The organism is Amycolatopsis acididurans (genome assembly GCF_012328925.1).
Lineage (GTDB): Bacteria > Actinomycetota > Actinomycetes > Mycobacteriales > Pseudonocardiaceae > Amycolatopsis_E > Amycolatopsis_E acididurans.
Window position 1 is genome coordinate 167,840 of record NZ_JAAXLS010000001.1, and the last position, 55,106, is coordinate 222,945.

The following is a 55,106-nucleotide window of genomic DNA, read 5'->3' on the forward strand; positions in this document are numbered from 1 at the left end:
CTGCTGCCGACACTGGCGGTGCCGTGCCTGCTCGCGATCGGGCTGCTGCCGCTGTCCGCGGCGCCCTACATCGTGATCCTGCTCGTGTCGCACGCGCTGATCATCGGCGGGCACGGCGGCGTCATCAGCGTCACCGGCATCTTCTACCCGCCCGCGATCCGCGCGAACGGCGCAGGCTGGGCGACCTCGGTGGCCAAGCTCGGCGCCATGCTGGGCCCGTGGCTGGCCGGTTTCGCGCTCGATCACGGGGTCGGCGTGCGCGGCACGTTCTTCGTGTTCGCGGTCTTCCCGATCGTGATGGTGGTGGCGCTGGTCGCGCTCGGCCGGGTCCAGCGCGGCCTGCCCGCCGGGGCGGACGGTTCGATGCTCACTCCGGTGTCCACAAAGGAGGACCGGACCGCGGTGTGACGACGCGAAGGGAGGGCGCCGGGTGCTCCGGCGCCCTCCCTTCTTCGTGCTCAGATCCGGTACCACCGCGCGGCGTTGCCCGCCAGCACCGCGTCCCTCTCCGGCTCGGTCAGGGCCTCCAGCAGCCGCCTCGCGCCGGGACCGTGATCGTGCGGATGGTCGCTGGCGTACATCAGCATCGAGCCAGCGCCGAGCAGGTCGAGCGCCTGGCGCACCTGCGCCGGATCGCGGGGCAGATGCGCGGGGGAGGTGGTGAGCCGGACATGCTCGCGCACGACCTCCGACGGTTTGCGGTCCAGCCACGGAACCTCGCGCCACACCGCCTTCCAGTCCTTGTCGAACCGCCACAACAGCGTCGGCAGCCACGAGAAACCACATTCCGGCAACGCGACCCGCAGGTCCGGCAGATCGCGGAACACGCCCTCGGTGACCAGGCTGGTCAGCTGAGCCTGCGCCAGGATCTGCGAGTTCGCCAGGTAGTCCTCCAAGTAGGTGTGGGTGATGCCGCTGGAGGTGGGCGCGTTGCCGAGCCGGCCCCACGCGTGCAGGCCCAGCACGAGATCGTGCTCGGCGGCGGCCCGCAGCAGCGGGCGGTGCCGCCGGTTGCCCCACGGCGCGTCCATCCGCACCGGCACGAGCACCTGAACGATCCGCGGGTGATCGCCGATCCGGTCGATCTCGGCGGCCGCGGCGCCGGCGTCCAGCGTCGGCACGACCATGCTGCCGCGCAGCCGCTCGTCGGCGTCGAGCCATTCGGACACGAGCCAGTCGTTGACCGCGCGCGTCAGCGCCGCTTCGTAGTAGGGGTTCCGGTTGCAGGCGAAGGAGGTCGTGCAGTTCAGGATCGACGTGCCGGGTGGAAGCTCGGCGAGGGTGTGCGGCAACGGCCCGCCGCTGGTCGCGGCGTTCGGCGGGTAGGCCCCGTCCTGGCTGGGCGAGAGCGCGAGCCCGCTTTCGGTGAGGTAGTTGCGCCAGTAGGAATCCAGATGGGGCAGCAACTCGCGCAGTGACGCCGGTCCACAGTGGACGTCAGTGTCGATGGTGCCGGTCAGTGCCGGTGCGCTCATCGCCCCTCCTCCCGTTCGGGCAGCCGGTAGAGCCGGCACGCGTTCGAGCCCATGATCTGCTTGCGCAGCGCGGCCGGGAACAGGCGCGGAGCCTGCCGGGGCGAGTCGAAGTCCCAGTGCGGATAGTCCGAGGCGAACATGATCCGCTCGTTCATGCCCACATGTGCCAGCGCGATTTCCAGGTCCCGCTGGTTTTCCGGCTCCTCGATGGGTTGCGTGGTGAACCAGACGTGCTCGCGCAGGTACTCCGAGGGCGCCTTGCGCAGATGTGGCACGTCGGCCCGCAGCTGTGTCCAGGAATCGTCCAGTGCCCACATCAGCGGGCCCGCCCACGCGATCCCGCCCTCGACGCAGATCACCTGCAGCTCCGGAAACGCCTGGAACACGCCCTCACACAACAGGTTCGTCAGCAGCGAACCCATCATGTTGCCGTTCCACACGTGTTCTTCCAGGTAGAACGACGGCCAGCCGGCGCCGCGATGCTGTTCCAGCCCGCCGGTGTGCGCGGCGATCGGCAGCCCGGCCTCGGCGGCAGCGGCGTAGATCGGCCAGTACCGCCGGCGGCCGAACCCGAGTTCCCCGCCGGTGGAGAGCAGGACCTGCACGAACCGCGAATCGCCCGCCCAGCGGCGGATCTCCTCGGCCGCCAGCTCCGGCGACTCCATCGGGATCGCGATCGAGCCACGCAACCGGGGTTCCTGGCCGAGCCAGTCCTCGGCCTGCCAGTCGTTGAGCGCGCGGCACAATGCGGCGGCGTAGTCCGGTTGCTCGGCGCCCCAGCTGTGGGACTGCAACGGGATCAGCACGCCGTGGTCGATGTCGAACTCGTCCAGCAGCTGCTCCCGCAGCATGGTCAGATCGCTGCCGGGGAACCCGCCCTCGGGCCACGAGTCGAGCCGGAAACCGGCGTTGCGCACCCGCGGGTACATCTGCGGCGGTCCCGGCACGCGGCTGCCGAACATGTCCCACCGCGCCTGGTGCGCGGCCGCCAGGCGCGGCCGGATGTCACCGGCCGGCGCGTGCGGATGGATGTCGGCGTCGACGATGGTGTGGGCGAGCCTGGCCTGTTTGCGCGCGGCTGGTTCGCCCATCACGGTGGTGGTCATTGCTCGCCTCCGGTGGCTTGCGGGCTCTTGCTCGTGTCGACCACGACGTAGGCGTCCTCGACGTGGACCGGGTACGTCTCGGCCACGTACGGCCCGGGGATGCGGCCACCCGGTGCTTCCACGCCGACGTCGTAGGCGCGGGCAGGGGGTTCGCCGGGACCGAGGAACGACTGGCCGGTGGCCAGGTCGTACTCCCAGCCGTGCCACGGGCAGGCGACGAGCGCGTCGCCGTCGGCCACGAGGTACTCACCCGCGCGCGCCGAGCGCACCCGTTCCTGGGTGTGCCCGAGGCACAGTGGACCACCTTGATGCGGGCAGTAGTTGTTGAGCGCGTAGAACTTGTCGCCGACCCGGAACACACCGATCGAACGGCGGCCAGCCTGCACGATGCGCCGTTCTCCCGGCGGGAACTCCTCGAGCCGGGAAACCACTATTCTCATGGGAAAACCTTAGGTAAACCGACCTTGCGGAAGGAAACAAAAAATCGGGATGCCGGGCATCAACGCCATTTATCCCGGCGGTCAGGTCAGCGTCTCGCGGCTCGTTTCGCGTGCGCTGAGTACCGCGCCGAGCGAGATCGCGGAAATCGCCACGTAGTAGCCGATCACGGCGGTGATCGTGCCGGCCGAGGCGAACAACGAGGCCGCGATGAGCGGGAAGAACCCGCCGACCACCCCGCCGAGCTGGCGGCTCAGGCCCAGCCCGGAGAACCGCCGCGCCGCGTCACGGAAGAGCTCGGCGTAGAAGCTGCCCTCGGTGGAGAACAGCAAGGTCTGGATCACCGCGGGCGGAATCGCGATCGCGAGCACGATGAGCGCCTCGTCACCGGTGCGCAGCATCGGGAAGAACGCGAAGGACACGTAAAGCGCGCCGATGACCAGCGACGAGGCCAGCATGATCTTCCGCCCGACGAAATCGGAAAGCCTGCCCAGCACCGGGTTCGCCACGATACCGACGATGTTGCCGATGAGCACGCCGCGCAGCATCACGGCGTTGTCGATGTGCAGCGTCTTGTTCCCGTACACGAGAATGTAGACGGTGAACATCTGCAGCATGCTCGTTTCCGCGATGGTGCACAGGAAAACCGTCACACAGGCGCGAGGTTCCTCGCGCAGTGCGGTGAACAGCGGCAGCCTGCGTGGCGCGTGTTCCACGGCGGTCCTGAACACCGGGGACTCGTCGATCCTGGCGCGCACGTAGACGCCCACCAGCACGAGCACCGCCGAGGCCAGGAACGGCACCCGCCACCCCCAGGACAACCGGTCGGCCTCGGACATACCGGCGACCAGTCCGGCCGCGAGCGCGGCGAGCACCGAGCCGAGCGCGCCGCCGATCTGGATGAAACCCGCGTAGCCGCCGCGTTTTCCGTGCGGTGCGCCCTCGGTGGCCATGATGACGGCGCCCACGGTCTCCCCGCCGAGCGCGATGCCCTGGGTGAACCGGAGCACCGCGAGCAGGATCGGCGCGGCCACGCCGATCGCCGCGTAGGTCGGCAGCAGGCCGATGAGCGTGGTGCAGCCGCCCATCAGCACGAGCGTGATGAACATGACCGGTTTGCGGCCGATCCGGTCGCCGAAGTGGCCGAAGACGATCCCGCCGAGCGGCCGGGCGAGATAGCCGAACGCGAACGTGCCGAGCACGGCGATCGTGGCCACCAGAGCGTCGGCCCTGGGGAAGAACAGGGTTTCGAACACCACCGGGGCGATCAGGCCGTAGAGCAGGAAGTCGAAGTACTCGATGGTGGTGCCGATGGCGCCGGAGATCAGGATGCGGCGCCGTTGCGCGCGCAGGTCGATGGTGGTCTGGGTCTGCTGGCCGAGCGTCATTGCTCTTCCTCCGCCTTCAGGACTCGTGCACGACGATGCCGCGGATGATCTTTCCTTCGTCCAGGTCCTGGTAGCCCTGGTTGATCTCGTCGAGGCCGTAGCGGCGGGTGATCAGCTCATCGAGTTTGAGCCTGCCGTCGCGGTAGAGGCCGTGCAGGCGCGGGATGTCGTGGAGCGGGTTGCACATGCCGAACACGTGCCCCTGGATGCGCCGCTGGTAGCCGACGAGTGAGCCGTTCGCCGCGAGCTGCACGTGGTTCTCGCCGGTGCGGCCGACGGAGGTGACCGTCACCTGGCCCGCCTTGCCGACGATCGCCGTGGCCTGCGAGACGACCTCGGCGGTGAGCACGCCGACGGTGCAGATGGCGTGATCGGCGAGCTGGCCCCGGGTCAGGTCCACAACGGCGTCCTGCGCGGTCTCCGCGTCGGCGAAGACATGGGTCGCACCGAACTCGAATGCCTTGTCCCGCTTGAACGCGACGGGATCCACGACCACGACGTGGCGCGCGCCCGCGTGGGCCGCGCCCTGCACGGCGTTGGAGCCGACACCGCCCGCGCCGAAGATCACCACGGTGTCGCCGGTGCCGACACCCGCGGCGTAGACCGAGGTGCCCCAGCCGGTGGGCACACCGCACCCGGTGAGCGCGGCGACCTCGAACGGGATGTCGTCCTCGATGGGCACGCACGAGTACTGCGACACGACGGCCCGCTCGGCGAACGTGCCGAGCATGCAGAAACCGCCGAGGTCCTCGCCCGCGTCGTCGTGGAAGCGGAACGTGCCGTCGGACAGTTTGCCGGTGACCATTTCGGCGCCCTGGTCGCACAGGTTCTGGCGGCCGGTCGAGCAGTAGCGGCAGGTGCCGCAGGCGGGGATGAACGAGCACACCACGCGGTCGCCGGGGCGCACGCGCGTCACGTTCTCGCCGACGGCCTCGACCACCCCGGCGCCCTCGTGCCCGCCCACGATCGGCAGGCGCCCGACGGAGTCGCCGGTGCGCAGGTGCTCGTCGGAATGGCACATGCCGGAGACCGCGAAACGGATCCGAACCTCCCCGGCGCGTGGCTCGTCGAGTTCGAGTTCCGTGACCTCCCAAGGTTTGCCGGTGTCCCGGATGATCGCCGCCCGTGTCCGCATGACCGCCGCCCTTCCCACGCCGTCGCCAGCAGTTCTTCAAGGCAAGCTACGGAAACCGCGCGAACACCTCGATGGACAAATGTCGCGGGTAGCGAACACGACCGCTGGCCGTATAGCGTACGGACGTCCGGCACGCGGCCAATGGAGGTCAGTGATGAGTGGATCCGAGGAATTCGCACCGGGACGGGCCGTTGTTCTGCGGGGCGGCACCGTCCTGTCGATGGACGGGGCGCATCGCGTGCTCACCGGCACCGACGTGCTCGTCGCGGGCAAGCAGATCGCGGCCGTCGGGCCCGCGCTGGAGGTGCCCGAGGGCACGGCGGAGATCGACGCGTCCGGCGGCATCGTCATGCCGGGCATGATCGACACGCACCGGCACATGTGGCAGACCGCGATGCGCGGCTACGGCGCCGACTGGACCCTGACCCAGTACTTCGTGTGGTACTACCTCGAACACGGCAAGACGTTCCGCCCCGAGGACGTGCACGCGGGCAACCTCCTCGCCGCGGTCGAGGCGCTGGAGGCCGGGGTGACCACCGTCGTCGACTGGTCACACGGCCTGCAGACCGTCGAGCACGCCGACGCCGCCGTCGACGCGCTCGAGTCCGTGCCCGGCCGGTTCGTGCTGGCCTACGGCAACATCCAGCAGGCGCCGGGCGACTGGACCGCCGCGCCCGAATTCCGCGATTTCGTGCGCCGCCGCATCACCGGCGACGACATGCTGGGCTTCCAGCTCGCCTTCGACGTCACCGGCGACCCGGCCTTCCCGGAAAAGCCCGCGTTCGAGGTGGCGCGCGAACTCGGCGTCCCCGTCACCACGCATGCCGGCGTGTGGGGCGCGACCAACGACGAGGGCATCCGGCTCATGTACGACCACGGGTTCATGACCCCGGAGACGATCTACGTGCACGCCGCGACCCTGTCCGCCGACTCCTATCACCGCATCGCCGCCACCGGCGGTTCGGTGTCGGTGTCCACCGAGAGCGAGCAGAGCGCGGGCCAGGGCTACCCGACGACGTGGGCGATCCGCGCGCACGGCATCCCGGTGTCGCTGTCGATGGACACGAGCGTGTGGTGGAGCGGCGATTTGTTCTCCGCCATGCGCACGACGCTGGGCGCCGACCGCGCCCGCGAGCATCTGGAAGCGCACGCCAAGGGCGAGACCGTCACGCACTGCGCGCTGCGTGCCGACCAGGTCGTCGACTGGGCCACGCGCGGCGGGGCGCACGCGCTGGGCCGCGACGACCTCGGCACGATCGAGCCCGGTAAGAAGGCGGATCTGGTACTGCTGAAGAACGACGACTCGCCGGTGTCGTTCCCGATCCTCAACCCGTACGGGCACGTCGCGTTCCAGGCACAGCGCGGTGACGTGCACACCGTGCTGGTCGACGGCCGCGTGGTCAAACACGACCACAAGCTGCTCGGCGTGGACCTGCCCGCGGTGCGGCGCGAGGTCGAGGCGACCGTCGCGCATCTGCGGTCCGCACTCGGCGACGAGGAATGGGCCAAGGGCATGAACCCCGACGTGCCGGCGACCAAGATCCTCGACAACCCCTACACCTACACCGACTACCGCAGCGCGGCGACACATTCGCGATGAACCTGGGACTGCTGCTGCTCCGTCTCGTGCTGGCGGTGCTGCTGGCCGGGCACGCGATGCAGAAACTGCGCGGCTGGTTCGGCGGAGCGGGCCTCGGCGGCACGGGCGAGATCTTCGCGCGCTGGGGTTTCGTGCGCGGACGGCGCATGGCCTTCGTCGCCGGGCTCGCCGAGCTGACCGGCGCGGCCTCGATCGGGACCGGGCTGCTCACCGCGGGCGGCTGCGCGGTGGTGACCGGCACGATGGCGGTGGCCACGGTGGCGACCGCGCCGAACGGGTTCTGGGCGCAGAAGGGCGGCTGCGAGGTGCCGTTCTGGTACGGCGCCGTGGCCGTCGTGCTGGGGTTCACCGGGCCGGGCGCGTGGTCGCTGGACGCGGTGGCCCGGCTCGCGTTGTCCGGTTATGTCTGGGGCGGCGGGGCGTTGGCGCTCGGGCTGCTGGCGGCGATGGTGCCGCTGACGCTGCGGTCGCGTTAGCGGATGGTCTCCAGCGGCCGGGAATGCCACGCGTCCCAGTCGGCGCCGATCGCGCTCGCCGCGCGCAGCAGGGGCGGCAGATGATCGTCGACGAGTGTGTCCATCGGCGTCTCGGCGGCGTGCGCGTTGACGTTGACCGACGCGACGACCCGGCCGTCGCCGTCGCGGACCGGGGCCGCCACCGAGCGGATGCCCAGCGCCAGTTCCTGGTCCGTGGCCGCCCAGCCCTTGGCCCGCACGTCGCGCAGCATCGCGTCGATCTCCTCCCGCGAGGGCCGCACGCGCGGGGTCAGCCCGGAACGGGTGGGCTCGGCCAGTGCCTTGTCCAGCCCGGCCGGGGGCAGGGCGGCGAGCAGCACCTTGCCCAGCGACGTCTGCACGGCGGGAAACCGGGTGCCGATGGTGACCGCGAGCGTGACCAGCTTCGGCATCGCCACCCGCGCCACGTAGACGATGTCGGACCCGTCGAGCTGCGCGATCGAGCAGGACTCGCCGGTCAGCCCGACCAGCTCACGCAGATGCGGCCGCACCAGGTCCCAGATGTTGGCCGAGCCGATGTAGGCCATGCCCAGCTCCAGCACCCTCGGCGTGAGCACGAACGCACCGTCCGTGCCGCGGACATAGCCGAGCTGCTCCAGCGTGATCAGGATCCGCCGCGCGGTCGGGCGGGCCAGTTCGGCGGCCGCGGCGACCTCGGTGAGCGTCATGCTCGCCCGCCCCGGCTGGAAGCAGCGGAGCACGTCGAGCCCGCGGGCGAGGGCTTCGACGAAATCGGGGTTGGCGTCACGGCGCATAGCAGCAGGTTAACCGCTGACCGGCTTGACGCGGGCTTCGGGACCGACCCAGAATCAACTTGTCGGACGGATGTCCGTCTGGCGGACGAAAGGTGACAGCGCATGTCAGGGAGCACCGCGGGCCCGTTGGCCGGGCTGCTGGTGGCCGATTTCTCCCGGATCCTGGCCGGTCCCTACGCCACGATGCTGCTGGCCGATCTCGGCGCCGAGGTGATCAAGGTCGAAGGCCCCTCCGGGGACGACACCCGCAGCTGGATGCCGCCGGTCCGCGACGAGGTGTCCACCTACTACCTCGGCGTGAACCGCGGCAAGCGGTCGATCGCACTGGATCTGCGCGACGAGACCGACGCCGGCCTGGCCCGCGAACTCGCCCGCCGCGCGGACGTGCTGATCGAGAACTTCCGCCCCGGCGGGCTCACCCGCTACGGCCTGGACTTCGACGCGGTGCGCGGGGAAAACCCCGGCGTCGTCTACGCCTCGATCAGCGGGTTCGGCACGGGTGCCGGGCGGAACGTGCCCGGTTACGACCTGATGGTGCAGGCGATCTCCGGGCTGATGAGCCTGACCGGCGACCCGGACGGCCCGCCGTACCGGGCGGGTATCTCGGTGTTCGACGTGATGGCCGGAAACCACGCCGTCATCGGCATTCTCGCCGCGCTGCGGCACCGTGACGCGACCGGCGAGGGCCAGCACGTCGAGGTGAACCTGCTGTCCTCGGCGCTGACCGGCCTGGTCAACCACTCCTCGGCCTACGTCGCGGGCGGCGAGGTGCCCTACCGCATGGGCAACGCGCACCCCAGCGTCTTCCCGTACGAACCCTTTCCCACCGCCGACAACGATCTCATCGTCACCGCCGCCAACGACAGCCAGTTCCGCAAGCTGTGCGAGGTGCTCGGCATCGCCGAGATGGCCGACGATCCGCGGTTCGCGCGCAACGCCGACCGCACCGCCAACCGTGACGAGTTGCGGCCGCTGCTGGTCGAACGGCTCGCCCAACGGGGCGCGCGGGAGTGGTTCGACCTGCTCGTCGAGGCCGGAGTGCCGAGCGGGCCGATCAACACGATCGACGGCGGTTTCGCGATGGCGGAACGATTCGAGCTGGACCCGGTCGTGACGGTGGGCGCAGTGCCGACCACGCGGCATCCGATCCGGTTCTCCGCGACGCCTGCGGTCTACCGGCTCCCGCCGCCGGAACTGAACGAGCACGGCGACGAGCTGCGTGCCTGGCTGTCCAAGGAGGACACCCGTGACTGAGTACCCGACCGCCCTGGGTGCCGCCGGCCGCACCAGCATCACGTTGCTGGGCAAGGATCTCGCACAGGACGTGATGGGCTCGGTCTCCTTCGGCGAACTCGCGTTCTGGCTCGCCACGCAGCGCAGGCCGACGCCGGGGGAGACCCGCGTGTTCGAGGCGGTGCTCGCCGCACTGGCCGACCACGGCTTCACCCCGACCGCGATCGTCACGCGCCTGACGTATCTGTCGGCCCCCGACTCGATCCAGGGCGCCCTCGCCGCGGGCCTGCTCGGCGGCGGCTCACGGTTCCTCGGCGTCACCGAGGACACCGGCATCTTCCTGCACGAAGTCCTTGCCCGGCAAGAACTCCCCGCCGACGAGGCGGGCTGGGACACGCTCGCGCTGGAGACCGTACGTGCCCGGCGCGAGGCCGGGAAGTTCGTGCCGGGCCTGGGACATCACGTGCACAAGGACGGCGACCCGCGCACGCCGCGGTTGATGGAGATCGCCACCGAGGAAGGCCTGTTCGGCCCGCACCTGCGGCTGTTCGCCGCCATCGGCCGGGTGCACCCTCAGGTGCTGGGGAAAACGCTGCCGCTCAACGGCGCCGGTGTGTGCGGCGCCGCGCTGGCCGATCTCGGGCTGCCGTTGCCGCTGCTGCGCGGCTTCGCGTTGCTGGCGCGCACCGCCGGGCTCATCGGGCAGCTGGCCGAGGAGATGCGCAACCCCGTCGCCAACGACATCTTCCTGTCCGTCGATCTGAACAATCGGTCCATTCCCCCTGTTCCGGACCCCCACGGAGGCCGCCATGGCTGAACTGGTCGCGGTGATCGCGTCCACCCACCATCCGTTCTACTACCGGGCGAGCACCACGACCGGGCCGGAGCGCCCGCCCTTCGCCGACGAGTGGGCCGCCAAGATCACCGCGTTCCGCGAGACACTCACCCGCGCCCGCCCCGACGTGCTGGTGATGGTCGGCTCGGATCACTTCCACCAGCTGTGGCTGGACAACATGCCGCAGTTCCTCGTCGGCAAGGCCCCCTTCTACGACGCGAACTTCTACAACGAGGAACGCGAGTTCGGCCTGCCGCGCATGCTGCTCAAGGGGCAGGAGGACCTCTCGGCGCACCTGCTGCGTGAGGGCCTGGACGCCGGTTTCGACCTGGCGTTCTCCAACGAGCTGCGGATCGACCACTCCATCACCTGCCCGATCATCACGCTGCGCCCGGAGGCCGATCTGCCGATCGTGCCCGTCTACACCAACATCTTCGCCCCGCCCCTGCCGCAGCCGAAGCGATTCGTCCAATTGGGACAGACGATCCGCGCGCTGGTGGAGTCCTGGCCGTCGCACCTGCGCGTCGCGGTGATCGGCACCGGGCACCTGTCGCTGGAGCTGGGCGGGCCGAGGCAGTTCGGCGAGCACGGCCCGGACCCGGAGTTCGACCGCAAGGCCGTGGCGTGGATCTCCGGCGGCGACATCGAGAAATGCCTCGGCGAGGTGACGCTGGAAAGCCTGCACCTGCCGGGCAACGCCACGCACGGGTTCATGGACTTCCTGCTCATGATGGGCGTCGCGGGGGAGGGGCAGGCCGCGGACTACGTCGACACGCTCGATTTGTTCCACACCATGGAGGCCTACTTCACCTGGTACCCGAAGGGAGCCGCGCGGTGAGCAAGTACCTGATGGACAAGTTCCTCTACACCATCGACCGCGACCCGGCGCTCGTCGCGCGGTACAAGGACGATCCGCGCGGCACCGTCGCGTGGTGGGAGGCCGAGGAGGCCGGGCGCATCCTCAACTGCGCGACCGGGGAACGCAGCTCGTGGCTCGCCTTCGCCGGCGACGAACGCGAGGCACTGTCCACACACGACTATCCGAAGCTGTTCGAGCTGGGCGCGCACCCGTTTCTCACGCTGACGTTGTTCATCGCGATGTTCGAGCACGACTACGACGAACCACTGGCCTTCCAGCACGAGTACGCCCGCCGCGTCGCGCACGTGAAGATGCCCTACCCCGATATCGCGACCTGATTTCACGGTGCTGTTCTCGGCCGGACCGGTGACAGTGCGCGATAGGCTGGCACGATGAACCTGGTCAGTCACCTCGTTCAACGGGCACTGCGGCTCGGCCCGCCGCTCACCCGCGATCTCGCCGTGCATCGCGACCTGCCGGTGCCGATGCCCGACGGGGTGACGCTGCTGGCCGACCGGTGGGCGCCGGCACGAGGCGGCGACGGGCTGCCGGTCGCGCTCATGCGCTCGCCCTACGGCCGGAGCAGGCGCTTCGCGGCGGTCATGGTGCGCCCGCTCGCCGAACGCGGTTTCCAGGTGCTGCTGCAGAGCACGCGCGGCACATTCGGTTCCGGTGGCGCGTTCGACCCCATGGTGCATGAGCGCGACGACGGGCTGGCGACGCTGGAATGGCTGGTGCAACAGCCCTGGGCCGGTGACGCCATCGTGCTGCTCGGCGGCAGCTACCTCGGGTACGTGCAGTGGGCGGTCGCCGACCGGCTGCCGCCCCAGGTCAAGGCGATGGTCCCGCAGATAACGGAATCCGCGCTGACACTGGAATTCCTGCGCGCCGACGGGCTGTCGCTGGAAACCCCGTTCGGCTGGGGTGTGATGACCGACGGCCAGGAGCGCCGCGGTCCGCGCGGTTCAGCGGCAGCGTGGACAGCGCGCGGCGGCGGCGCCGTCCCTGCAGCAGCCCGCGCAGGACATTCTCTCCTACGATGCGGATTGCCCGCGCTGGGCGGGTTTCGACCACCGGGAGCGGGTGGCCGAGGTGACCGTCCCGGTGAGCTCGATCGGCGGCTGGTACGACATCTTCCTGCCCGGCCAGCTTCGTGACTTCCGGGTACTGCAGGAGGCGGGCACACCCGCCCGGCTGACCGTGGGGCCGTGGACGCACCTGTCGTTCGACCCGTTGCCGCAGCACGAGGCTCTCGAGTTCGCCCTGCCCTGCGCGCGGGGCGAACGCCCGCCGGAGCGCGCTGCGGTGCGGCTGTACGTGATGGGCGAGGAAGCCTGGCGCGACTTCGAATCCTGGCCGCCACCGGGATACTCGCCCCGGCGTTTCCATCTGCAGCCCGCCGGCGGGCTCGCGCCCGCGGTGCCGACGCACGCCGAACCCGACGCCTATCGCTACGATCCAGCCGATCCCACACCCGCGGCCGGCGGGGTCCGCATGGTCCGGGACGCCGGGCGCGGGGACAACCGGGCACTGGAGGCCAGGGACGACGTGCTCACCTACACCACCGACGTGCTCTCCCGCGACGTCGAGGTGATCGGTGAGGTCAGCGCCGAGATCTGGTTCCGCTCCAGCCTCGCCCACGCCGACGTGTTCGTGCGGCTGTGCGACGTCGGCCCCCGTGGCCGCTCGGTCAACGTGTGCGACGGGCTGGTGAGCGTCACCGGCGCGGACGAGCTGGCCTGCCGTCAGGTGCGGTTGTGGCCGACGGCGCACCGGTTCCGGCGCGGGCACCGCATCCGCGTGCAGGTCTCCAGCGGCGCGTTTCCCCGCTACGCGCGCAACCCCGGTACGGGCGAGCCGCATGCCACGGCGGTGCGGATGCTCGTCGCGGACCAGGAGGTCCACCACGACGCGGCCCGCCCGTCGGCGATCATCCTGCCGGTGCGTGCGGCGGCAGGATGAGAGCGTCGCCGGACACGTTTCGCCTTGAGAACAAAGTGTGTCGGTTAAAGTCCGGACCATGGAAGTTCTCCACGACGCCGAGGCCGAGGTGCGGCGTTTTCCCCGGGTCGCCGCGCCGTTGGCGGGACGCCGGGCGGCCGCGGTGGCCGTGGTGATGTTCGAGGACGAACACGGTCCCGCCGTCTGGCTCACCCGGCGTACGTCCAAACTGCGCGCCCATCCCGGGCAGTTCGCGTTGCCGGGCGGCAGGTTCGACGACGGCGAGGACGCGGTGGCGGCCGCATTGCGGGAACTGCGTGAGGAACTGGGCATCAGCGCGCAGCGCGCGGACTGCGCCGGACTGCTGGACGACTACCCGACCCGGTCGGGCTATGTGATCACGCCGGTCGTGATGCGGGTGGACGGTGCCGAGCCGGTACCGAATCCGGCGGAGGTGTCCGAACTGCACCGGATCTCGTTCGAGGCTCTGGATGTCGAACCAAGGTACCTGCGCATCCCCGAGTCGGACCGCCCGGTGATCCAGCTGCCGCTGATCGGGCATCTCGTGCACGCGCCGACCGCGGCCGTGCTGTTCCAGTTCCGCGAGGTCGCCCTGCACGGCAGGCACACCAGGGTCGACCAGCTGGAGCAACCCGTTTTCGCCTGGCGCTAGGGTTTCGCGGATTCCGTCAGCCGGTCCAGCCATTCGGCCAGCAGGCTCCGTTCGGCGGTGGTGAACATCGGCAGCCCGGATGCGGCGGCGCGCAGGGCGACGGCCGCGGCGGACACGTGGTCGGTGCCGGTTCCGGGCGCCTCGGTCAGCACGGTCCGCATGACCGCGTCGTAGAGCAGGTCGGCGAGCCGCGAATCGCGGTCCTCGGCAGGCTGCGCCAGCAGCGTGAGGACGGCACCGGTGCCCGCGGCGTGAATGAGGTCCACGGCGCGCCGTTCGGCGACGCGGAGCCTGCCGATGGCGGCGATCCGGCGCACGCGGGCGCGCAGGACGTCGAGCCCGGCCGCGGCCACCGGTGAGCGCCCGGCGCGCGCGGGGTCGGCGAGGGTGGCGAACAACGCCGGATTGGCCAGTCCGAAGCGGATGTGCCGGTTCCAGGCCGCGCGCAGATCCGCCACCGGGTCCTCGGTCTCGGCGGCCCGCGTCTTGTCGTTGACGTAGCGCGCGAGTTCGTGCTCGGCGACGGCATCGAGCAGCCCGTCCTTGTCGCCGAACAGCCGGTAGATCGCCGGCGCCTGCACGCCCGCCGCGTCGGCGACCGCGCGCGTCGTGACCGCGGCCGGGCCTTCCTCGTGCAGCAGCCGCGCGGCCGCCTCGACGATCCGGGACCGCGTTTCGAGGCGAGCGGCGCGCTGCGGCTGAACCTGGGACATGAATCAACGATAACGCATCATTGTTATCGGTGTACTATCGTTGTTATCAGTTTACGGTTTCCATCGATAACAGCCAGGGGAGCATGCAGATGATCATCGTTACCGGTGCGACCGGCCGGCTCGGCTCGCAGGTCGTCGAGCGGCTGCTCGACCGGGTCCCGGCCGAGCGGATCGGCGTCAGCGTCCGCGATCCTGGGCGGGCCGGGGGCCTCGCCGCGCGGGGCGTGCGCGTGCGCCGCGGCGACTTCGCCGATCCCGGCACGCTCGACGTGGCGTTCGAAGGGGCCTCGCAGGTGCTCGTCGTGTCGGTCGACAAGCTGGGGCAGGAGAGCATCGCCCAGGCCGCCGCCGCCGTCGACGCGGCCTACCGCGCGGGTGCCGAGCGCGTGCTCTACACCAGTCACCAGGCGGCGGATCCGGATTCCTTCTTCGCTCCGGCGCGCGACCACGCCGCCGTCGAGGCCTACCTCGCCGGCACCGGCAAGCCGTTCACCTCCCTGCGCAACGGCTACTACACCGCGAGCCTGGAATTCCATGTCGCGGGGGCCGTCGAGGCCGGGGAGCTGGTGGCGCCCGCGGATGGGCCGGTGTCCTGGACGGCGCGCGCCGATCTCGCCGAGGCCGCGGCCGCGATCCTCGCCGGCGAGGCCTGTTTCGACGGCCCGACCCCGCCGCTCACCGCGACCGCCGCGGTCGATCTGGAGGAGGTGGCCGCCACGCTGTCGGAGCTGGCGGGCCGCACCGTCCGGCGCGTGGTCCTCGACGACGAGAAGTGGGTCGCGAGCCTGGTGGAACGCGGTACGCCCGAGCCCATGGTGCGGCTGCTGCTCGGCTCGTACCTGGCTTCCCGCGGCGGTGAGTTCGCGGTCACCGATCCCACGCTCGAAACCCTGCTCGGCAGGTCGCCGCGGTCGGTGCGGGAGGCACTCCAGGCGCGCTGAGTCGCACCGCGACGGTCAGGGCGCGAGCTGCCCGACGTAGACCCACGCGCCGTCGACGCGGCAGAACTCGCTGTTCTCGTGCAGCACCCCGCGATCGCCGGGCTTGCGGTAGTGCGCGCGGAACTCGACGGTGCCGCTCTGGTGGAACGGGCTGCCGCCGGTGGAGGCGAGCACTTCGAGGAAGGTCCAGTGCAGCTCCGGGTCGAGATCGAGCGACCGCGGCCGGGTGCGGGGATGCCAGCTGCGCAGCAGGTAGGCCTCGTCGCCGACGGCGAACGCGCTGAACCGGGACCGCATCAGCTGTTCGGCGGTGGCGGCCGCGGATTCGCCGCGATGCAGCGGCCCGCAGCAGCCGCCGTAGGTCTCCCCGGAACCACACGGGCAGCGGGACGCGTCGGTGGTCGGCACGGCACCATTCTTGTGTATAACGTCATATACCGCGCCACATGGATCCACACCGGCCGGCGAACGCTCTATGCTGCGAAGCATTACGGACGGCGACGAGGAGTGGGGGCTCACCTGCTGGATCCCGCCGCCGCGGCCGACCTGCTGTTCCGCCGGGCACTGCGCCGGATCGACGGATTCGGCGCGGACACCGACTACGACCGCTCCCTGGAGCGGTTTTACGAGCTCGCGGTCTCGGATCCAGCGGTGCGGAGCGCGGCCGAGGCGTTGTGGTCGGACTGCGAATCGTATGGCAGGCCAACGGGTACCACGCGGCGGGATCTGCGCCGCGCCTTCGAGCGGCTGGCGCGGCAGGACGGCGCGCTCGCCGACCGGATCGCCGAGGCGATGGCGACGCTGGCCGGCGACTCGCCGGGGTCCGGGTACGGCGGGTTCCACGACCCGGGTGGCGTCGAACCCAGTCCGTCGTTTCAGCCCGCACCCGCGGCGGACTGGGACGACGACGAGGCCGAGGACCTGTATCCCTACCTCGGCAAGTCGGACGACACCGGCTACGTCCCCGGGCGGCTGTCGCCTCCGGCGGAGGACCTGCCCGCGCCACACCGCTCGCTCGTCGCGTACCTGGCGGACCGCGCGCCGCTGGACACCGACCTCAGCCTCGTCGTCGGACTCGAGACCGACACCGCCGGATGGACGGTGGCGGCCCCGCTGCGGCGGCTGACCGGATACGCGACCGTCTCGGTGCTGGTGCAGGCGCCGCCCGGCCTGCTGCCCACCGGGCCACTGGAACAGGTGCTCACCGTGGCCGGCGCGCACACCGTCGATCCCGTGCGCTTTTCGTTCCGCACCAGGGCTCCCGGGCTGCACCGGGTACGCGTGATGGCGTTCGCGGGCGGCACGTTCCTCGCGGACCTGGAGGCCGAGGTGTCCGTCGAACCGGGCGGCCCCACCGAACACGGGAGCCCGAAAACGGCCACCGTCCACGCCGTGCAGGCCCGGCCCGGCGAGGTGACGCTGCAGGTGCGTTCCGACGGCGAGCGCACCGTTTTCCAGCTCCTGTCCGAGAAATACCTGTTCGAACCGGTGATCGCGCAGGCGCTGGCGGCCGAACCGCCCGCCGCGGTGGAACGAGCGATCGCCACGCTCAAGCAGCTCGCGTCCGGGCGGGGTCCCTACGAGGGCGGCATGGCGCGGCGCTGGATGCAGGAGACCGGCATCGGCCTGTGGGACGGCGTCGTGCCCCGCGTCATCCAGGAGCAGTTCTGGCAGCTGCGGGACCAGATCACGTCCTTCACGATCGCCACGAGCCACGACGTGATTCCGTGGGAGCTGCTCTACCCGCTGCGTCCCGGTTCGGACAACGGTTTCCTCGTCGAGCAGTTTCCCGTGCTGCGCCGCGTTTTCGGGCAGGAACGCAGGCAGGTCGTCAACGTCTCGCCGTGCACCTACGTCGTGTCCGGGCGCGCGCCGGGCAACGCGCGCCAGGAGATCGACACCCTCGCCGCCGTGCTCGGCCACGCCGGGGAGGTCGAGCAGCTGGACGTGCTGCTCGATCTGCTCGGCTCGGGCACCTGCGGTCCGCTGCATTTCGTGTGCCACAACAGTTTCTCGCCGCAGGCAGGCTCGTCGATCGCGATGACTGGCGGCCCGTTCGTGCCGGCACTGCTCAACAGCGCGGCCGTCCGCCGTTCGCTGGCGGCCAAGAGCCCGCTGGTGTTCCTCAACGCCTGCCGCACCGCGGGCACGGCACTGGAGTACGGCGCGATGACCGGCTGGGCGCAGCAGTTCATGGCCGCGGGCGCCGCTGCGTTCGTCGGCACCCTGTGGCCGGTGCGCAGCGACTGCGCGAGCGCGTTCGCCGAGTCGTTCTACCGGCGCCTGCGCGAGAACATCTCGCTGGGCCGGGCGGCCTTGCTCGCCCGCCGCGACGCCGCACAGGACGGACCTGACCCGACGTGGCTGGCCTACACCGTTTACGGCGACCCGCACGCGTACGCGAACTGACAGGAGGAACGACGATGGAGGTCACCGACACCGGGGTGCCGGTGGAGGACCTGATCGACGCGGTGAAGGCGGCCGTGGCGCAGGCGGGCGTCTCGGCGGCCGACACCGGGCGCACGCTGCGGGTGTCCGCGGTCCAGCTCGTGCTCAACATGGTGGCCACTTCGACCTCGGGCGCGAAACTGGAGTTCAAGATCCCGTTCATCGGGATGAGCCTCAAGTTCGGCACCGCCGTGACCCGCAACGACACCCACGCCATCGACATCACGCTGGTGCCGCCGGATCTCGCGCCGGGCCACGAGATCCGCGAAGGCGAGGTGGACGAGGTGCTCGCCGACGCGATCGGCACCGTGCTGGCCGCCGTCGGGCACGCCGCCGGGGGAGAGGATCCCTACCTGCTCAAGGAAAGCACGGTCGAACTCACCTTCGCGATCACCGGCGGCGGTTCGATCTCGCTGGGGATCGAAGGCGGGACCAGGGACGAGATCACGCACAAGCTCAAGATCACGCTCGCACCGGTGCCAGCGCACGGGTGATCTCGGCGGCCAGCAGCCCGGGTGCTTCGAGGTCGACGAAATGCCCAATGCCCGGCAGCGGCCGCCATTCCACCTCGTGACCGGCGTCGCGCGCGCTTTTCTCCGCGATCGGCGCGGGCAGCGCCTCGTCCTCCAGACCCCAGATCAGTGTCACCGGCACGGTGATCGGGGTGTCGTACACCGAGTACAGGCGGGCGCGGCGGCGCGGGAAAACCAGCGTGGCCACGAACGCCCGGTAGTAGTCGATGGGCGGGCCGAGGTCGGCGGGCGAGCGGAACCCGTCCACCAGGTCGTCGACGACGCCGGTGTCCATGTGGCCACGGGAACCCTCACGCAGCACGAACGACAGCCGCAGGCCGATCCTGCCCAGCGGGGTCGTGAGCAGGAACTCGGGCAGCCACGGCACCTGGAACGGCAGCACCCACGGGATCCGCAGCGGCTGCAGCCGGTCGAAGGTCAGCGCCGCGCGCACCAGCGTGCGCGGATGCGTGCAGTTGACGACCACGAGATGGCTGATCAGCGCGGAGAACCGGTGCGCGAAGATCCAGCCGAGCGCGCCGCCCCAGTCATGCGTCACCAGCGGCGGCCGCCGCAGGCCCAGGGCGGCGATGAGCGCCTTGATGTCGTCGGTCAGGGTGAACACGTCGTAGCCGCCCCGGGGACGGTCCGTGCCGGGATAGCCGCGCAGGTCCGGCGCGTAGACGCGATGGTCGGGCAGCAGCCGCATCGTCGCGTACCAGCCGGCCGATCCCTCGGGAAAGCCGTGCAGGAACAGGATCGGCGGGGCGCCGACGGGACCGTCCGCCGCGACGTGGAACTCGATCCCGTTGGCCTCGACCCGCAGGTGCTCCATCGGGCCAGTGGTACCGAAGCGGCGCGACCGGCGGCTAGAGCCGAAAGACCTCGTGGCCGCTCAGCGTTCCGGCGGCTCCGGCAGTCCCTCGATGCGCGGCCCTTCCCCGGGGTAGCGGTTCGGCGTCTCGTGCGGGTACTGATCCGGCGTGCCCTCGGGCTTCTTGCGGCGCGGGAACGGCGGCTGCGGGCCCGGCCGTTCCGGCGGGTTGTCTGGCGTGGGCATTCTGGTGAACCCCCTTCCGCTGGCGGTGTGGACGGCACCCTCCACCGTAGCGGGTTCAGACCGGCATGATCTGGTGCGCGGCGTCGGCGAGGTAGGTGCGCAGGTTTTCCGCCCGGTACGGCGGGTTCATCTCCTTCTGCCGGTCCGCGGCCGACGAGGCGGCGTACTCGCTGGGCGCGTCCTGCTCACCGAGCTTCCGTGGCGTGGTGCCGATCATCCGGTAGAACCAGGTCGCGGAGTCGTGCAGCGGGCCGAACTCGTCCCGCGCGGGCAGCCCGGCGAAGGCGTCCTCGGTGAAGGCGAGCCCGCACGCGCGGGCGCGGGCGGTCATCCAGCGCAGCGTGAGGTCGGACAGCGCGGTCTGCGGATAGCCGCCGCCGACGTCGGAATGCACCCCGGTGAACCAGACCTGCTCCCGCTGCTGCCCGTCGGCGGCCGGGGAGGGCTTCCAGACGGCGGGGGTGAACGGGCGGCGCTTCTCGTCGATGGCCAGCGCCTGGAACGCGGACCGGATCGTCGAGGACAGTTGCGTGTCGTGGAACTGCCAGCGCCGGTTGACGAGGTTGATCAGGCGGCCACCGGACAGCGGGATGCCCAGCGCGCCGACGGTGTCCCAGACGCCGATGAACCGGATCGGGGTGACGTCCTCGTGGGCGTAGCGCGCGCGGAACTCGCGCGCCCGCGGGCTGTCCGGGCCGGTCGCCGGGTCGCGGTCGCGATAGAGCCGGTAGGCCTCGGCGATCCTGTCCTCGTTGTGCCGCGCCAGGATTCCGCAGTTGCGGATGAATCCGGCGGTGCTGCGGGCGGTGTAGGCGCCACGGCTGAACCCGAACAGGAACACCTCGTCGCCGGGCTCGAAATGGCGCACGAGGAAGCGGTAGCAGGCGCGCACGTTGCGGGACAGGCCGAAGCCGAACGCACCGCCGAGCACACGGTCCCACGGTCGCGTGCCGACGCCCGCGTGGTAGTACCCGAGCTGGAGCACGGCGTGCTCGTCCATCGGGGCGACGGCCTCGCTGACCTTGACCACGTTCGTCGGCGCGGGCTGCTTCCACGTGTTCCAGGTGCCGTCGCAGCAGATCACGAGTCGTTTCCCCATGCTGGAGAAGTCGCCTGCCGGACGGGGCCGTTACGGCTTACGGTGAGGCGATGAACGCGACGGTGCAGGACGTGCACGACTTCGCGCTGCGGATGCCGCACGTCACGATCTATCCGGGCACGGCGGGCAGGCCGATCTATCAGGTGGGCGGGAAATCGTTCGTGTTCTTCCGCAATCCCCGTCCCGACGCGGTCGATCCGCAGACCGGCGAGCGCTATCCCGACGTCATCGTGATCTGGGTACCGTCCGAATCGGACAAACAGGCGCTGGTGCAGGATCCGCGCTCACCGTTTTTCACCACCCCGCATTTCGACGGCCATCCCTCCGTGCTCGTGCGGGAGTGCCGCCTCGGCGAGCTGACCAAGGCCGAACTCGCCGAGGTGATCGAGGACGCGTGGCTGTCGCGGGCGTCGAAGAAGCGCCGCGAGAGCTGGCTCGCGGCGCGCTGAGCGGGGCTCAGCCGCCGAGTTTCTCGGCCAGCACGGCGCGGTGGGTCGGCTTGGCCTCGAGGTAACGCTCGCGGCCGGCGCCGGTGATCGTGACGAAGATGCCCCTGCGGTCGGCCTCGCACAGGGCGCGCTCGACGAATCCCTCGCGTTCGAGGCGGGCGACGAGGCGGGAGGTGGCGCTCTGGCTCAGATGCACCGCGTCGGTCAGGTCCGCGGAACGGCACTGGTCGGCGCTGCCGGCCAGGAACTCCAGCGCCTCGAACTCGCTGACGCCGATGCCGTGCTTGTCCTGCAGCGCGCACTCCAGCGCGCTGGACACCATCGCGTGCCGCGCCAGCAGCTCGTGCCACTGCCGAACGAGGCCTTGTTCAGCGACGGTACCCACGGCGCGAACATAGCACGCGCGTGCATCAGATGCAAACGAATTAAATTCCTTTGCATTAGATGCAGACGCATGTAATCATGCTGGGCATGAGCTCATCCGCGCACCTGTCCACCACTTCGACCAAGTGGGACGCACGCCTGTGGGGCGTACTGCTCACCGTGTCCACGGTCGTGGGGCTCGACGCCCTCGACGTATCGATGGTCGGCGTCGCGCTGCCGTCCATCCGGGCCGATCTCGGCCTGTCCACCAGCGCGCTGCAATGGGTCGTCAGCGGCTACGTCCTCGGCTACGGGGGACTGCTGCTGCTCGGCGGCCGCACCGCCGATCTGCTCGGCAGGCGCCGCGTGTTCCTGGTCGCGGTCGCCGTGTTCGCGGTCGCGTCCCTGTTCGGCGGCGTCGTCGACAACGGCACGCTGCTGATCGCGAGCCGTTTCGTCAAGGGCCTTGCCGCGGCGTTCACCGCACCGGCGGCGCTGTCGATCATCACGACCACGTTCCGGGAAGGCCCGGCGCGCAACAAGGCGATCAGCATCTTCGCCGTGTTCGGCGCCAGCGGGTACTCCGCGGGGCTGGTGTTCTCCGGGCTGCTCACCGAGGTGGGCTGGCGCTGGACGTTCCTGCTGCCGGTGCCGATCGCGCTCGTCGCGCTGGCCTCGGCGGTCAAGGTGATCCCCGCCTACGAGCGCGACCGTTCGGGTGCGGGCTACGACCTGCCCGGCGCGATCACCGGCGCACTCGGCTCGCTGCTGCTGGTGTTCACCGTCGTGCAAGCACCCGAGGCCGGCTGGGCCGCGCCGCGCACGGTGGTCTCGTTCGTGCTCGCCGCCGCGCTGCTGGCGGCGTTCGTGCTGATCGAGAAGCGCAGCAGGCATCCGCTGCTGCGCCTGGGCATCCTGCGCTCGGCGCCGCTCGCGCGGGCCAACCTCGGCGCGGGCCTGTTCTTCGGGGCCTACATCGGGTTCCAGTTCGTGGTCATGCAGTACCTGCAGACCGTGCTGGGCTGGAGCGCGCTGCAGACCGCGTTCGGCTTCCTGCCCGCCGCGCTGATCGTGGCGTTCGGCTCGCCCCGCATCGAGCCGCTGATCGACCGGATCGGCACGGCGCGGGTGATCTTCGCCGGGGTGGTCGCGCACGTCGTCGCCTACGCGCTGTTCCTGCGCGTCGACGAGCATTCGGGCTACTTCGGCAGTGTGCTGCCGAGCATGATCCTGCTCGGGATCGGCTTCATGCTGGCGTTCTCGGCGCTGAACATCCAGGCCACCAACGGGATCGGCGACAACGAGCAGGGCCTCGCCGGCGGGCTGTTCAACACCGCCGTGCAGGTCGGCGGCGCGATCGGCCTCGCCGTGGTGACGGCGGTGCTGACCTCCGAAGGGGGCACCGACGCCTCGTCGGGCGCGCTGCTGGCCGGGCTCACGCCCGCGCTGGCCGTGATCACCGGGATCGCCGCACTCGGCCTGCTCGTGGCGCTGGCCGGGATCGTCCGGCGCCGGCGGGCCGGTGCTCCGGCCGCGGAGCCGGAACTCGTGCTCACCGACTGACCACAGTGGACACCATCGGGGTGGCTCGCGGCGCGGCGGGCCGCCCCCTTCTCGGCGCGGTCCGCAGCCGGTTTCGCGATAAGCTCACCGGGTGGACCGGCCACCTCGACGGCCGGGATCTAGAACTTGTTCCTGCCTTGACCGTGTGGGTCTTGATGGCGCTGGCACGATGTGCTTGACTTCCGATGTAACGCGTTCTATTTCGGGTCTGTCGGTGACCCTGGAGGTGTGCAACGATGCGAACCCGTGCGGCGGCACTGCTCGAGCAGCCCGGTAAATGGCAGATCGTCGACATCGATATCGACGACCCCGGGCCCAACGAGGTGCGGGTGCGGTTCCATGCCGCGGGCCTGTGCCACTCCGACGACCACGCCGCCACGGGAGACATGCCGGTCGGCCTGCTACCGCTGATCGGCGGGCACGAGGGCGCCGGCGTGGTCGAGGCGGTCGGACCCGGCGTGCGCTCGCTGGCCGCCGGCGATCACGTGGTGGCCCAGTTCGTGCCTTCCTGCGGCCGCTGCGAGGCCTGCGCGTCGGGCCGCGGCAACGTCTGCGACCTCGGCATCTACGCGCTGCAGGGGTCGATGACCGATGGCACCTACCGTGCTCACCTCGACGGCAGGGACGTCGGCCAGATGACGATGGTGGGCACGTTCGCCCAGCAGGCCATCGTGCCCGAGTTCTCGCTCACCAAGATCGACGACGACATTCCGTTCCACGTCGCCGCGCTGCTGTCCTGCGGGGTGCCGACGGGCTGGGGTTCGGCCGAGTACGCCGCCGAGGTCAAGGCGGGGCAGACGATCATCGTGATGGGTGCCGGCGGCGTCGGCATGAACGCCGTGCAGTCCGCGGCCACCCGCGGTGCCGCGCACGTCATCGTCGCCGATCCGGTCGCGTTCAAGCGGGAGAAGGCACTGGAGTTCGGCGCCACCCACACCTGCGCGACGATCGACGAGGCGGCCGATTTCGCCCGTTCGGTCACCAACGGCCAGGGTGCCCACGCCGCGATCGTCACGGTCGGCGTCACCACCGGTGAGCACGTCGCGCAGGCGGTGAACTCGATCGGCAAGTTCGGCACCGTCGTGGTCACCGGCATCGGCGACATCAAGGACGAGGGCCTTCCGATCAACCTGTGGATGCTGTCGATGATGCAGAAGCGCATCCAGGGCGTGATCTTCGGGATGGGCACCCCGTCGTTCGAGATCACCAGGCTGGCGACGCTGTACAAGGCGGGCAAGCTGAAGCTGGACCAGCTGATCACCAAGACGTACAAACTGGACGAGGTCAACCAGGCCTACGCCGACATGCACGCGGGAAGCAACATCCGTGGCGTGATCCTCCACGAAAGCTGACCGGATCTCGGTGAGGAGCCCCTCATGGTGCGCTGCGCCATGAGGGGCTCTTTCACGGCTGTGCCAGTGCCGTGTAGCCGTTTCCCTCGAGTTCCCAGACCATCCCCGCCAGGCCTTCCGCGGCCAGCTGCCGCTTGACGACCTTGAACGTGGAGGTCTTCGGCAGTTCGTCGACCACGCGCACATACCTGGGCACCTGCTTCGGACCCAAATCGCTCTGTGCCGCGAGGAAGCGGCCGAACTCCGCCGGGTCCAGCGTTCCGTTCGACGGTACGACCGCCGCCATGACCTGATCGCCGGTCACCGGGTCGGGGACGGCGTAGACGGCGGCGTCGGCGATTCCCGGATGCCGCACGAGAATCCGCTCGATCGGCGCCGTGCCGAGGTTTTCGCCGTCGACGCGTAGCCAGTCGCCCAGCCGTCCGGCGAAGTACCAGAAGCCGCCTGCGTCGGCGTAGGCGAGATCGCCGGTGTGGTAACGCCCGTCGCGCAACCGCTCCGCGTCCGCGTCCGGATCGCGGTAGTACCCGGCGAACCAGCCCGCCCCGCCGATGTTGACCATCTCGCCGACCGCCTCGTCGGCGTTGGTCAGCCTGCCATCGGCATCGAACTCGGCGGGCGGGCACGGGCGCCCGGTGCCCGGATGCAGGATCGCCAGCCCCTCGGCCGGTTTCCCGAGCGAGCCGGCCGGGGTTTCCGGCGTGCGGGCGAAACCGATGCCGCCCTCGGTGGAGCCGAACGCGTCCACCACGGCGCAGCCGAAGCGGTCACCGAAGGCCGCCAGGTCCGCGCTCGCGCCCTCGTTGCCGTAGACGATGCGCAACGGGTTGTCTGCATCATCCGGACGCGGGGGAGTGGCGAGCACATAGGACAGTGGCTTGCCGACGTAGCTCGCGTAGGTCGCGCCGAACCTGCACACGTCGGGAAGGAACCCGGACGCGGAGAACCGGCGGCGCAGCGCGATGGTCGCACCCGCGGCGAGCCCGACCGCCCAGCCCGCCATGATCGCGTTGGAGTGGAACATCGGCATCGCCACGTATGCGGTGTCCGAAGTGGACAACCCGAAGCGCTCGGCGAGCATCCGGCCCGGGAAGGCGATCTTGCCGTGTGTGCATCGCACCGCCTTCGGATCACCGCTCGTGCCGGAGGTGAAGATGAGCATCAGCAGATCGCCGGGCGCGGCGGCGACCGGTTCCGGCGGCACCTCCCGTGGCGCCCACCACTCCGGCGCCTCCAGCGCGCCCACCTCGGCCCCGCCGAGGTCCAGCCCGTCCAGCAACGGCTGGTACCGCCGCTCGGTGAGCACGAGCTGGCAGTCGGCGAGGCGCACGTCGCGGGCGAGGGCCTCCCCGCGCCGTGTCGGGTTGAGGCCCACCAGCACCGCGCCGGAGAGCGCGCAGCCGCCCAGCAGTAACGAGAACGCCGGCACGTTGTCGGCGAGGATGCCCACGTGGGGCGGGATGTCCCAGCGCAGTTTCGCCCGCAACCCGGTCGCGAGCCCCGCGCTCATCCGGACATGCCGCGCCCACGTGTACGTCTCGTCCTCGAAGCGCAGGCCGGGATGCTCGTCCCCGGCTCGCGCGAGCAGCAGCTCGGTGACGGTCGGGACGCTCATCCGCACCTCCACGTGCCGATCACAAGACTGAAACAAGTTCTATTCTTACCAGTCTCCTGTCCCCGGGAAAAGGTATCCCGGTGACGAGAACTCGTTCTATTTACCGACCGGCTGCGGCTGACCGCGGCGCCGGAGCAGGCGCGCGATCCGGCCGGAGCGGACCACGGCCAGCGGGCCGATGATCGCGAGCAGCAGCACGTACCCGGCCACGAAGGGCGCGACCCGCGAGTCCAGCCCGGCCGCGGTGGCCATCGCCGCCAGGACCAGCGAGAACTCCCCGCGCGTGAGCACCGTCAGGCCGATGTTGAGCCCGGCCTCGCGGTCGAACGAGTGCAGTTTCGCGGCGAGCGCCCCGGTGCCGAGGTTGATCACGATCGTCATCGCCACCGCGACCAGCACCGGCACGATCACCGGCCCGACCGCGCGCGGGTCGATGCTCAGGCCGAAGATGAAGAAGAACAGCGCGCCGAACGCGTCCCGCAGCGGCAACACGAGCTTGTGGATCCGGGGCGCGACCTTCGAGCCACCGAGCAGCACGCCCATCATGAACGCGCCGATGGCGTCGGACACGCCGATCTCCTCGGCCACGGCGGCACCCAGCACGGCCACGCCCACGAAACAGACGGTCAGCAGTTCGTCGTTGGTGCCGGCGAACAGCTTCGACAGCAGCCTGCCGCCCCAGCGCGCCAGCGCCGCGAGCAGGACCAGGAAGCCGAACGCCTTGCCGAAGTCGGTCAGCGCGGCGCCGAAGCCGTCCGCCTTGCCCAGTACCGGCTGCAGGACCGCGAGGTAGAGCGCGAGGAATACGTCCTCGATCACGACGATGCCCAGGATCAGCCGCGATTCGGGATTGTTCATGCGGCGGGTTTCCAGCAGCAGCTTGGTCACGATCGCCGACGACGAGATCCCGACCGCGCCCGCGATGACGAGCGCCTCCGGGGCACCCCAGCCTAGCGCGAACCCGAAGGCGAGCCCGCTGCCGATGTTGAGCAGCAGGTAGGCGCCACCGGCGAGGGCGAGCTTGCGGCCGCCCGCGGCGAGGTCGTCGAGCGAGAACTCGAGTCCGAGATAGAAGAGCAGGAACACCAGGCCGAGCCCGGAAAGCACCCCCATCTCGGCCGGATCGTCCACAAGGGACAAACCGGGAGTGTTGGGGCCGAAGAGAAATCCGGCGAGCATGAACAGTGCGATGGTCGGCAGCCCGATCCGGGCACCGGCTTTGGCGATCAGGCCGGCGGCGAGGAACGCGCCGCCGACGGCGAGCAGGGCGTGTCCGGTTGTCATGAGGTGTCTCCAAGGCGCGGCGGGGCACGCCGCGTGCGATGGCGGCGTGGGTGTCGGCTGGTCTGGTCAGGAGCACCCGTGAGTAGGAGGGGCACGTGCTCCGAGCCGGTTCGGGGCGCCCGTGAACACGAACCCGTCCGTGGCGGCCGCGTCGGACGAGTAGAGGCACGCTACCTCGCGGACCCGGATTTCAGGCGGTGTCCCGGCGGTCAACGGCGGCGCGGCCACCCCGTTGTGCGTCGCGTGCGAGGCGACGATCACAGCATGATGACCGGGCCTGCCGGTCCGGTGATCGGTACCGGCGGCCACGACGAAGAAGGTCAGCAGCGCGACGACGGTGAGGCCACAAAGGACGGACCGGTGCCGGTGGATCCAGCTCCTGGTCCCTCGCATAGCCCTCCCGATGCCGCCGCGTCTCGTATAAGTATACCAGACGGTGCATGTCCACTGTGGATAGAGCACTCTGAGTGGCTTTGTGGCGGGGTTTCTATCGCTCGGACGGGCTATCCCGCAGGGTGAAATCACCCGGCCATGGGATGGGTATCGCCGCCCGTTCGTGGTTACCGTCGAGTTAGGAACACGCGGCAGGCGACAACGCCGGAGGGGGCCAGGTGGACCAGGGACAGCAGGGGTTGCGCGCGGGGACGCGGGTGACGTACAAGGTCCGCGGGCGGACGGGTGACGTGACGCGCCTGTGCCGTCGCGGCACCGTGACGGGCACGCCGATCTTCGACCGCTACACGATGGAGGTGTGGGTGCCTGTTCAGCCGGACGGCACGTCCGCGGACGTCGAGCCCAGCCTCATCCGCAAGGACAGCATCGTCGACATGACGGTGGGCCCGTGAGCGCGCGGGAGCGGACACCGCTCTTCGACGCCGCACCGGCGCACTCCGGCGGCGGGCGAGCCACGGAGACCCCCGGCGAGCGGATGGGCTCGGCCGGCTGACCAGGCACGCGCCGGGCGCCGGGTCGGGGTGGCGCCCGGCGCGTGCCCGCCTCGCTACCGATCCGGCCGGAAGCAGGCGGACCGGCAGCGCCCGGCACGGTGGCGGAGGTGGACGGGAATCGAACCCGCCAGGCCGAGGTTCCCGGCCTCGACGGTTTTGAAGACCGCGGCGCCCACCAGGACGCGTACACCTCCCCGCGACATCGATCGTAACGGTGCGCGATCGAAGCCGCTGTCCTGGGCGGCCATGAAAGCGCTCACCGTGGACGGTCCGAAGTGGACAGTACGACGAGGTTCACCGTCAGCGTCGCGGCCACCACGACCGCGATACCGGCGACGGCCCCGCCCAGTCCGAGCAGCGGCGGACTGAAGGCCAGCAGCAGCACCAGGACCACACCGGCGGCGACGATCGCCGTGCGGGCCACGGCGCCGGTGCCGGTGAGCCGGTGCAGCGCGGCGAGCACGACCATCACCACGGCGACCGGGACGGCCACCGCGAGCGCGGCGGCCTGTTCGGAGACGTGCGCCTTGTGTTCCACCGCGTCCACCGCGACCTCCAGCCCGGCGCCCAGCGCCGCGACGGCGGCGAACACGAGGTAGTGCCCATAACCCCAGGTGAGCGCGATCCGCTGGGTGCGCAGATGCGCCTCGGCTCCGGTGAAGTAGATCCACCACAGGGCGAAGACGAGGACGAGCGCGCCGAGCGCGACCAGGACCAGCGGCGCCGAGACACCGGACTCGGTCAGTGCGGACTGCACCGCGGTGAGGGTGGCGAGGATGACCTCGCCGAGCACGATGATCGTGAACAGGCCGTAGCGTTCGGCGATGTGTCCGGGATGCCACGCCGTCTCCCGGCCACGGAACTCGGCCCACGCCGGGATCGCCATCTCCGCGATCGCCAGCACGACGAAGGTGACCCAGCCCCACACGCCAGGCGCCCACAGGCGCGCGATCCAGCCGATCTGCACCACCAGGATGCCGCCGGCGTAACGCAGCGCCGCGGGACGGCCGCCGGGATGCCCGGCGGCGGCGCGCAGCCACTGCGCGACCAGCCCGATCCGCATCAGCACGTAGCCCGCCACCACGACGGAGAAGTCGTAGTGCTCGAAGGCCCTCGGCACCCCGGCGGCCAGCACCAGCACCCCGGCCATCTGCAGCAGGGTCAGCAGCCGGTAGGGCGCGTCGTCGGTGTCGTAGGCGGAGGCGAACCAGGTGAAGTTCATCCAGGCCCACCAGATCGCGAAGAACACCGCGACGTAACCGGCCAGCCCGGCCCCGAGGTGGCCCTCGGTCAGCGCGTGGTGCAACTCGGCCGCGGCCTGCGCCACCGCCACCACGAAACACAGGTCGAACAACAGCTCCAGCGGGGTGGAGGCCCGATGCTCCTCGCCGGGATCGCGGCCGCGCATCCGCCGCCAGGTCAGCTGTCCGTCGGTCATCGGCTCCCCTTCCGTTGAATTCCCGCTAGATCATGACGGGTGCGCGATCCCGCGGATCGGTGAGGATCCCGCGCATGAAATCGATCAGCCAGTGCTGCGGCGGGGTGCGCGCGTGCGCGTGCCGCGTGTAGATCGACACCTGCGCGGGCTCGACCTCCACGGGCAGCTCCAGCAGCCGCACCCGGTGCTCGGCGGCGAACATGTCCGCCACCAGCCGCGGCACCGTCGCGAACAGCTCGCTGGTCTGCACCAGGTAGGGCAGTGCCGCGAACCGGGTCACCTCCAGCACGACCCGGTCGAGCAGACCGTGTGCCTCCAGCGCCCGGCGCGGTCCCTCGTGCCCGGCCGGGCCGAAGACCGTGACCAGCCGCTCGTGCGCCAGCTCCGCCAGGTCCACCCGGTCGCCGCGCAGCCGGGGATGCTCCCTGGCCACCATGCCGACGTATCCCTCGGAGAACAGCGGGATCCGGGCGATGCGCTGCGAGCTCAGCAGCGGCGAGGCGATGAACGCGTCGATCTCGCCGCGGCCCAGCTGGTCCGCCGCGCCCGACACGTCCAGCGGGCGCACCGTCAGCTTGACCCCCGGCGCGTGCCGGGGCAGCGCCGCCATGAGCCGCGGCAGCAGGGACACCTCGCCCAGGTCGGACAGGCACAGGGTGAACGAGGCCCGCGCGGTGGCCGGGTCGAACGAGCGTGCCCCGGTCACCGCGGCCTCGATCTCGGCGAGCGCGCCGTGCAGGGGCTCGTACAGCGCGCGTGCCGTGGTGGTGGGCACGAGCCCGGCTCCGGTGCGCCGGAACAGCTCGTCGGAGAAGCGGCGGCGCAGCTTCTGCAGGCCGTAGCTGACCGTGGGCTGGGTGAGGTGCATCGATTCGGCGGTCGCGGTCACGCTGCGCGTCTCGTAGAGCAGCACGAACGTGCGCACCAGGTTGAGGTCGAAATCCCGCATCATCGATCCTGTCTATGGCCGACGTTGGCATTATCGATTGGACCACATTCGGACGTTCTCCCTACGCTGTGAGGAATCGACGACGTCAGAGAGGACATCGCGGAATGGCCACCGCACGCCGGATCGCCCACGAGTTCCTGGAACGCCGTGGCCTCACCACGATCTTCGGCAACCCGGGGTCGAACGAGCTGCCGTTCCTCGCCGAACTGCCCGAGACGTTCCGGTACGTGCTGGGCCTGCACGAGGGAGTCGTCGTCGGCATGGCGGACGGGTACGCGCAGGCCACCGGCCTGCCGGTGCTGGTCAACCTGCACGCCGCGGCCGGGTCGGGCAACGCGATGGGCGCGGTCACCAACGCCGTGCACGCGCGCTCACCGCTCGTGCTCACCGCGGGCCAGCAGGTGCGCTCGGCCATCGGCCTGGACGCGATGCTCGCCAACCTCGACGCCCCGCAGCTGATGCGCCCGCTCGTGGGCTGGTCCGGCGAACCGAGCTGCGCCGGGGACGTGCCGCGCTCGCTCGCGCAGGCGGTGTTCGAGGCCGAACTGCAGCGCCGCCCGACCTATCTGTCGGTGCCCTACGACGACTGGGACGCCGAACTCGACGACAACGCGACGGCCACCCTCGACCGCAGGGTGACGCGCGGGCAGGCGCCGGACGAGGAGCAGCTGCTCGCGCTCGCCGGTGCGCTGGAGTCCGCCGCGAGCCCGGTGCTGGTACTCGGCGCCGATCTCGACGCGGCGGGCCTGTTCGACCGGTCCGTCGCGCTGGCCGAGCAGCTCGGCCTGCCGGTGTGGGTGGCGCCCTCGCCGCACCGCCTGCCCTTCCCCAACCGGCATCCGCTCTTCCGCGGCGTGCTGCCCGCCGGTATCGGCGCGGTGTCCGGCGCGCTGGCCGGGCACGATCTGGTGCTGGTGCTGGGCGCGCCGGTGTTCCGCTACCACCAGCACGTGCCGGGCCGGTACCTGCCGGAAGGCGCGAAGCTGATCCAGGTCACCGACGACGCCGGGGCCGCGGCCCGCGCGCCGATGGGCCAGGCGCTGGTCGCCGATCCGGCGCCGGTCATCGAATCGCTGCTCGCCCGGCTGCCCGCGCGTCCCGCCTCCGGCGCGGCCGCGTTCGCGCCCACACCCGAACCGGCGACCGCGAAAACGGCGCTGCATCCGGAGCAGGTGTTCGCCGCGCTGCGCGACACCCAGCCCGCCGACACGTGTTACGTCGTGGAGTCCACCTCGACCAACGCGGCCTGGTGGCGGCAGATGGACCTGCGGCATCCCGGTTCGTATTTCTTCCCGGCCGCGGGCGGGCTCGGCTTCGGCATGCCCGCCGCGGTCGGCATGGCGATGGGCCTGCCCGGCCGTCCGGTGGTGGGCGTGATCGGCGACGGTTCGGCCAACTACGGCATCACCGCGCTGTGGACGGCCGCGCAGTACCACGTGCCGGTCACCTTCGTGATCCTGCGCAACGGGACCTACGGCGCCCTGCGCTGGTTCAGCGGGGTGCTCGGCACTCCCGACGTGCCGGGCATGGACATCCCCGGGCTGGATTTCACGGCCATCGCACAGGGCTACGGCGTGCCTGGCGTCGCGGTCCGCGGCCTCGACGAACTGCGCGCGCAGCTCAAGACCGCCACGGCGGGCCCGAGGCTGATCCAGGTCGACACCGAGCTGACCACACCCGAGTGATCGCGGAACAAGGAGTACGGCAATGACGACGACTCCCACCAGATCGGCCCCCACGACCGCGGTGTTGTGCTGGCTGACCGTCCTGCTCGAAGGCTATGACCTGGTGGCGCTCGGGGCGACGATCCCGACGCTGCTCAAGACCCACCACATCGGGTTCACCGCCGCCGGTGCCACGATGGCGGCCACGGTGTCGCTGGTCGGGGTGGCCGTGGGCGCGGCCTTCCTCGGGCCGGTCACGGACCGGTTCGGCCGCCGCGGCATGCTCATCGGCTCGGTGCTGGTGTTCTCGGTGTTCACGCTGCTGACCCCGCTGGCACCCAGCGTCGCCGTGTTCGGGATCCTGCGGTTCCTCGCGGGCATCGGGCTGGGCGCGTGCATGCCGGTCGCGCTGACGGTGATGTCGGAGAACCTGCCGGCGCGGCGCCGCGCGAGTGCGAACACGTTCACCATGACCGGCTACCACTTCGGCGCCGTGATCACCTCGCTGCTCGCGCTCGGCGTCGGGGAGAACTGGCATGTGCTCTTCTACGCCGGCGGTGTGGCCGGGCTGCTCGTGGTGCCGCTGATGTGGTGGCGGCTGCCGGAGTCCGCGGCCTATCTCGAGGCAAAGCGGCAGCCGAAGACCGACAGCGTCGGCATGCGGGACCTGCTCGGCCCGCGGTACCGGCGCGTCACGGTGGCCGTGTGGGCGGGCTCGTTCATGGGACTGCTGCTGGTGTACGGGCTCAACACGTGGCTTCCGCAGCTGATGCGCGGCGCGGGTTACCCGATCTCGACGTCGGTCGCGCTGCTGCTGGTGCTCAACATCGGGGCGATCATCGGGCTCGTGCTCGCCGGGGTGATCGCCGACCGGGCCGGGATCGCCCGCATCGCGCGGATCTGGTTCGGCACCGGTGCGGTGCTGCTCGCGGTGCTGAGCCTGCACATCGGCAGCGCTTTCCTGCTCAACGCGCTCGTGCTGCTGACCGGCGTGTTCATCTTCTCCGCGCAGGTGCTGATCTTCGGCTACGTCGCGCACACCTTCCCCGCCGAGGCACGCGGCACGGCACTCGGGCTGACCTCGGCCGTGGGCAGGCTGGGCTCGATCGTCGGCCCGTTCATCACCGGTGCGCTGGTCACCGCGGGGGTCGCCAACCCGTGGGGCTTCTGGCTCTTCGCGGCGGTGGCGGTGCTCGGGCTCGGGGCGTTGCTGCTGCTGCGGACACGCGCCGGCGAACGCAGCCCCGCGGCGCGGGCCGCACTCAACAGCTGATCTGGCGGCGCGGAGGCGGCCACCGTCCTTGCGGGCGGTGGCCGCCTTTTTCGCCCGGCGACTCAGGGCAGGACCGGCCGCGCATCGAACATGTGTTCTACTCTAGGGAGGGATGGACAAGGGAGTGCGGGTATGTCTCGACGCGGTGCGGGCCGATGATCACGCCGTACACGCGCTGGTACGGCGACGACAAGCACGGCAGGCTGCGGGTGATCACGCCGGTCTGGGTGCGCCTGGACGCGATCTATCTCCGGATCCCCGGCGCGCCGAGCCACGTGGTCGTGACCGGGCTGGACATGTCGGGGGAGGTGCCGGGCAGGCTGCACGGCTGGTTCCCGACGCTGAAGGGCGACTGGCTCGGTGTGGTGGATTTCGAGATCCCCTACGGCGACGAGCACAAGCGTCCGCTGTGCCTGGTGGACCAGCTCGTGGCGGCCTATGCCTTGCGGCCCAGGGAAAAGTGACCTCAGCTCAGCCGTGCGGGCAGGCGTTCGAAACCGCGCAGGATGCGGGTCCGGCGACGGTCGGCGCCGGGTTCCAGCCGCAGTCGCGGGTAGCGCTCGAACAGCACCCGCAGGCCCACCTCGCCTTCCATCCTGGCCAGCGAGGCACCGAGGCAGTAGTGCCGTCCCGCGGAGAACGACAGGTGGTCGCGGGCGTTGTCGCGGCGCACGTCGAACGTGGCGGGATCGGCGAACAGGGCCGGATCGCGGTTCGCCCCCGCCAGGATCGTGGTCACCACCGAGCCCTCGCGCACGCGCACACCCGCGACCTCGGTGTCCCGCGCGCAGGTCCGCCCCGTCAGCAGCACGGGGGGATCCAGCCGAAGGATCTCCTCGACCGCGCCCGGCCACAGCGCGGGATCGGACTGGACCGCGGCCAGCTGATCGGGATGCCGCCGCAGCAGGTTGATGCCGTTGCCCAGCAGGTTCACCGTGGTCTCGAAACCCGCGGCGAGCACGAGCCCCGCGGTGGCCCGCAGCTCCTGGTCGTTGAGCCCGACGCCGTTCTCGCGGGCGGCCACGAGCTGGCTGAGCAGGTTGTCGCCGGGGTTGGCGCGCAGGTGATCCAGGTGCTCACCGAGCCACGCGTCGAACTCGGCGAGCGCGGCCTCGACGGCGCGGAACTGCCGCCAGGACAAGCCGAGATCCAGGCTCGGCGCCGCGGCACCGCCCAGTTCGAGCACGCGTTGCCGTTGTTCCGCCGGCACGCCGAGGATCTCGGCGATCACCGTCACCGGAAGCAGGCTGCAGTAGGCCTCGACGAGATCCACCGGGCCGGCGGGATCGATCGCGTCGAGCAGTTCGTTCGTGATCTGCTCGGTGCGCTCGCGTAGCTTCTCCACCGCGCGCACGGTGAACACGCGGGTGACGAGCTTGCGGTAGCGCGTGTGATCCGGCGGCTCGGTCACCAGCAGCGACGGCGGCGCGACCGGATGCAGGGTGCTCCTGGCCGACCACTCGCCGAGCCGGGCCAGCGGGCCGTTGTCGGTCGCGCCGACGCCGGAGCGGAAGTCGTTGCTGGTGAGCACTTCCCGGACCGTCGAGTGCGTCGCGGTGACGTAGGCGAACTGGGTTTTGACCAGCGGCCCGCGGGAGCGGATCTCTTCGAACAGCCCGTGCAACTCGGCGGTGGACGAGGTGCTCGCCGCGTTGACCAGCCGTGCCTGCAGATCCCCTCGGCGGAGGGCCGCACGCAGCGCGGTGCGGGGAAGCCCATGGTTGAGGCCCCACCGCACGACCGGTTTCGCGCCTTCGCGTACCCGTGCGGCCAATCCGTCCGCCCGCGTCCGCTCCGCCGGTTTCGTGATCACCACGCCGCCTCCCCGTGTGGTACGTCTGCGTACCACGAACGATAGGCGCGACCCGCGAGACGGTCAAGCGAGCGCTGTGAAACGAGCCTTGCCCGTGAGGACGACGGGTGCGTGACCGCCGGTCCGGTGTGTGACCCGCGGACACGGCGGCACCGCCCGCGGGCCCGCGAACCCTAGGGACGCGGGATGTTGCGCAGGTTCGAGCGCGCCAGGTCGACCATCTTGCCGACCCCGCCGGTGAGCACGACCTTGCTCGCGGCCAGCATGAAGCCCTTGAGCTGGCCACCGGTGATATGCGGCGGGATGGACAGCGCGTTGGGATCGGTGACGACGTCGACCAGTGCGGGCCCGGGATGCGCGAACGCCTCGGCGAGCGCGTCGGCGACCCCCTGCGGTTCGGTGACGCGGATTCCGTGCAGGCCCGCGGCACGCGCGATCGCGGCGTAGTCCACGGCGGCGTGATCGGTCTGGTAGTCGGGCAGGCCGTCGACCAGCATCTCCAGCTTCACCATGCCGAGCGAGGAGTTGTTGAACACCACGATCTTCACCGGCAGATCGTGCAGCCGCACGGTGAGCAGTTCGCCCATGAGCATGCCGAGCCCGCCGTCACCGGACAGCGAGATCACCTGCCTGCCCGGGTGCGCGAGCTGCGCGCCGATCGCGTGCGGCAGCGCGTTGGCCATGCTGCCGTGCAGGAAGGACCCGATGACCCGGCGGCGCCCGTTCGGCGTGATGTAGCGCGCGGCCCACACGTTGCACATGCCGGTGTCGACGGTGAACACCGCGTCGTCGTCGGCGAGATCGTCCAGGACGTCGGCGGCGTACTCGGGGTGGATCGGCACGTGGCGTTCGACGTTGCGGGTGTAGGCGTCGACGACCTGCTCCAGCGAGCGCGCGTGCTCACGCAGCATGTCGTCCAGGAACGTGCGGTCGTCCTTCTGCTTGACCAAGGGCAGCACCGCGCGCAGCGTCTCCCGCACGTCGCCGTGCACACCGAGCTCCAGCGGCGTGCGCCGGCCGAGCCGGGAGGCGTCGTGGTCGATCTGGACGGTGTGCGCCTGCGGCAGGAAGCCGTCGTAGGGAAAGTCGGTGCCGACCAGGAGCAGCAGGTCGGCGTCATTCGTCGCGCGGTAGCAGGCACCGTAGCCGAGCAGGCCGCTCATCCCCACGTCGTAGGGATTGTCGAACTGGATCCATTCCTTGCCCCGCAAGGAATGCCCGATCGGCGAGTGCAGTCTGCCCGCCAGCTCCATGACCTCGGCGTGCGCGCCACGCACCCCGGCGCCGCAGAACAGCGTCACGCTGCTCGCCTCGTTGAGCTTGTGGGCCAGCGCGTCGATCTGCTCCGGCGGCGGCGTGACCGTGGCGCGCCCGGTGACGAACGAGCTCGTGCCCGCCGGGGCCGGGACGTCGAGATGCGCGACGTCGCCGGGCAGCACGATGACCGAGACCTCGCGGCGGGACAGCGCGTGCTGGATCGCGATGCGCGGCACTCTCGGCAGCTGCCCGGGCCGGGTGATCTGCTCGCAGTAGCCGCTGCAGTCGACGAACAGCCGCTCCGGATGGGTTTCCTGGAAGAACGACGTGCCCACCTGCGTGGCCGGGATGTGCGAGGCCAGCGCGAGCACCGGCACGCCCGAGCGCTGGGCGTCGTAAAGCCCCTGCAGCAGATGGGTGTTGCCGGGCCCGCAGCTGCCCGCGCACACCGCGAGCCGCCCGGTCAGCTCGGCCTCGGCGGCGGCCGCGAACGCGCCTGCCTCCTCGTTGCGCACGTGCACCCATTCGATGCCCTCGGTGCGGCGGATCGCGTCGACCACCGGGTTGAGACTGTCGCCCACCACCCCGTAAATGCGGGAGACCCCGGCCTGGACGAGTATCTGGACGAACTGCTCGGCGACGGTCTGTCGCGCCATACGGGCTGCCCCTCTCGCTGTCGCTGGCCTGAGCCGATTGTCACCGCCGGGGCCGGTTCCCGCAGGGTCTACGGCCGCCAGGCCCGCACCTCGGCCAGATACCGCTCCCGCGCCTGAGCGGTCACAAAGGACGATTCGAACGAGTTCGCGGCCAGCAGCCGCAGCTGGTCCTCGGACAGGCGCAGGGCCGCCAGGTTGGCGGTGACGTAGCCGCCGAAGTAGGCCGGATCGTCCGAATGCACCGAGACGTTGAGGCCTTCGGCGAGCATGGCGGGCAGTGGATGGTGCGCGATGTCCGGCACACAGCCCAGCCGCACGTTGGACAGCGGGCACACGGTCAGCGGCACCCGCTCCCGCCGTAGCCGTGCGACCAGATCGGGATCCTCCATCGCGCGGATGCCATGGTCCACGCGCCGCACGCCGAGAACGTCGAGCGCCTCGCGCACATAAGCGGGCGGGCCCTCCTCGCCCGCGTGCGCGACCGGTTCGAGGCCCAGCTTCCGTGCCGCGGCGAACACCGTCGCGAACTTCGACGGCGGATGCCCGATCTCGGCCGAGTCCAGCCCGACCCCGACGATGTCGTCGAGATGCGGTTCGGCCCGCCGCAGGGTCTCCTCGGCCGAATCGGCGGACTGGTCGCGCAGGAAGCACAGGATCAGCTTGGCCGAGACCTCCGGGAACTCGCCGATGGCTCCGGAAAGCCCTTCCACCACCGCGGACATCGGCACCCCGCGGGCGAGGTGGGCCTGCGGGTCGAAGAAGATCTCGGCGTGGCGCACGCCCTGCTCCGGGCAGCGCCGCAGGTACGCGGCCGCGAGATCGTGGAAATCGCGTGTGGTGCGCAGGACCGCCATGTTCGCGTAGTAGATGTCCAAAAAGGACTGGAGATCGGCGAACCGGTAACGCGCCCGCAGATCGTCGATATCGCGATAGGGCAGCGCCACGTCGTTGCGCCGGGCCAGCTCGAACACCATCTCGGGTTCGAGCGTGCCCTCGATGTGCAGGTGCAGCTCGGCCTTGGGCAGGACGGTCACGGTCGGAGACGCTACCGGCGCCTGCGGGTCCGGCGCATCGGCCCCTCGCCGTCCGGCAGCAGGGAAGGCTCGGCCGATCGGAGCAATCCGGCACCGGAAGCGAACGAACCGGACGGGTCCGGCGTGCACTACCTGAATCGGACGAAACGGGAGGGTGGGCGATGGGGCTGTTGTGGTGGCGCAAGAAGAAGGACGACAAGCCGTCCTCGCGGAAGAAGGCGCTGCGCGAACTGCGCGGCGCGCAGCGGGACATCCGCCGGGCCGAAGGCGGCCTGTCCCGCAACAGCCGAGACGGCGGCTGGAGTTCGGGCGGCGACACGGGCGGCTACTGACCCCGGACCGGGACGGCCACCCTGTTGCCACCCGGCACGCCTGCCCGTATCTTGGACCGCAATTGCTATCCGAACGGTCGGTCATTAAAGGGCAGTATGATGACGTCGGTCAACGTGGACGAGCACGTCGCCTCGTTCGAGGCGCTCGCGTCGGAGGCGTTCGCCCCGCTGCGGGTGCGGCCCCTGCGTGCGGGCGCTTTCGAGGGAACGATCCGCGCGGCGACCGCCGGTGACGTGGTGGTCACCCGCATCCGCTGCGCGCCCTGCCAGGTGCGGCGGCTGCCGCGCCTGATCAGCTCCACCGACCGGGACCTGGTCAAGGCGACCGTGGTGACCGCGGGGCGCGGGCAGGTCGAGCAGGACGGCCGCCGGTGCGTGCTTCGCCCCGGCGACCTGGTCAACTACGCCACCGACCGGCCGTACGAGCTGACCTTCACCGAGCCCTACGACATCACGGTGGTGGCCGTGCCGAAACCGCTGCTCGGCGCGCACGTCGACGGCCTCGCCGCCAGCACCGCGGTCGCCGTGCCCACCTCGCACGGGGTGCAGCGCGTCGTCGGCGGCTTCTTCCGCACCATCACCGACGTGCTCGGCGACGGCGCGGAGGGGTTCGCCGGGGACGCGGGACGGTATTTGACCGACGCGCTGGTGTCGATGGTGATCTCCGAGCTGACGGAGCTGCGGCCCCGGCACGGCGAGGATCTCGCGGACCGGATCCTGGCGCATTGCCTTGCCCGGCTGGGCGATCCGGAGCTCAGCGTCGAGTCGGTGGCCAGGGCGCACCACGTTTCGGTGCGTTATCTGCACAAGATGTTCCAGTCGCGGTCGCTGACGCTTTCGGCCTGGATCCGGCGCGAGCGGCTGATGCGGATCCGGCGGGATCTGGCCGACCCGGCGCTCGCCGAGCGCACGGTGGCCGCGATCGCGGCGAGGTGGGGCGTGCTCGACGCGACCCACCTCAGCCGCGCGCTGAAGGCCGAGTTCGGCCGGACCGCGGCTGAAATCCGGCGGACGGCGCGGTGACCGCACGCCGCCCGCCGGAGCCTGCTCAGGCCAGGCTGGTCCAGATGGACTTGACCTCGGTGAAGGCTTCGATGGCCTCCCAGCCCATCTCGCGGCCGAGGCCGGAGGACTTCATGCCGCCCCACGCGGCGCCCGCGTCCAGCAGCGGCGGCATGTTGATCCACACGGTGCCCGCCTTGACCTGGTGCGCTAGCCGGTTCGCGGTGCCGATGTCGCGCGACCAGATGTAGGCGGCCAGCCCGTAGTCGGTGTCGTTGGCGCGGACGGCCAGCTCCTCCGGGTCGTCGTAGGGCAGCACCGTCAGCACCGGGCCGAAGATCTCCTCACGGGCGATCCGCATGTCCTGCGTGACGTTGCCGAACACGGTCGGCCGGTAGAAGTAGCCGCCGGCCAGTTCGCCGTCGGCGCGGCTGCCGCCGGCGAGCAACTGCGCGCCCTCTTCCTTGCCGATGCGGACGTAGGAGTCGATCTGCTCGAGCTGCTCCAGCGACACGACCGGGCCCAGTTGCGCGGTCTCGTCCAGGCCGGAGCCCAGCGTCATCGAACCCGCGGCGCCGGCCATCTTCTCGGCGAACTCGTCGGAACGCTCGCGGTCGACGTAGAACCGGGTCGCGGCCGCGCAGACCTGGCCCGAGTTGAGCAGCCCGCTCATCAGATTGCCCTCGATGACGGCGTCGATGTCGGCGTCCGCGGCGATGATGCTGGGCGCCTTGCCGCCGAGTTCCAGCGACACCTTCTTCAGCGCCCGTCCCGCCTCGGCGGCGATCTCGCGGCCCACCGCGGTCGAGCCGGTGAACGAGATCTTCGCGATCTTCGGATGCCGCACCAGCGCCTTGCCCACCTCCGGGCCGCCGGTCACGACGTTGACCACACCGGCCGGAATTCCGGCCTGCTCAAGGACTTCCGCGAGCAGCAGGGTGGTCAGCGGGGTCTGCTCGGCAGGCTTGATCACCACGGTGTTGCCGGTGGCCAGTGCCGGGGCGAGCTTCCACACGAGAATCATCAGCGGGAAGTTCCACGGCGTGATCAGCCCGCAGACGCCCAGCGGCTCGCGGCGCGTGCGGTAGTCCACATCGGGCACCGACAGCGGGGCCGTGAGGCCGGTGATCTTGGTGACCCAGCCCGCGTAGTAGCGGAAGTGCTCGACGGCGTTGGGCACCGAGAATCCGGCGCTGATCGCCAGCGGCTGGCCCTGGTCGGTGGTCTCCAGCCGGGCGAACTCGTCGGCCCGCTGCTCCAGCAGGTCGGCCACCTTGAGCAGCAGGCGGGCCCGCTGCGCGGGCAGCATCGCGGCCCATTCGGCGAACGCGTCCGCGGCTGCGCCGACAGCGGCGTCCACATCGGACGGCGTGGCCGCCGGAAGTTCCGCGATCACCTCGCCGGTGGCGGGGTTGTGCGTGGGGAAGGTGGCGCTGCCGCCGGTCCACTTCCCGTTGATGTACATGTCAGTGCGCATGACTCGCTGCTCCTGGTCAGTCGAAGACGATGAGGCCGCGGATGTTGCGTCCGGCGTGCATGTCCTCGTAGGCCTCGGCGACCTGGTCGAGGGTGTAGGTCTTGGTGACGAGCTCGTCGAGCTTGAGCTGCCCGGCCTGGTACATGCGCAGCAGGTTCGGGATGTCGCGGCGCGGGTTGGACTCACCGAACAGCGAACCCTGCAGCCGCTTCTGCATCAGCGTCAGGTCGCCGAGCGCGATCGGGGCGCCCGCGGCGGTGATGTCGCCGAGCCCGGTCACCACCACGGTGCCCGCCTTGCGGATCGAGGCCAGCGCCTGCCCGACGTGCTCGCCCTGGACGACGCCGATGGTGACGATCGTGGCGTCGGCGCCTTGGCCGTTGGTGATCGAGCGGGCGTAGTCGGCGGCCTCGTCGATGGACGTGTAGAAGTGCGTGGCGCCGAACTTCTTGGCCCAGTCCCGCTTTCCGGCCACCGGGTCCACGGCGACGATCGTCGTGGCGCCCGCGTGCGCCGCGCCCTGCAGCGCGTTGGCGCCGATGCCGCCGATGCCCATGACGATCACGGTGTCGCCCGGCCGGATGCCCGCGGAGTTGACCGCCGAGCCCCAGCCGGTCGGCACGCCGCAGCCGATGAGCGCGGCGACCTTCAGCGGAATGTCCTTGCCGATCTTGACGACGGAGTCGACCGAGGCGGTGGTGTATTCGCTGAACGTCGAGATGCCGCACTGCTGACCGACCGGCCGGCCGTCGAGATGCATGCGGAAGCTCGCCGGGTCGTCGGCGCGCGCCCCGGTCAGCAGCGAGGCGCCGAGGTCGCACAGGTTGGACATGCCCCGCGCGCAGAACTCGCACTTGCCGCAGGCGGGCAGGAACGAGAAGACGACGTGATCGCCGACCTCGTAGCCGGGGGTGTCCGGGCCGACGGCGGTGACGACGCCCGCGCCCTCGTGGCCGCCCGCGTACGGGTAGACGCCGACGGGCACGTCGCCGGTCGCGACGTGGTCGTCGGAGTGGCACAGGCCGGACGCGGCGAGCTTGACGGTCACCTCGCCCTGGCGCGGATCGTCGAGTTCGACCTCGACCGTCTCGTACCGGCCGGGTGCCTCGCGGACGATCGAGGTTCGGGTGGTGATCGGCATTGATACCTCCAGGACAACTGCGTGTGGCCCTACTAGACCCGGGCCGGCGCGTCGTCCCTCACCAATCCGCGCACGGGTACTCGCCAATTCGCGCACCGTATAACGGCCTATACGACCGGCCTTGCGGGCTCAGCGGCTGGTGGCGCGCACGTGCAGCACCAACGCGGTCAACCCCAACGCGATGATCACGCCGCCGTACGCGATCGCGGTCGGGCGCAGGCCGGCGGCCGTCGTGGCGAAGCCCGCGATCACCGCGGGCACGCTGAGCGCCAGGTACGACACCAGATAACCGACCGCGAAGAGCGCGCCGCGTTCGGCGGGCCGGGCCAGTTGCGCCAGTGAGCCGAACATCGCGAGCGCGGACGCGCCGAACCCGACGCCGGCCAGCACCGTCCCGGCGATCCCGAGTGCCACGGCGCCGGCGGCGATGCCGGCCAGCGTCACGGCCGTGCCCCCGGCGAGCAGCGACGCCCCGGTGCGCAGCACCTGCCCGGTGGGCCGCTTGCGCAGGGCGAACGTCGTGACGGCGCCGGTGCCGCACAGCGCGGTGACCACGAGGCCGCCGATCAGGTGGCTGGACAGGCCGAACACGCTCGCCGCGACCGAGGGGCCGAGCGAGAGGTAGAGCCCGCCCAGTGCCCAGGCCGCGATCATGATCGGCACCAGTGCGTAGAACCCGGCGCGGGAGTACTCGGGCACGGCCAGCCGCGGGATGAGCGACGTGGCCGCGCCCGGGCGGCGGGCCGAGGTCTCCGGCATGGCCGCGACCGCGGCGGCGGCGACGACCGTGGCGGCCAGCAGCACGGCGTAGGTCAGATGCGTGGGGGCGGGGCCGTATTCGACGAGCACCCCGCAGCCGAGCGACCCCAGGGCCAGTCCGGCCGTCGGGGTGACGCCGTTGACGACCCCGGCGCGGCCGGATGCGTGGGGCGGGTCGAGGTCGACCAGCGCGGCGCCGAGCGTGGTGATGGCCGCGCCGGTGGCGATGCCCTGCAGCAGGCGGGCGAGGTAGAGCACGGCGACGTTCCCGGCGAGCAGGAACAGCACCAGCGAGACCGCTTCGAGCGCGATCGCGGCGGCGAGCACGGGACGGCGGCCGAGGTGATCGGACAGCCTGCCCAGGACCAGCAGCGCGGCGAGCAGGCCCAGCACGTACACCGCGAACACGGCGGTGAGCGTGGTCGCCGAGAAATGCCATTGCTGCTGGTAGACGACGTAGAGCGGGGACGGTGCGCTGGAGGCGGCGAGGAAGAGCACGATGACCGCCGCGACCGCACCGAAGGCGGTGGGGTGCGAGAGCCGTCGCGGGGCGGGATCGGCCACGATGGCGACGGGGGAGGACTCGGACAAGACCAGCTCCTTAAAGCAACGATCAATGCTTTAGGCCACCATAGCGCAAAAGCAACGATCGATGCGATAATGAGGACATGTCTGGGACAACGACGCAAGCCCGCCCAGGTGGGCGATCCGCGAGGGTGCGGGCGTCGGTGCACCGCGCGGTGCACGAACTGCTGGCCGAGGACTCCGCGGAGGCGCTGACCCTGCCGGCCGTCGCCGGTCGGGCCGGCGTGCATCCGACGACGCTGTACCGGCGGTGGGGTTCGGTGGCGGATCTGCTCAGTGACGTCGCGACCAGCCGGTTCAGCGGCGACATCGTGGTGCCCGACACCGGTTCGCTGCGCGGAGACCTCGAACGATGGGTCACCGACGTCGCCACGGACCTCGCGGACCCCGATTCGCTGGCGATCATCCGCGCCGCGGTCGGCTCCGGCCCGGAGGGTGGCTGTGCCTGCCTGACCGACCGCCACGCCCAGCTGGCGGCGATGCTCGACCGCGAACGCGCGCGGGGCGGCGAGGTGCCGGAGGTCTCTCGCGCCGCGGACGCGTTGCTCGGGCCGCTGTACTACCGCGCGGTGTTCACCGCTGAGCCGGTGGAGCCCGGCTGGGCCAAGGATCTGGTGGCGAGCCTGCTGCGCTGAGGTGTCCGGCGGCGGGGCCCCGTTGTCGAACGGCTGGACCGAACATGTTCGTCACGAACATGTTCGCTATGCTGGTTCGGTGACCCCACGTACCAGGCAGCCGGTGAGCCGGCGTGAGCGTCCGGCCAAGCCTGCGCTGAGCCGTGCCGGGATCGTCGAGGCGGCGCTCGGTGTGCTGCGGGCGGAGGGGCTGGAGAAGGTGACCATGCGCCGCCTGGCGCAGGAGCTGGACACCGGCCCCGCGTCCCTCTACGTCTACGTCGCCAGCACGGCCGAGCTGCACGCGGCCGTGCTGGACGAGCTGCTCGGCGAGGTCGAACTCGGCCGGCGCGGCGACGACTGGGCCGAGGCCCTGATCGCCGTGCTGGTGTCCTACACCGACGTCCTGTTCGCGCATCCGGCGCTGGCCGGCTCCGCCGTCAGCGCCCGGCCCAGCGGCCGGAACTACTTGCGGCTGCTGGAAAAGCTCCTCGCGCTGCTCGGCGAGGGCGGGGTGCCCGACGAGCAGGCCGCGTGGGGAGTGGACCTTCTGCTGCTGGCCGCCACCGCCGTCGCCGCCGAACATTCCGCACCCGCAGGCACCGAGGACTGGGACGCGACGAGGCAGGCCGTCGAAAACGCTCCGGCCGAGACCCACCCCAGGGTGCGCGCGCTGGCGGGGCCGCTGCTGTCCGGCTCCGCCGAGGAGCGTCTGACCTGGCATTTCCGCACGCTGATCAACGGAATACGCCACACGCCGGTACCGAAGGGGGAACCATTATGACCGTCCACCATCCGATCGTCATCGTCGGCGGCGGGCTCGGCGGCCTCACGCTCGCCCGTGTCCTGCACGTCAACGGCATCGACGCGCCCGTTTTCGAGCTGGAGGCCTCGCCGCAGGCCCGCACCCAGGGCGGCATGCTCGACATCCACGAGGAATCCGGCCAGGCCGCGCTGCGGGCCGCCCGCCTGCACGACGAGTTCCGGCGGCTCGTGCACACCGGCGGCGAGGCGCTGCACGTCGCCGACCCGCGGGGCGTGCTCGTGCTGACCGAGGAGGACGACGGCACCGGCGAGCGCCCCGAAATCGACCGCGGGCAGCTGCGAGACCTGCTGCTCGGCTCGCTGCCGCCCGGCGCCGTCCGCTGGGGCGGGAAACTCGCCGGCGTGCGCGCACTCGGCGGCGGCAGGCACGAGCTGAGCTTCGCCGACGGCGCCGTCGTCACCACCGGCCTGCTCGTCGGCGCCGACGGTGCCTGGTCGCGGGTGCGGCCGCTGGTCTCGGACGCCTCGCCCGGCTACACCGGGATTTCGTTCGTGGAAACCGATCTGCTCGAACCCGGCGCGCGGCATCCGGCGAGTGCGGCCCTGGTCGGCGACGGGATGTTCATCTGCCTCGGGCACGGCAAGGGCTTCCTCGGCCACCGCGAGTCCGACGGCAGCCTGCACATCTACACCGCGCTCAAGATCGACGAGGACTGGCTCGAGGGCATCGACTTCACCGACACCGAGACCGCGAAGAAGGCCGTCCTCGGCCACTTCGAGGGCTGGGACGGCGCGTTGCGCGCGTTCATCGCCGACGCCGACGGCCCGCTGGTGCCGCGCCGGATCAACGCGCTGCCGGTGGGACACCGCTGGGATCGCGTCCCGGGAGTGACCCTGCTCGGCGACGCCGCCCACCTGATGTCGCCGTTCGCGGGGGAGGGCGCGAACCTCGCGATGCTCGACGCCGCCCAGCTGGGCACGGCGCTCGCGGCCCACCCCGGCGACATCGAAACCGCGCTGGAGGCCTACGAGCAGGCGCTGTTCCCGCGCAGCGAGCGGTCCGCGGCCGAATCCGCCGCCAACCTCGAGATGATGTTCGGGGACAACGCGCTCGCGGCGCTGGTGGAGCAGTTCAGCGCGCGGTGAGAATGGGCCCGTTCGCGATCTGCCGGACCGGCTGACGACGATCAACGGGACTGGGGCAGCTTCGTCGTGCCCGGTCGCCGCCTGGGCGCCGAGGGCGGTGGCACCACGGGACCGATGTCGCCGTCCGGGGCCTGGTCCAGGTCCACGATCACCGGCGCGTGGTCGCTGGGCCCGGTGCCCTTGCGCGCGTGCCGGTCCACCCACGCGGCCCGCACGCGCGAGGCCACAGGAGCCGACGCGAGCACCAGGTCGATGCGCATCCCCAGATCCTGGTGGAACATCCCGGCGCGGTAGTCCCAGTAGGTGAACACGCGTTCGGCCGGCCAGCGATCGCGCACGACGTCGCGCAGGCCGAGGCCCAGCAGATCGCCGAGCGCGGCGCGTTCGGCCGGGGTCACGTGGGTGTGACCCTCGTACGCCGCGGGATCGAACACGTCGGCGTCGGCGGGTGCGATGTTCATGTCGCCGCACACGACCGCCGCGTCCGGCCCGACGCCCACGACGTCGCGCAACGCCGCCAGCCAGGCCAGTTTGTACCGGTAGTGCTCGGAGTCCGGGGTACGCCCGTTCGGCACGTACACCGAGTGCACCCGCACGCCGTCGCAGGTCGCGGCGACGGCGCGGGCCTCCGGATGCGGGAAGCCGGGCGCCCCAGCCAGCCCCGTCACCACGTCCTCCAGCCCCACCCTGGACAGGATCGCCACGCCGTTCCAGCGTCCCTCGCCGTGGGCGGCGACCTCGTACCCGCGCCGGGCCAGCTCGTCACCGAGCAGTTCGGCGAACGCGTCGTCGGCGAGCTTGGTCTCCTGCAGGCACACGACGTCGGGCCGCCGCTGGTCCAGCCACGGCAGCAACCGGGGCAGCCGCTGCTTGACGGAGTTCACGTTCCACGTCGTCACGCGCACGTTTTCACGGTAGCGCCCGATTGGCTTGCGAGCGCCAGAATGTGTGTTACCGTTGGTAACTGTAAACCTTGGTAACAGGCAATCGGGTGTCAGGAGCGAAGCCATGACCAGCGTCGACACGCACCGCGCGGACGCCGACCAGCCCGACCGTGAGTCGATGGCCCGCAGGCTGCTGGACTCGTCGGAGACGTTGTCCTACGACCCCGTGGCGGAGGTCGACTGGGACACCCCGCTCGACACGAGCTACCACGGGGCGAGCCCGGAGTGGAGCACGCTGTACGGCACGTCCTACTGGGACGACATGACGGCCGAGCAGCAGCGCGAGCTGACCCGCCAGGAGGCCGCGTCCGTCGCGAGCACCGGTATCTGGTTCGAGATGATCCTGCAGCAGATGGTGTTGCGCGACTTCTACGCCAAGGACCCGACCGACCCCGCGTTCCAGTGGGCGCTGACCGAGATCGCCGACGAGTGCCGGCACTCGATCATGTTCGCCCGCGGCGCGGCCAAGCTGCGCGCACCCGCCTACCGGCCGCGGCGGATCGCGGTCGAGCTGGGCCGCTTCTTCAAGAGCACCGCCACCGGCGAGGCGGCCTACGCGGCGATCCTCGTCGCCGAAGAGGTCCTCGACGTGATGCAGCGCGACTGGATGCGCGACGAGCGCGTGGTGCCGTTCGTGCGCACCATCAACAACATCCACGTGGTCGAGGAGTCGCGGCACATGAAGTTCGCCCGCGAGGAGACCCGTGAGCGGCTCAAGGGCGCGGGGCGGCTGCGCAAGCAGTACAACGCGCTCGTGGTGTCCATCGCCGCGTACTACATCGTGAGCAGCATGGTCAACCGCGACGTCTACGCCAACGCCGGACTCGACCCGGAGCGCGCCATCCGCGAGGCCAAGGCCAACGAGCACCACAAGTCGATGCTGCGGTCCAGCTGTGCGGGGCTGATGGAGTTCCTCGACTCCGCGGGCCTGCTGACCAAGGCGTCGATGCACTTCTACAAGCGCGCCAACCTCATCTGACGCCATGGCCTTCGCGATCACCCAGACCTGCTGCAACGACGCGTCGTGCGTCTCGGTGTGCCCGGTCAACTGCATTCATCCGACGCCGGACGAGCCCGACTTCGGCACCACCGAGATGCTCTACGTCGATCCGCGCACCTGCATCGACTGCGGCGCGTGCGCCGACGCGTGCCCGGTCGACGCGATCTTCCCGGTGGAAAGCCTCACCGGGCCACTGCGGGAGTACGCCGACCTCAACGCCGGCTACTACGCCGGACGGGATCCGCTGGCCGAGGCCGCCGATCCCGCGCCGAACTTCCACGCGTGGGGCCCGCCGGTGTTCACCCGCGTCATCCCGGGCGACTTCCCCGCGCCGGAGGTCGCCGTGGTCGGCACCGGGCCCGCCGGCATGTACGCCGTGCAGGACCTGCTGCTGCACACCAGCGCCACGGTCACGCTGATCGACCGGCTGCCCGTCGCGGGCGGTCTCGTGCGATACGGCGTCGCGCCGGATCACCCGTCCACGAAGAAGATCGGCGAGACGTTCGCGCGGTTCCACAACCACCCCCGGCTGCGCCTGCGGCTCGGCGTCGAGGTGGGCAGGGACGTCACGGTGGACGAACTGGCGGCGCAGCACGACGCGGTGATCTACGCCGTCGGTGCGTCCTCGGCGCGGCGGCTGGGTATCGCGGGCGAAGACCTGCCGGGCAGCCTCGCCGCCACCGACGTGGTGGCCTGGTACAACGGCCATCCCGACGTGGACCCGCGCTCGGTCGACCTGTCGGCGGAGCGGGTGGTCGTGGTGGGCAACGGGAACGTCGCGCTGGACGTGGCGCGGATCCTGACCACGGACCCGGCCTCGCTGGAAGGCACGTCGATCTCGCCGGAGGCGCTGGCGCTGCTGAAGTCGAGCAAGGTCCGCGAGGTCGTGCTGCTCGGGCGGCGCGGTCCGGACGCGGCCGCGTGCACCAGGCCCGAACTGCTCGCGCTCGCCCGGCACGAGGACATCGACCTCGTGGTCGACACGCACGACCCGCGCGTTGCCGAGACGATCGACGCCGCCGCCCCGGCGGACAAGGCGGGACTGCTCAAGGACGTGGTCCACGAGACCGTGGACTGGTCGGCCCCGCCGGCACACCAGCGGCGGCGCATCGTGCTGCGGTTCCACTCGGCGCCGCAGGAGATCCTCGGCGACGGCCAGGTGCGGGCGTTGCGCGTCAGCGGCTCCGGCGGCGACGTGGAGATCCCCGCGGGACAGGTGATCCGCGCGGTCGGTTACCGCGGCAAACCGGTGCCGGGACTGCCTTTCGACGACGATCGCGGTGTCGTGCCGAACTCCGCCGGGCGCGTCGAGGGACGGCCGGGAGCCTATGTCGTCGGGTGGATCAAACGAGGGCCCTCGGGCGGCATCGGCGCCAACAAGACGTGCGCCGAGGAAACCGTCGGCGCGCTGATCGACGATATCGTCGAGGGCCGGATCAGTGTCCGTGGAAAGCCTCGGCGAGCCACCAGGAGCCTCCGTCGTCGGTGATCTTCGCGTCGATCACGAGCGGGGCGTCGCGAGGGCCCTCGAGCCAGTCGCGCACCCCGGCCAGATCGGCGAGCGTGCGCACGGTCAGGCCCGTACAGCCGAAGCCGCGGGCGATCGCGGCGGCGTCGGTCGGCGGGAAGCGGACCGTGCTGTGGTCGCCGTCGAAGTGGTGCACCTCGGCGCCGTAGGCGGCGTCGTGGTAGACGATCACCACGAGCGGCAGGCGGAGCCGGACCGCGGTCTCCAGTTCCGCGAGCGCCATGTGGAACCCGCCGTCGCCCAGCGCGGCCACGCCCAGCCTGCCCGGCTGGGCCAGCGTCGCGCCGAGCGCGGTGGCCAGTCCCAGCCCGATCGACTGGAACGCCTGGGTGAAGCAGAAACCGAACTCGTCGGGCACCGACAGGTAGGCGCTGGGATAGCCCATGAAGTTGCCGGAATCGACCGACACCACGCGCTTGGCGGGCAGTATCCGGTCCAGTTCCGCGGTCAGCGTGCGGGGATCGACGCGGTCCACTGTGGACTCGTCGGTGTAGTCGGCCGCGGACCAGCGGCCCCGTTCGGCGATCCGGTCGCGGAGCTCGGGGGAGCGGTAGCCGGGTGACATCCGGTCGCCGAGGGCTGTGCGCACCGCGGCCGCGGTGGCCGCGCAGTCGCCGTGCACGCCCACGTCGACCGGCCGGTGCGCGCCGAGCGCGCCGCGCTCCACGTCGATCTGCGCGAGCCGCGCGCCGGGGCCGATCAGCTTGCCCTGCCGGGTGGTCCACCGGTTGAGCACGCAGCCCCAGCCCACGACGAGGTCCGCGTCCCGGATCAGCGAAGCGGCCAGCGGCGAGGAGAACCCGCCGGAAATGCCCAGCGACCACGGATCGTCGTGGAACAGCCCGTTGGCGACGGCGGAGGTCGCCAGCAGCGCGCCGCACGCATCCGCGAGCGCCCGGATCTCCCGCGCCGCCGCTCGCGCGCCGCGCCCGGCCACGAACACCGGGCGCTCGGCCGCGGCGATGAGCCCGGCGAGTGCCGCGACGTCGCCGGAACCGGGCCGTGGCAGGGAAGGCGGGCGCGCCTGCGGCACCTGGTCCGGCTCGGCGACCTGCGCCGACTGGACGTCCAGGGGCAGGTTCAGCACGACGGTGCGCCGTTCGTGCAGTGCCGTGGTGTAGGCGCGCACGGTGTCGGACACGGCCGTTTCGGGGCTCCACACGCGTTCGGGCACCGCGCCCACCGAGCGGGCCAGCGCGTCCTGGTCGATGCGGAAGTTGTTGAGCGGATCGGATGCCGGGGTGTCCGCGGTCAGCACGAGCAGCGGCGTGCGGCTCTTGGCGGCCTCGCCGATGCCGGTGACGGCGTTGGTGAGCCCGCAGCCCTGGTGCGTCGAGACGATCGCGACGCGCCCGCTCATCCGTGCGTACGCGTCGGCCGCCGTGGCCGCGCCGCCCTCGTGCCGCGTCGCGTAGAACCGCGCCCCGCCCGCGCGCAGGGCGTTGGTGACGTGGAAGTTCCCGCTGCCGACGACCCCGAACACCGGTCCGGCCCCGAGTCGCGCCAGCACCCGGCCGACGACCTCCGCGACGAGCACGTCAGCCCGCCCGTTCGACGAGCGCGTAGACCCTGGCCGGGCTGCCCGAACCGCCGACGATCGGCAGCGGCGAGACGACCAGCAGCGCACCGGTCGGCGGCAGCCGCACCAGGTTGCGCAACTGGGTCAGGCCGCATTTCCCGGCGCCGAGCAGCCGGTCGTGGCAGGGGAACATCGGTTCCAGCTCCGCGGCGCGCCCCGCGTCGGTGCCGACCGTTTCCACGCCGAAGCCGGCGATCGGGCTTTCGGCCAGCCACTGCGCGCAGTCCGGGGAGACGCCGGGCGTGTGGGACGCGCCGTCGCTGACGTTGAGGAACTCCTCCTGCTCGCCCGAGCGCGTGTCCCAGCCGGTCCGGTACAGCAGCCAGCCGCCCTCGGGCAGCGGACCGTGCTGCCCTTCCCACGCGCGCACGTCGTCGATGCCCAGCAGGAAGTCCGGGTCGGCGGCGACGCGTTCGGAGGCGTCCAGCACCACCGCCGGCGCGATCAGGGTGCCCAGCGGGATCTCGTCGACGCTGTGCCGGTCCTTGCCCGACAGCCAGTGGTTGGGTGCGTCGACGTGGGTGCCGACGTGCTCGCCGGTGTGGATGTCGTTCCAGTACCAGCGCGGGCCGCGCTCGTCGTAGCGGCTGATCTCCTCCAGGCGGAACGCCGTCGTGTTCGCGAACGGGGGTGGCAGCTGGAGCACGGGGGTGCTCGCGGACAGCGGCGCGGTCAGATCGACCACCTCGACGCGGCTCGTGGTCAGTGCGGCCATCAGGTCGGCGAGCACGGGCATTGCTGGCTCCTTCCGCGCGGTGTCAGGCGAAGGTATTGGATTTCCGGCGGCGAGCCAAGATCGACGGCCGCGCCGGGCGATATGTGAGGATGTGGACATGCGAGGTCCGCTGACGGGGTTGCGGGTCGCGGTACCCGGCACCGGGGCGGCGGCCTGGCATGCCGCGCGCCTGCTGGGCAGGCTCGGCGCCGACGTCGCGGCGCAGGCGGACAACCACGGCGCGGCCGCGGACTGGGCGGCCTCCGGCGTGATGGCGCTGACCGGACGGCGCGACGGGCCGCCGGTGCTTCCGCCGGGACAGACGGCGAGCGCGGTGCGGGGCGCGTTGCGGGCCATCGAGTTGCTCTGCGCGGTCGCGGGTCGCGAGGTGGACCTGCCCGGTATGGGGGTGCTGTCGGAGCGGGCCGCGCTGGCCGGGCTGCGCCGCGACGCCCCGCGCTCGCCGGGCGGCGCGTTCCGGGTGCTGCGGGCCGCCGACGCGTGGGTGGGGCTGAACCTGCCCCGGCAGTCCGATGTGGACTTGCTGCCGGCGTGGCTGGAGGAAGCCGATCCGGTCCTGGACGAGGCCGTCGCGCGGCGCCGAGCCGGGGAACTGGCCGAGCGCGCCCGGCTGCTGGGGCTGCCGTTCGCGGTGCTGCCCTCGGAACCGGACGAACAGTCGCTCGCGCGCGGGCAGGTCCCGTTCGTGCTCACCGGCGAGCCCGGCGCGCGGAGCTGGACGCTGCCCCCGACCGTCGTGGTGGACCTGTCGTCGCTGTGGGCGGGACCGCTGTGCGCGCACCTGCTGGGGCTCACCGGCGCGCGGGTGATCAAGGTCGAGAGCGTGACGAGACCGGACGGCGCGCGCCGCGGTCCACGCGAGTTCTACGACCTGCTGCACGCCGGGCACGAATCGGTGGTGCTCGACTTCGCCGCCGCGCAGGGGCGCGCCGCGCTCGCGGGCCTGCTCGACGCCGCCGACGTGGTGATCGAGGGCTCGCGGCCGCGCGCGCTGCGCCAGCTCGGCATCGACGCGGACGAGGTGCTGTCCCGCGCGCGGGACAAGGTGTGGATCGGCATCACCGCCTACGGGCGCACCGGCCCGTGGGCCAACGTGCCCGGTTTCGGTGACGACGCCGCGCTGGCGGCCGGGCTGCTGGCCTTCGACCCCGGCACCGGCGGCCCGGTCCCGTGTGGCGACGCGATCGCCGATCCGGTGACCGGCGTCAATGCCGCGTTGATGGCCGTGGCGTGCCGCATGTCCGGCGGTGCGTGGCTGGCGGATCTCGCGTTGCGTGAGCAGATCGCCGCGACACTCGTGGACACCGGCGAGCCGGGCCTGCCCGGTGAGGTGGCGCGACCCCGGCGCCGCGAACCCGCCGGGGTCGCGGCGGAACTCGGGCGCGACACCGGGAAAGTGCTGGCGGAGCTGGGACTGCCGTGCTGATCCGGCGCGCCGAGGTCGAGGGCGGGACGGCCGACGTCCGGATCCGCGGCGAGCAGGTGACCGAGGTGGGCGACCTCCGGCCCGAACGCGACGAGACCGTACTCGACGCACGCGGCGGCGCGTTGCTGCCGGGGCTGCACGATCACCACGTGCATCTGCTCTCGCTCGCCGCCGCCGCGGCGTCGCTGCGGTGCGGTCCGCCCGAGGTGACCGATCTCGACGGGCTCGCCCGTGTTCTGCGCGGCACGACCGGTCCGGTGCGGGGAATCGGGTACCACGAGAGCGTCGCCGGGATCCTCGACCGCGACGCGCTGGACCGGCTCGTCCCCGGCCGTCCGGTGCGGATCCAGCACCGCGGCGGTGCACTGTGGACACTCAACACCGCGGCACTGACCCAGGCCGGGTTGCTGGAGCGCTATCCCGACGGGCGGTTGTGGCGCGCCGACGCCGATCTGCGCGGGCTCAGCGATCCGCCCGATCTCGCCGCGGTGGGCCGCAGACTCGCGGCGCTCGGCATCACCGGCGTCACCGACGCGACCCCGGACCTCACCGACGACGCCGTCGGACTGCTCACCGGCGCGGGCCTCCCGCAGCGCCTGCACCTGCTCGGCGTCCCGGCCGGGACGCGACTGCCGCCCGGCGTGACGGCCGGGCCGTACAAGATCCTGCGGCCCGACCACGAGCCGCCGGACTGGGACGCGCTGCACGACGAGATCGGCCGGATCCACGGCGAGGGCCGTCCGGTGGCGGTGCACGCGGTCACGCGTGAATCCCTTGTCGTGACGCTCGCCGTGCTCGAGCGGACGGGTTCGCTGCCCGGTGACCGCATCGAGCACGCGGCCGTCGTGGGGGAGGACCTGATTCCGTTGCTGGCGAAGGTGAATCCGGTCGTGGTGACCCAGCCCGGTTTCGTCGCCGAACGCGGGGCGCAGTACCGGCGCGACATCCCGGAGGGCGAGCACCGCGATCTCTACCGGTACGCGAGCCTGCTCGGCGCCGGACTGCGCGTGGTGGCCAGCAGCGACGCGCCGTTCGCGAGCGAGGACCCGTGGCGCACGATCGCCGCCGCGGCACACCGGGATCTCGCGCCGGCGGAACGCGTTCCGCCCGAGCGGGTGCTGGCCGGATACCTCGCACCGCCGGCCGACCCCGGCGGCCCGCCCCGCCGGGTGGCGCCGGGCATGCCAGCCGACCTGTGCCTGCTGCACGTTCCCCTGCGCGAAGCACTGTCCATTCTGGACGCCGATGTCGTCGCGACGACCATTGCCGGAGGCGAGATCCTGTGACCGACCCACTGCTCGACGAGGCCGGGCGCATCGGCGAACCGGTGGAGATCCTCGAACCCGGCGCCGAGCCGGTGAACCGGGATCGCGTGCTCATCGGAATCGGCCCGCGGGAGCCGGAGCTGGCGGCCGCGGTGGACGTGACGCTCGTGGCCGAGGGCACCGCGAAGGGGCCGGAGTTCGTGGAAGTGGCCGATCCCCACGGCGAGGCCGAGTTGTTGCGCGCTGCGGCGAAGGAATGCCCGCAGGCCGCGCTGACGCTGGTGGAGGTACTGCGCGCGGCGCCCGCGGACGTGACCGCCGGGCTCGATCTGGAGTCCTTCGCCTACTCGACTTTGCTGGGCGGCCGGGAGTTCGCGCGCTGGCTGGCGCGCCGCGGCGAACGGCCGTTGCCGCCACCGTCGCC

General features: G+C 71.2%; 54 protein-coding genes, 1 tRNA gene and 1 pseudogene (2 of these 56 running past the window's edge). 29 read left to right on the forward strand and 27 right to left on the reverse strand.

The window, feature by feature from the left end; genetic code table 11:
* Positions 1–408: the 3' portion of an MFS transporter gene (locus tag HFP15_RS00830; protein WP_168510311.1), read on the forward strand. The gene continues 993 nt to the left of window position 1, outside the view; 408 of the gene's 1,401 nt are visible here — the last part of the coding sequence; its start codon lies off the left edge, out of view; the stop codon is at positions 406–408.
* A 50-nt stretch (positions 409–458) separates the two neighbouring features.
* On the opposite strand, the gene HFP15_RS00835 is transcribed toward HFP15_RS00830, so the two are convergent.
* From HFP15_RS00835 to HFP15_RS00855, 5 genes are all read right to left on the reverse strand, one after another.
* On the reverse strand, positions 459–1,475 hold the full coding sequence (locus HFP15_RS00835; RefSeq protein WP_168510313.1) for an amidohydrolase family protein: 1,017 nt from the start codon (positions 1,473–1,475) through the stop codon (positions 459–461).
* On the reverse strand, positions 1,472–2,581 hold the full coding sequence (locus HFP15_RS00840; protein ID WP_168510315.1) for an amidohydrolase family protein: 1,110 nt from the start codon (positions 2,579–2,581) through the stop codon (positions 1,472–1,474). Before HFP15_RS00840 ends, HFP15_RS00835 begins: the two co-directional genes overlap by 4 nt.
* On the reverse strand, positions 2,578–3,021 hold the full coding sequence (locus HFP15_RS00845; RefSeq protein WP_168510317.1) for a Rieske (2Fe-2S) protein: 444 nt from the start codon (positions 3,019–3,021) through the stop codon (positions 2,578–2,580). Before HFP15_RS00845 ends, HFP15_RS00840 begins: the two co-directional genes overlap by 4 nt.
* A gap of 81 nt (positions 3,022–3,102) precedes the next feature.
* A complete protein-coding gene (locus tag HFP15_RS00850) occupies positions 3,103–4,407 on the reverse strand; it encodes an MFS transporter (RefSeq protein ID WP_168510319.1) in 1,305 nt (434 codons plus the stop codon).
* Between the two features lie 16 nt (positions 4,408–4,423).
* On the reverse strand, positions 4,424–5,542 hold the full coding sequence (locus HFP15_RS00855; protein ID WP_168510321.1) for an NDMA-dependent alcohol dehydrogenase: 1,119 nt from the start codon (positions 5,540–5,542) through the stop codon (positions 4,424–4,426).
* Positions 5,543–5,696: 154 nt separating this feature from the next.
* Between HFP15_RS00855 and HFP15_RS00860 the strand changes: the two genes are divergently transcribed.
* Positions 5,697–7,142 (forward strand): amidohydrolase family protein, encoded by a 1,446-nt coding sequence (locus tag HFP15_RS00860; protein WP_168510323.1) that lies wholly within the window; start codon positions 5,697–5,699, stop codon positions 7,140–7,142.
* On the forward strand, positions 7,139–7,618 hold the full coding sequence (locus HFP15_RS00865; RefSeq protein ID WP_168510325.1) for a DoxX family protein: 480 nt from the start codon (positions 7,139–7,141) through the stop codon (positions 7,616–7,618). The genes HFP15_RS00860 and HFP15_RS00865 overlap by 4 nt, the downstream gene beginning before the upstream one ends.
* On the opposite strand, the gene HFP15_RS00870 is transcribed toward HFP15_RS00865, so the two are convergent.
* Positions 7,615–8,412 carry an IclR family transcriptional regulator domain-containing protein gene (locus tag HFP15_RS00870; protein ID WP_168510327.1) on the reverse strand — a complete coding sequence of 266 codons (798 nt, stop codon included), beginning with the start codon at positions 8,410–8,412 and terminating at the stop codon, positions 7,615–7,617. The two genes, HFP15_RS00865 and HFP15_RS00870, sit on opposite strands and share 4 nt — an antisense overlap.
* Before the next feature lie 102 nt (positions 8,413–8,514).
* On the opposite strand from HFP15_RS00870, the gene HFP15_RS00875 reads away from it, so the two are divergent.
* The 6 genes and pseudogenes from HFP15_RS00875 to HFP15_RS00900 all read left to right on the forward strand — a co-directional run bounded on the left by HFP15_RS00875 (position 8,515) and on the right by HFP15_RS00900 (position 13,953).
* Positions 8,515–9,666, forward strand: coding sequence for a CaiB/BaiF CoA transferase family protein (locus HFP15_RS00875; protein ID WP_168510329.1), 1,152 nt, complete (start codon positions 8,515–8,517; stop codon positions 9,664–9,666).
* Positions 9,659–10,462, forward strand: coding sequence for a citryl-CoA lyase (locus HFP15_RS00880; protein WP_168510331.1), 804 nt, complete (start codon positions 9,659–9,661; stop codon positions 10,460–10,462). Before HFP15_RS00875 ends, HFP15_RS00880 begins: the two co-directional genes overlap by 8 nt.
* A complete protein-coding gene (locus tag HFP15_RS00885) occupies positions 10,455–11,318 on the forward strand; it encodes a DODA-type extradiol aromatic ring-opening family dioxygenase (protein WP_168510333.1) in 864 nt (287 codons plus the stop codon). The genes HFP15_RS00880 and HFP15_RS00885 overlap by 8 nt, the downstream gene beginning before the upstream one ends.
* Positions 11,315–11,677, forward strand: coding sequence for a hypothetical protein (locus tag HFP15_RS00890; protein WP_168510334.1), 363 nt, complete (start codon positions 11,315–11,317; stop codon positions 11,675–11,677). Before HFP15_RS00885 ends, HFP15_RS00890 begins: the two co-directional genes overlap by 4 nt.
* A 54-nt stretch (positions 11,678–11,731) precedes the next feature.
* Positions 11,732–13,301 (forward strand): annotated as a pseudogene (locus tag HFP15_RS44105) (CocE/NonD family hydrolase).
* Between the two features lie 58 nt (positions 13,302–13,359).
* Complete coding sequence (locus tag HFP15_RS00900) at positions 13,360–13,953, forward strand: NUDIX hydrolase (protein WP_168510336.1); 594 nt, start codon at positions 13,360–13,362, stop codon at positions 13,951–13,953.
* Here the strand turns inward: HFP15_RS00900 and HFP15_RS00905 are convergent.
* Positions 13,950–14,666 (reverse strand): TetR/AcrR family transcriptional regulator, encoded by a 717-nt coding sequence (locus HFP15_RS00905; RefSeq protein WP_168510338.1) that lies wholly within the window; start codon positions 14,664–14,666, stop codon positions 13,950–13,952. The two genes, HFP15_RS00900 and HFP15_RS00905, sit on opposite strands and share 4 nt — an antisense overlap.
* Positions 14,667–14,755: 89 nt before the next feature.
* Between HFP15_RS00905 and HFP15_RS00910 the strand changes: the two genes are divergently transcribed.
* The gene (locus HFP15_RS00910; RefSeq protein WP_168510340.1) at positions 14,756–15,607 is read left to right on the forward strand and encodes an NmrA family NAD(P)-binding protein; all 852 of its coding nucleotides are present in this window, start codon (positions 14,756–14,758) and stop codon (positions 15,605–15,607) included.
* A gap of 15 nt (positions 15,608–15,622) precedes the next feature.
* Here the strand turns inward: HFP15_RS00910 and HFP15_RS00915 are convergent, their stop codons facing one another.
* Positions 15,623–16,015, reverse strand: coding sequence for a YchJ family protein (locus HFP15_RS00915; RefSeq protein ID WP_312871357.1), 393 nt, complete (start codon positions 16,013–16,015; stop codon positions 15,623–15,625).
* Positions 16,016–16,114: 99 nt separating this feature from the next.
* Between HFP15_RS00915 and HFP15_RS43730 the strand changes: the two genes are divergently transcribed.
* Together HFP15_RS43730 and HFP15_RS00925 are read left to right on the forward strand one after the other, a co-directional pair.
* On the forward strand, positions 16,115–18,016 hold the full coding sequence (locus HFP15_RS43730) for a CHAT domain-containing protein (RefSeq protein WP_168510344.1): 1,902 nt from the start codon (positions 16,115–16,117) through the stop codon (positions 18,014–18,016).
* A 14-nt stretch (positions 18,017–18,030) separates the two neighbouring features.
* On the forward strand, positions 18,031–18,549 hold the full coding sequence (locus HFP15_RS00925; protein WP_168510346.1) for a trypco2 family protein: 519 nt from the start codon (positions 18,031–18,033) through the stop codon (positions 18,547–18,549).
* Here the strand turns inward: HFP15_RS00925 and HFP15_RS00930 are convergent.
* The 3 genes from HFP15_RS00930 to HFP15_RS00940 are packed head-to-tail and all read right to left on the reverse strand — an operon-like array spanning position 18,518 to position 20,726.
* Positions 18,518–19,402, reverse strand: a complete 885-nt coding sequence (locus HFP15_RS00930) for an alpha/beta fold hydrolase (protein WP_168510348.1) — start codon at positions 19,400–19,402, stop codon at positions 18,518–18,520. The genes HFP15_RS00925 and HFP15_RS00930 overlap by 32 nt on opposite strands.
* Positions 19,403–19,462: 60 nt before the next feature.
* Positions 19,463–19,627, reverse strand: coding sequence for a hypothetical protein (locus HFP15_RS00935; RefSeq protein WP_168510350.1), 165 nt, complete (start codon positions 19,625–19,627; stop codon positions 19,463–19,465).
* 55 nt (positions 19,628–19,682) lie between these two features.
* A complete protein-coding gene (locus tag HFP15_RS00940) occupies positions 19,683–20,726 on the reverse strand; it encodes a T6SS phospholipase effector Tle1-like catalytic domain-containing protein (RefSeq protein ID WP_168510352.1) in 1,044 nt (347 codons plus the stop codon).
* 50 nt (positions 20,727–20,776) lie between these two features.
* Between HFP15_RS00940 and HFP15_RS00945 the strand changes: the two genes are divergently transcribed.
* Positions 20,777–21,175, forward strand: a complete 399-nt coding sequence (locus HFP15_RS00945) for an MmcQ/YjbR family DNA-binding protein (protein WP_168510354.1) — start codon at positions 20,777–20,779, stop codon at positions 21,173–21,175.
* A gap of 7 nt (positions 21,176–21,182) precedes the next feature.
* Here the strand turns inward: HFP15_RS00945 and HFP15_RS00950 are convergent, their stop codons facing one another.
* Positions 21,183–21,560 (reverse strand): MarR family winged helix-turn-helix transcriptional regulator, encoded by a 378-nt coding sequence (locus HFP15_RS00950; protein ID WP_168510356.1) that lies wholly within the window; start codon positions 21,558–21,560, stop codon positions 21,183–21,185.
* A gap of 86 nt (positions 21,561–21,646) precedes the next feature.
* Between HFP15_RS00950 and HFP15_RS00955 the strand changes: the two genes are divergently transcribed.
* Positions 21,647–23,101 carry an MFS transporter gene (locus HFP15_RS00955; protein ID WP_168511217.1) on the forward strand — a complete coding sequence of 485 codons (1,455 nt, stop codon included), beginning with the start codon at positions 21,647–21,649 and terminating at the stop codon, positions 23,099–23,101.
* Between the two features lie 236 nt (positions 23,102–23,337).
* Positions 23,338–24,453 carry an NDMA-dependent alcohol dehydrogenase gene (locus tag HFP15_RS00960; protein WP_168510358.1) on the forward strand — a complete coding sequence of 372 codons (1,116 nt, stop codon included), beginning with the start codon at positions 23,338–23,340 and terminating at the stop codon, positions 24,451–24,453.
* A gap of 52 nt (positions 24,454–24,505) precedes the next feature.
* On the opposite strand, the gene HFP15_RS00965 is transcribed toward HFP15_RS00960, so the two are convergent.
* The 3 genes from HFP15_RS00965 to HFP15_RS00975 form a co-directional block, all read right to left on the reverse strand.
* Positions 24,506–26,068: a long-chain-fatty-acid--CoA ligase gene (locus HFP15_RS00965; protein WP_168510360.1), complete on the reverse strand. Its 1,563-nt coding sequence runs from the start codon at positions 26,066–26,068 to the stop codon at positions 24,506–24,508.
* Between the two features lie 96 nt (positions 26,069–26,164).
* On the reverse strand, positions 26,165–27,352 hold the full coding sequence (locus tag HFP15_RS00970; RefSeq protein ID WP_168510362.1) for a cation:proton antiporter: 1,188 nt from the start codon (positions 27,350–27,352) through the stop codon (positions 26,165–26,167).
* A gap of 66 nt (positions 27,353–27,418) precedes the next feature.
* Positions 27,419–27,745: a hypothetical protein gene (locus HFP15_RS00975; RefSeq protein ID WP_168510364.1), complete on the reverse strand. Its 327-nt coding sequence runs from the start codon at positions 27,743–27,745 to the stop codon at positions 27,419–27,421.
* Positions 27,746–27,963: 218 nt separating this feature from the next.
* Here HFP15_RS00975 and HFP15_RS00980 point away from each other — a divergent pair, with 218 nt between their 5' ends.
* Positions 27,964–28,197 (forward strand): hypothetical protein, encoded by a 234-nt coding sequence (locus HFP15_RS00980; protein ID WP_168510366.1) that lies wholly within the window; start codon positions 27,964–27,966, stop codon positions 28,195–28,197.
* A 201-nt stretch (positions 28,198–28,398) separates the two neighbouring features.
* On the opposite strand, the gene HFP15_RS00985 is transcribed toward HFP15_RS00980, so the two are convergent.
* The 3 genes from HFP15_RS00985 to HFP15_RS00995 form a co-directional block, all read right to left on the reverse strand.
* A tRNA-Sec gene (locus HFP15_RS00985) sits at positions 28,399–28,493 on the reverse strand.
* Between the two features lie 62 nt (positions 28,494–28,555).
* Positions 28,556–29,737 (reverse strand): low temperature requirement protein A, encoded by a 1,182-nt coding sequence (locus HFP15_RS00990; protein ID WP_210716587.1) that lies wholly within the window; start codon positions 29,735–29,737, stop codon positions 28,556–28,558.
* Positions 29,738–29,762: 25 nt separating this feature from the next.
* A complete protein-coding gene (locus HFP15_RS00995) occupies positions 29,763–30,689 on the reverse strand; it encodes a LysR family transcriptional regulator (protein WP_246271246.1) in 927 nt (308 codons plus the stop codon).
* 101 nt (positions 30,690–30,790) lie between these two features.
* On the opposite strand from HFP15_RS00995, the gene mdlC reads away from it, so the two are divergent.
* From mdlC to HFP15_RS01010, 3 genes are all read left to right on the forward strand, one after another.
* Positions 30,791–32,371, forward strand: a complete 1,581-nt coding sequence (mdlC, locus tag HFP15_RS01000; RefSeq protein ID WP_168510368.1) for a benzoylformate decarboxylase — start codon at positions 30,791–30,793, stop codon at positions 32,369–32,371.
* Positions 32,372–32,393: 22 nt separating this feature from the next.
* Positions 32,394–33,623, forward strand: a complete 1,230-nt coding sequence (locus HFP15_RS01005) for an MFS transporter (RefSeq protein WP_168510371.1) — start codon at positions 32,394–32,396, stop codon at positions 33,621–33,623.
* A gap of 155 nt (positions 33,624–33,778) precedes the next feature.
* Entirely contained in the window at positions 33,779–34,087 is a 309-nt protein-coding gene (locus tag HFP15_RS01010; protein WP_168510374.1) for a hypothetical protein, read from the forward strand.
* A gap of 2 nt (positions 34,088–34,089) precedes the next feature.
* Here the strand turns inward: HFP15_RS01010 and HFP15_RS01015 are convergent, their stop codons facing one another.
* The 3 genes from HFP15_RS01015 to HFP15_RS01025 all read right to left on the reverse strand — a co-directional run bounded on the left by HFP15_RS01015 (position 34,090) and on the right by HFP15_RS01025 (position 38,383).
* A complete protein-coding gene (locus HFP15_RS01015) occupies positions 34,090–35,433 on the reverse strand; it encodes a cytochrome P450 (RefSeq protein ID WP_312871436.1) in 1,344 nt (447 codons plus the stop codon).
* A gap of 176 nt (positions 35,434–35,609) precedes the next feature.
* On the reverse strand, positions 35,610–37,349 hold the full coding sequence (locus tag HFP15_RS01020) for a pyruvate dehydrogenase (RefSeq protein ID WP_168510376.1): 1,740 nt from the start codon (positions 37,347–37,349) through the stop codon (positions 35,610–35,612).
* A gap of 68 nt (positions 37,350–37,417) precedes the next feature.
* Entirely contained in the window at positions 37,418–38,383 is a 966-nt protein-coding gene (locus HFP15_RS01025; protein ID WP_312871360.1) for an adenosine deaminase, read from the reverse strand.
* 161 nt (positions 38,384–38,544) lie between these two features.
* On the opposite strand from HFP15_RS01025, the gene HFP15_RS42445 reads away from it, so the two are divergent.
* Both HFP15_RS42445 and HFP15_RS01030 read left to right on the forward strand, forming a co-directional pair.
* Positions 38,545–38,715 (forward strand): hypothetical protein, encoded by a 171-nt coding sequence (locus tag HFP15_RS42445; protein ID WP_246271247.1) that lies wholly within the window; start codon positions 38,545–38,547, stop codon positions 38,713–38,715.
* A gap of 99 nt (positions 38,716–38,814) precedes the next feature.
* Positions 38,815–39,738 (forward strand): AraC-like ligand-binding domain-containing protein, encoded by a 924-nt coding sequence (locus tag HFP15_RS01030; protein ID WP_168510380.1) that lies wholly within the window; start codon positions 38,815–38,817, stop codon positions 39,736–39,738.
* Between the two features lie 25 nt (positions 39,739–39,763).
* On the opposite strand, the gene HFP15_RS01035 is transcribed toward HFP15_RS01030, so the two are convergent.
* The 3 genes from HFP15_RS01035 to HFP15_RS01045 form a co-directional block, all read right to left on the reverse strand.
* A complete protein-coding gene (locus HFP15_RS01035) occupies positions 39,764–41,194 on the reverse strand; it encodes an aldehyde dehydrogenase family protein (protein ID WP_168510382.1) in 1,431 nt (476 codons plus the stop codon).
* A 16-nt stretch (positions 41,195–41,210) separates the two neighbouring features.
* Positions 41,211–42,335, reverse strand: a complete 1,125-nt coding sequence (locus HFP15_RS01040) for an NDMA-dependent alcohol dehydrogenase (RefSeq protein ID WP_168510384.1) — start codon at positions 42,333–42,335, stop codon at positions 41,211–41,213.
* A gap of 129 nt (positions 42,336–42,464) precedes the next feature.
* Entirely contained in the window at positions 42,465–43,685 is a 1,221-nt protein-coding gene (locus tag HFP15_RS01045; protein ID WP_168510386.1) for an MFS transporter, read from the reverse strand.
* A 77-nt stretch (positions 43,686–43,762) separates the two neighbouring features.
* Between HFP15_RS01045 and HFP15_RS01050 the strand changes: the two genes are divergently transcribed.
* From HFP15_RS01050 to HFP15_RS01060, 3 genes are all read left to right on the forward strand, one after another.
* On the forward strand, positions 43,763–44,314 hold the full coding sequence (locus tag HFP15_RS01050; RefSeq protein ID WP_168510388.1) for a TetR/AcrR family transcriptional regulator: 552 nt from the start codon (positions 43,763–43,765) through the stop codon (positions 44,312–44,314).
* 79 nt (positions 44,315–44,393) lie between these two features.
* Positions 44,394–45,077: a TetR/AcrR family transcriptional regulator gene (locus HFP15_RS01055; protein ID WP_312871361.1), complete on the forward strand. Its 684-nt coding sequence runs from the start codon at positions 44,394–44,396 to the stop codon at positions 45,075–45,077.
* The gene (locus tag HFP15_RS01060) at positions 45,074–46,204 is read left to right on the forward strand and encodes an FAD-dependent oxidoreductase (protein ID WP_168510390.1); all 1,131 of its coding nucleotides are present in this window, start codon (positions 45,074–45,076) and stop codon (positions 46,202–46,204) included. The genes HFP15_RS01055 and HFP15_RS01060 overlap by 4 nt, the downstream gene beginning before the upstream one ends.
* Positions 46,205–46,245: 41 nt before the next feature.
* Here the strand turns inward: HFP15_RS01060 and HFP15_RS01065 are convergent, their stop codons facing one another.
* Positions 46,246–47,109: an exodeoxyribonuclease III gene (locus HFP15_RS01065; RefSeq protein WP_312871362.1), complete on the reverse strand. Its 864-nt coding sequence runs from the start codon at positions 47,107–47,109 to the stop codon at positions 46,246–46,248.
* A 103-nt stretch (positions 47,110–47,212) separates the two neighbouring features.
* Here HFP15_RS01065 and HFP15_RS01070 point away from each other — a divergent pair, with 103 nt between their 5' ends.
* Positions 47,213–48,127 carry an AurF N-oxygenase family protein gene (locus HFP15_RS01070; RefSeq protein ID WP_168510392.1) on the forward strand — a complete coding sequence of 305 codons (915 nt, stop codon included), beginning with the start codon at positions 47,213–47,215 and terminating at the stop codon, positions 48,125–48,127.
* Between the two features lie 4 nt (positions 48,128–48,131).
* Complete coding sequence (locus HFP15_RS01075; protein ID WP_168510394.1) at positions 48,132–49,637, forward strand: FAD-dependent oxidoreductase; 1,506 nt, start codon at positions 48,132–48,134, stop codon at positions 49,635–49,637.
* Here the strand turns inward: HFP15_RS01075 and HFP15_RS01080 are convergent.
* The gene (locus HFP15_RS01080; RefSeq protein ID WP_168510396.1) at positions 49,585–51,213 is read right to left on the reverse strand and encodes a thiamine pyrophosphate-binding protein; all 1,629 of its coding nucleotides are present in this window, start codon (positions 51,211–51,213) and stop codon (positions 49,585–49,587) included. The genes HFP15_RS01075 and HFP15_RS01080 overlap by 53 nt on opposite strands.
* Position 51,214: 1 nt before the next feature.
* Positions 51,215–51,991, reverse strand: a complete 777-nt coding sequence (locus HFP15_RS01085) for a cyclase family protein (RefSeq protein ID WP_168510398.1) — start codon at positions 51,989–51,991, stop codon at positions 51,215–51,217.
* Positions 51,992–52,088: 97 nt separating this feature from the next.
* On the opposite strand from HFP15_RS01085, the gene HFP15_RS01090 reads away from it, so the two are divergent.
* The 3 genes in view from HFP15_RS01090 to HFP15_RS01100 are tightly spaced (each overlapping or abutting the next) and all read left to right on the forward strand, a layout consistent with a single transcriptional unit that may run on beyond the window.
* The gene (locus tag HFP15_RS01090) at positions 52,089–53,417 is read left to right on the forward strand and encodes a CoA transferase (protein WP_168510400.1); all 1,329 of its coding nucleotides are present in this window, start codon (positions 52,089–52,091) and stop codon (positions 53,415–53,417) included.
* Positions 53,411–54,703 (forward strand): amidohydrolase family protein, encoded by a 1,293-nt coding sequence (locus HFP15_RS01095; RefSeq protein WP_168510403.1) that lies wholly within the window; start codon positions 53,411–53,413, stop codon positions 54,701–54,703. Before HFP15_RS01090 ends, HFP15_RS01095 begins: the two co-directional genes overlap by 7 nt.
* Positions 54,700–55,106 carry the start of an enoyl-CoA hydratase/isomerase family protein gene (locus HFP15_RS01100; RefSeq protein WP_168510405.1) on the forward strand. The gene runs 544 nt beyond the window's last position, so the window shows 407 of its 951 coding nt (coding positions 1–407); its start codon is at positions 54,700–54,702; the stop codon falls past the right edge of the window. Before HFP15_RS01095 ends, HFP15_RS01100 begins: the two co-directional genes overlap by 4 nt.

Excerpts from the sequence above, each read along its gene's own strand:
- HFP15_RS00925 (WP_168510346.1), top strand. The coding sequence starts at position 18,031 with ATGGAGGTCACCGACACCGGGGTGCCGGTGGAGGACCTGATCGACGCG.
- HFP15_RS00905 (WP_168510338.1), bottom strand. The coding sequence starts at position 14,666 with ATGTCCCAGGTTCAGCCGCAGCGCGCCGCTCGCCTCGAAACGCGGTCC.
- HFP15_RS00965 (WP_168510360.1), bottom strand. The coding sequence starts at position 26,068 with ATGAGCGTCCCGACCGTCACCGAGCTGCTGCTCGCGCGAGCCGGGGAC.
- HFP15_RS00970 (WP_168510362.1), bottom strand. The coding sequence starts at position 27,352 with ATGACAACCGGACACGCCCTGCTCGCCGTCGGCGGCGCGTTCCTCGCC.
- HFP15_RS42445 (WP_246271247.1), top strand. The coding sequence starts at position 38,545 with ATGGGGCTGTTGTGGTGGCGCAAGAAGAAGGACGACAAGCCGTCCTCG.
- mdlC (WP_168510368.1), top strand. The coding sequence starts at position 30,791 with ATGGCCACCGCACGCCGGATCGCCCACGAGTTCCTGGAACGCCGTGGC.
- HFP15_RS00930 (WP_168510348.1), bottom strand. The coding sequence starts at position 19,402 with ATGGAGCACCTGCGGGTCGAGGCCAACGGGATCGAGTTCCACGTCGCG.
- HFP15_RS00875 (WP_168510329.1), top strand. The coding sequence starts at position 8,515 with ATGTCAGGGAGCACCGCGGGCCCGTTGGCCGGGCTGCTGGTGGCCGAT.
- HFP15_RS00940 (WP_168510352.1), bottom strand. The coding sequence starts at position 20,726 with ATGGGGAAACGACTCGTGATCTGCTGCGACGGCACCTGGAACACGTGG.
- HFP15_RS00945 (WP_168510354.1), top strand. The coding sequence starts at position 20,777 with ATGAACGCGACGGTGCAGGACGTGCACGACTTCGCGCTGCGGATGCCG.
- HFP15_RS00975 (WP_168510364.1), bottom strand. The coding sequence starts at position 27,745 with ATGCGAGGGACCAGGAGCTGGATCCACCGGCACCGGTCCGTCCTTTGT.
- HFP15_RS00865 (WP_168510325.1), top strand. The coding sequence starts at position 7,139 with ATGAACCTGGGACTGCTGCTGCTCCGTCTCGTGCTGGCGGTGCTGCTG.
- HFP15_RS00955 (WP_168511217.1), top strand. The coding sequence starts at position 21,647 with ATGAGCTCATCCGCGCACCTGTCCACCACTTCGACCAAGTGGGACGCA.
- HFP15_RS00935 (WP_168510350.1), bottom strand. The coding sequence starts at position 19,627 with ATGCCCACGCCAGACAACCCGCCGGAACGGCCGGGCCCGCAGCCGCCG.
- HFP15_RS00910 (WP_168510340.1), top strand. The coding sequence starts at position 14,756 with ATGATCATCGTTACCGGTGCGACCGGCCGGCTCGGCTCGCAGGTCGTC.
- HFP15_RS01085 (WP_168510398.1), bottom strand. The coding sequence starts at position 51,991 with ATGCCCGTGCTCGCCGACCTGATGGCCGCACTGACCACGAGCCGCGTC.
- HFP15_RS00835 (WP_168510313.1), bottom strand. The coding sequence starts at position 1,475 with ATGAGCGCACCGGCACTGACCGGCACCATCGACACTGACGTCCACTGT.
- HFP15_RS00990 (WP_210716587.1), bottom strand. The coding sequence starts at position 29,737 with ATGACCGACGGACAGCTGACCTGGCGGCGGATGCGCGGCCGCGATCCC.
- HFP15_RS01070 (WP_168510392.1), top strand. The coding sequence starts at position 47,213 with ATGACCAGCGTCGACACGCACCGCGCGGACGCCGACCAGCCCGACCGT.
- HFP15_RS01040 (WP_168510384.1), bottom strand. The coding sequence starts at position 42,335 with ATGCCGATCACCACCCGAACCTCGATCGTCCGCGAGGCACCCGGCCGG.
- HFP15_RS00840 (WP_168510315.1), bottom strand. The coding sequence starts at position 2,581 with ATGACCACCACCGTGATGGGCGAACCAGCCGCGCGCAAACAGGCCAGG.
- HFP15_RS01060 (WP_168510390.1), top strand. The coding sequence starts at position 45,074 with ATGACCGTCCACCATCCGATCGTCATCGTCGGCGGCGGGCTCGGCGGC.
- HFP15_RS00870 (WP_168510327.1), bottom strand. The coding sequence starts at position 8,412 with ATGCGCCGTGACGCCAACCCCGATTTCGTCGAAGCCCTCGCCCGCGGG.
- HFP15_RS00855 (WP_168510321.1), bottom strand. The coding sequence starts at position 5,542 with ATGCGGACACGGGCGGCGATCATCCGGGACACCGGCAAACCTTGGGAG.
- HFP15_RS00845 (WP_168510317.1), bottom strand. The coding sequence starts at position 3,021 with ATGAGAATAGTGGTTTCCCGGCTCGAGGAGTTCCCGCCGGGAGAACGG.
- HFP15_RS01020 (WP_168510376.1), bottom strand. The coding sequence starts at position 37,349 with ATGGCGCGACAGACCGTCGCCGAGCAGTTCGTCCAGATACTCGTCCAG.
- HFP15_RS00900 (WP_168510336.1), top strand. The coding sequence starts at position 13,360 with ATGGAAGTTCTCCACGACGCCGAGGCCGAGGTGCGGCGTTTTCCCCGG.
- HFP15_RS00860 (WP_168510323.1), top strand. The coding sequence starts at position 5,697 with ATGAGTGGATCCGAGGAATTCGCACCGGGACGGGCCGTTGTTCTGCGG.
- HFP15_RS01050 (WP_168510388.1), top strand. The coding sequence starts at position 43,763 with ATGTCTGGGACAACGACGCAAGCCCGCCCAGGTGGGCGATCCGCGAGG.
- HFP15_RS01030 (WP_168510380.1), top strand. The coding sequence starts at position 38,815 with ATGACGTCGGTCAACGTGGACGAGCACGTCGCCTCGTTCGAGGCGCTC.
- HFP15_RS00995 (WP_246271246.1), bottom strand. The coding sequence starts at position 30,689 with ATGATGCGGGATTTCGACCTCAACCTGGTGCGCACGTTCGTGCTGCTC.
- HFP15_RS01075 (WP_168510394.1), top strand. The coding sequence starts at position 48,132 with ATGGCCTTCGCGATCACCCAGACCTGCTGCAACGACGCGTCGTGCGTC.
- HFP15_RS01090 (WP_168510400.1), top strand. The coding sequence starts at position 52,089 with ATGCGAGGTCCGCTGACGGGGTTGCGGGTCGCGGTACCCGGCACCGGG.
- HFP15_RS00885 (WP_168510333.1), top strand. The coding sequence starts at position 10,455 with ATGGCTGAACTGGTCGCGGTGATCGCGTCCACCCACCATCCGTTCTAC.
- HFP15_RS01010 (WP_168510374.1), top strand. The coding sequence starts at position 33,779 with ATGATCACGCCGTACACGCGCTGGTACGGCGACGACAAGCACGGCAGG.
- HFP15_RS00850 (WP_168510319.1), bottom strand. The coding sequence starts at position 4,407 with ATGACGCTCGGCCAGCAGACCCAGACCACCATCGACCTGCGCGCGCAA.
- HFP15_RS01005 (WP_168510371.1), top strand. The coding sequence starts at position 32,394 with ATGACGACGACTCCCACCAGATCGGCCCCCACGACCGCGGTGTTGTGC.
- HFP15_RS01035 (WP_168510382.1), bottom strand. The coding sequence starts at position 41,194 with ATGCGCACTGACATGTACATCAACGGGAAGTGGACCGGCGGCAGCGCC.
- HFP15_RS00960 (WP_168510358.1), top strand. The coding sequence starts at position 23,338 with ATGCGAACCCGTGCGGCGGCACTGCTCGAGCAGCCCGGTAAATGGCAG.